This is a genomic window from Acinetobacter sp. YH01007 (genome assembly GCF_013420425.1).
GTDB classification, from domain to species: Bacteria; Pseudomonadota; Gammaproteobacteria; order Pseudomonadales; family Moraxellaceae; genus Acinetobacter; species Acinetobacter towneri.
In genome coordinates, this window is sequence record NZ_VOYC01000013.1 from 1 (window position 1) to 57,671 (window position 57,671).

Annotated in this window: 45 protein-coding genes, 2 tRNA genes and 2 pseudogenes; 20 read left to right on the top strand and 29 right to left on the bottom strand. The window is 41.3% G+C overall.

What is annotated here, in order from left to right:
* From FTT74_RS14000 to FTT74_RS07690, 3 genes and pseudogenes are all read right to left on the bottom strand, one after another.
* A pseudogene (locus FTT74_RS14000) lies at positions 1-67 on the bottom strand (helix-turn-helix domain-containing protein); the annotation flags it as partial.
* Positions 68-84: 17 nt separating this feature from the next.
* Positions 85-1,149 (bottom strand): hypothetical protein, encoded by a 1,065-nt coding sequence (locus tag FTT74_RS07685; protein ID WP_179988828.1) that lies wholly within the window; start codon positions 1,147-1,149, stop codon positions 85-87.
* Positions 1,149-4,022 carry a type VI secretion system Vgr family protein gene (locus FTT74_RS07690; protein ID WP_179988829.1) on the bottom strand — a complete coding sequence of 958 codons (2,874 nt, stop codon included), beginning with the start codon at positions 4,020-4,022 and terminating at the stop codon, positions 1,149-1,151. Before FTT74_RS07690 ends, FTT74_RS07685 begins: the two co-directional genes overlap by 1 nt.
* Positions 4,023-4,416: 394 nt before the next feature.
* Between FTT74_RS07690 and FTT74_RS07695 the strand changes: the two genes are divergently transcribed.
* The 3 genes and pseudogenes from FTT74_RS07695 to FTT74_RS07705 all read left to right on the top strand — a co-directional run.
* The gene (locus FTT74_RS07695; protein WP_004970172.1) at positions 4,417-4,644 is read left to right on the top strand and encodes a hypothetical protein; all 228 of its coding nucleotides are present in this window, start codon (positions 4,417-4,419) and stop codon (positions 4,642-4,644) included.
* Positions 4,645-4,849: 205 nt separating this feature from the next.
* Positions 4,850-4,925, top strand: a tRNA-Thr gene (locus FTT74_RS07700).
* A gap of 362 nt (positions 4,926-5,287) precedes the next feature.
* A pseudogene (locus tag FTT74_RS07705) lies at positions 5,288-5,545 on the top strand (PAAR domain-containing protein); the annotation flags it as partial.
* A 70-nt stretch (positions 5,546-5,615) separates the two neighbouring features.
* Here the strand turns inward: FTT74_RS07705 and FTT74_RS07710 are convergent.
* The 7 genes from FTT74_RS07710 to FTT74_RS07740 form a co-directional block, all read right to left on the bottom strand.
* Positions 5,616-6,446 carry a cyclopropane-fatty-acyl-phospholipid synthase family protein gene (locus FTT74_RS07710; RefSeq protein WP_104852875.1) on the bottom strand — a complete coding sequence of 277 codons (831 nt, stop codon included), beginning with the start codon at positions 6,444-6,446 and terminating at the stop codon, positions 5,616-5,618.
* Between the two features lie 297 nt (positions 6,447-6,743).
* The gene (locus FTT74_RS07715; protein WP_004970183.1) at positions 6,744-8,051 is read right to left on the bottom strand and encodes an FAD-dependent oxidoreductase; all 1,308 of its coding nucleotides are present in this window, start codon (positions 8,049-8,051) and stop codon (positions 6,744-6,746) included.
* Positions 8,052-8,474: 423 nt separating this feature from the next.
* Positions 8,475-9,359 carry a pirin family protein gene (locus FTT74_RS07720; RefSeq protein ID WP_179988830.1) on the bottom strand — a complete coding sequence of 295 codons (885 nt, stop codon included), beginning with the start codon at positions 9,357-9,359 and terminating at the stop codon, positions 8,475-8,477.
* Positions 9,360-9,560: 201 nt separating this feature from the next.
* On the bottom strand, positions 9,561-10,124 hold the full coding sequence (gene ahpC, locus FTT74_RS07725; RefSeq protein ID WP_179988831.1) for an alkyl hydroperoxide reductase subunit C: 564 nt from the start codon (positions 10,122-10,124) through the stop codon (positions 9,561-9,563).
* 250 nt (positions 10,125-10,374) lie between these two features.
* Positions 10,375-10,950, bottom strand: a complete 576-nt coding sequence (ssb, locus tag FTT74_RS07730) for a single-stranded DNA-binding protein (protein WP_096902231.1) — start codon at positions 10,948-10,950, stop codon at positions 10,375-10,377.
* Positions 10,951-11,001: 51 nt separating this feature from the next.
* Complete coding sequence (locus FTT74_RS07735; protein WP_104852874.1) at positions 11,002-12,366, bottom strand: MFS transporter; 1,365 nt, start codon at positions 12,364-12,366, stop codon at positions 11,002-11,004.
* Between the two features lie 218 nt (positions 12,367-12,584).
* Entirely contained in the window at positions 12,585-13,670 is a 1,086-nt protein-coding gene (locus FTT74_RS07740) for a DUF475 domain-containing protein (RefSeq protein WP_131261267.1), read from the bottom strand.
* 330 nt (positions 13,671-14,000) lie between these two features.
* Here FTT74_RS07740 and tenA point away from each other — a divergent pair, with 330 nt between their 5' ends.
* Positions 14,001-14,675: a thiaminase II gene (gene tenA / locus FTT74_RS07745; RefSeq protein ID WP_179988832.1), complete on the top strand. Its 675-nt coding sequence runs from the start codon at positions 14,001-14,003 to the stop codon at positions 14,673-14,675.
* Positions 14,676-14,821: 146 nt separating this feature from the next.
* Complete coding sequence (gene uvrA / locus FTT74_RS07750; RefSeq protein ID WP_004970200.1) at positions 14,822-17,656, top strand: excinuclease ABC subunit UvrA; 2,835 nt, start codon at positions 14,822-14,824, stop codon at positions 17,654-17,656.
* A 124-nt stretch (positions 17,657-17,780) separates the two neighbouring features.
* On the opposite strand, the gene FTT74_RS07755 is transcribed toward uvrA, so the two are convergent.
* Entirely contained in the window at positions 17,781-19,481 is a 1,701-nt protein-coding gene (locus tag FTT74_RS07755; protein ID WP_179988884.1) for a GGDEF domain-containing protein, read from the bottom strand.
* Positions 19,482-20,606: 1,125 nt separating this feature from the next.
* Here FTT74_RS07755 and omp33-36 point away from each other — a divergent pair.
* The gene (gene omp33-36, locus FTT74_RS07760) at positions 20,607-21,545 is read left to right on the top strand and encodes a porin Omp33-36 (RefSeq protein ID WP_257221834.1); all 939 of its coding nucleotides are present in this window, start codon (positions 20,607-20,609) and stop codon (positions 21,543-21,545) included.
* Between the two features lie 90 nt (positions 21,546-21,635).
* On the opposite strand, the gene FTT74_RS07765 is transcribed toward omp33-36, so the two are convergent.
* The 3 genes from FTT74_RS07765 to FTT74_RS07775 all read right to left on the bottom strand — a co-directional run bounded on the left by FTT74_RS07765 (position 21,636) and on the right by FTT74_RS07775 (position 24,571).
* A complete protein-coding gene (locus FTT74_RS07765) occupies positions 21,636-22,334 on the bottom strand; it encodes an ion channel (RefSeq protein WP_179988834.1) in 699 nt (232 codons plus the stop codon).
* 193 nt (positions 22,335-22,527) lie between these two features.
* Entirely contained in the window at positions 22,528-24,237 is a 1,710-nt protein-coding gene (locus FTT74_RS07770; RefSeq protein ID WP_167845676.1) for a cation acetate symporter, read from the bottom strand.
* Position 24,238: 1 nt separating this feature from the next.
* The gene (locus FTT74_RS07775) at positions 24,239-24,571 is read right to left on the bottom strand and encodes a DUF485 domain-containing protein (protein WP_167845675.1); all 333 of its coding nucleotides are present in this window, start codon (positions 24,569-24,571) and stop codon (positions 24,239-24,241) included.
* 185 nt (positions 24,572-24,756) lie between these two features.
* Between FTT74_RS07775 and FTT74_RS07780 the strand changes: the two genes are divergently transcribed.
* A complete protein-coding gene (locus FTT74_RS07780; RefSeq protein ID WP_179988835.1) occupies positions 24,757-28,248 on the top strand; it encodes a PAS domain-containing hybrid sensor histidine kinase/response regulator in 3,492 nt (1,163 codons plus the stop codon).
* A 523-nt stretch (positions 28,249-28,771) separates the two neighbouring features.
* Positions 28,772-29,539 carry a hypothetical protein gene (locus FTT74_RS07785; protein WP_096902222.1) on the top strand — a complete coding sequence of 256 codons (768 nt, stop codon included), beginning with the start codon at positions 28,772-28,774 and terminating at the stop codon, positions 29,537-29,539.
* Positions 29,540-29,663: 124 nt separating this feature from the next.
* On the opposite strand, the gene FTT74_RS07790 is transcribed toward FTT74_RS07785, so the two are convergent.
* Positions 29,664-31,364, bottom strand: coding sequence for an NAD-dependent malic enzyme (locus FTT74_RS07790; protein ID WP_179988836.1), 1,701 nt, complete (start codon positions 31,362-31,364; stop codon positions 29,664-29,666).
* A 200-nt stretch (positions 31,365-31,564) separates the two neighbouring features.
* Positions 31,565-31,846, bottom strand: a complete 282-nt coding sequence (locus FTT74_RS07795) for a DUF2798 domain-containing protein (protein WP_179988837.1) — start codon at positions 31,844-31,846, stop codon at positions 31,565-31,567.
* 195 nt (positions 31,847-32,041) lie between these two features.
* Between FTT74_RS07795 and argS the strand changes: the two genes are divergently transcribed.
* Positions 32,042-33,832, top strand: a complete 1,791-nt coding sequence (gene argS / locus FTT74_RS07800) for an arginine--tRNA ligase (protein ID WP_004970220.1) — start codon at positions 32,042-32,044, stop codon at positions 33,830-33,832.
* Positions 33,833-33,866: 34 nt separating this feature from the next.
* Complete coding sequence (locus FTT74_RS07805; RefSeq protein ID WP_004970222.1) at positions 33,867-34,475, top strand: SPOR domain-containing protein; 609 nt, start codon at positions 33,867-33,869, stop codon at positions 34,473-34,475.
* Between the two features lie 95 nt (positions 34,476-34,570).
* On the opposite strand, the gene FTT74_RS07810 is transcribed toward FTT74_RS07805, so the two are convergent.
* The 3 genes from FTT74_RS07810 to FTT74_RS07820 form a co-directional block, all read right to left on the bottom strand.
* Complete coding sequence (locus FTT74_RS07810; RefSeq protein WP_179988838.1) at positions 34,571-35,224, bottom strand: glutathione S-transferase family protein; 654 nt, start codon at positions 35,222-35,224, stop codon at positions 34,571-34,573.
* A gap of 123 nt (positions 35,225-35,347) precedes the next feature.
* On the bottom strand, positions 35,348-35,746 hold the full coding sequence (locus tag FTT74_RS07815) for an OsmC family protein (protein ID WP_004970227.1): 399 nt from the start codon (positions 35,744-35,746) through the stop codon (positions 35,348-35,350).
* Between the two features lie 32 nt (positions 35,747-35,778).
* Entirely contained in the window at positions 35,779-36,726 is a 948-nt protein-coding gene (locus FTT74_RS07820; protein ID WP_004970229.1) for a pirin family protein, read from the bottom strand.
* A gap of 245 nt (positions 36,727-36,971) precedes the next feature.
* Here FTT74_RS07820 and FTT74_RS07825 point away from each other — a divergent pair, with 245 nt between their 5' ends.
* From FTT74_RS07825 to FTT74_RS13905, 5 genes are all read left to right on the top strand, one after another.
* On the top strand, positions 36,972-38,264 hold the full coding sequence (locus FTT74_RS07825; protein WP_004970230.1) for a GGDEF domain-containing protein: 1,293 nt from the start codon (positions 36,972-36,974) through the stop codon (positions 38,262-38,264).
* A gap of 95 nt (positions 38,265-38,359) precedes the next feature.
* On the top strand, positions 38,360-39,001 hold the full coding sequence (locus tag FTT74_RS07830; RefSeq protein WP_096902615.1) for a hypothetical protein: 642 nt from the start codon (positions 38,360-38,362) through the stop codon (positions 38,999-39,001).
* A complete protein-coding gene (locus tag FTT74_RS07835) occupies positions 39,001-39,600 on the top strand; it encodes an IS607 family transposase (protein ID WP_016659757.1) in 600 nt (199 codons plus the stop codon). Before FTT74_RS07830 ends, FTT74_RS07835 begins: the two co-directional genes overlap by 1 nt.
* A gap of 3 nt (positions 39,601-39,603) precedes the next feature.
* The gene (locus FTT74_RS13900; RefSeq protein WP_257221835.1) at positions 39,604-40,455 is read left to right on the top strand and encodes a hypothetical protein; all 852 of its coding nucleotides are present in this window, start codon (positions 39,604-39,606) and stop codon (positions 40,453-40,455) included.
* 58 nt (positions 40,456-40,513) lie between these two features.
* The gene (locus tag FTT74_RS13905) at positions 40,514-40,987 is read left to right on the top strand and encodes an IS200/IS605 family accessory protein TnpB-related protein (protein WP_257221837.1); all 474 of its coding nucleotides are present in this window, start codon (positions 40,514-40,516) and stop codon (positions 40,985-40,987) included.
* Between the two features lie 217 nt (positions 40,988-41,204).
* Here FTT74_RS13905 and guaA read toward each other — a convergent pair whose 3' ends face one another.
* Complete coding sequence (gene guaA, locus FTT74_RS07845) at positions 41,205-42,773, bottom strand: glutamine-hydrolyzing GMP synthase (protein WP_131261279.1); 1,569 nt, start codon at positions 42,771-42,773, stop codon at positions 41,205-41,207.
* Positions 42,774-42,997: 224 nt separating this feature from the next.
* Complete coding sequence (locus tag FTT74_RS07850) at positions 42,998-43,420, bottom strand: DoxX family protein (protein ID WP_004970234.1); 423 nt, start codon at positions 43,418-43,420, stop codon at positions 42,998-43,000.
* Between the two features lie 231 nt (positions 43,421-43,651).
* On the opposite strand from FTT74_RS07850, the gene FTT74_RS07855 reads away from it, so the two are divergent.
* Positions 43,652-44,287 carry a DedA family protein gene (locus FTT74_RS07855; protein WP_004970236.1) on the top strand — a complete coding sequence of 212 codons (636 nt, stop codon included), beginning with the start codon at positions 43,652-43,654 and terminating at the stop codon, positions 44,285-44,287.
* Between the two features lie 96 nt (positions 44,288-44,383).
* Here the strand turns inward: FTT74_RS07855 and FTT74_RS07860 are convergent, their stop codons facing one another.
* The 5 genes from FTT74_RS07860 to FTT74_RS07880 form a co-directional block, all read right to left on the bottom strand.
* On the bottom strand, positions 44,384-44,974 hold the full coding sequence (locus FTT74_RS07860) for a LysE family translocator (RefSeq protein ID WP_004970239.1): 591 nt from the start codon (positions 44,972-44,974) through the stop codon (positions 44,384-44,386).
* Between the two features lie 241 nt (positions 44,975-45,215).
* The gene (locus FTT74_RS07865; RefSeq protein WP_004970241.1) at positions 45,216-45,611 is read right to left on the bottom strand and encodes a hypothetical protein; all 396 of its coding nucleotides are present in this window, start codon (positions 45,609-45,611) and stop codon (positions 45,216-45,218) included.
* Positions 45,612-45,624: 13 nt separating this feature from the next.
* The gene (locus FTT74_RS07870; RefSeq protein WP_070155018.1) at positions 45,625-46,461 is read right to left on the bottom strand and encodes a ParA family protein; all 837 of its coding nucleotides are present in this window, start codon (positions 46,459-46,461) and stop codon (positions 45,625-45,627) included.
* Positions 46,462-46,650: 189 nt separating this feature from the next.
* Entirely contained in the window at positions 46,651-47,043 is a 393-nt protein-coding gene (locus tag FTT74_RS07875; protein WP_004970245.1) for a SirB2 family protein, read from the bottom strand.
* Between the two features lie 13 nt (positions 47,044-47,056).
* Positions 47,057-47,368 (bottom strand): BolA family transcriptional regulator, encoded by a 312-nt coding sequence (locus FTT74_RS07880; protein ID WP_096902208.1) that lies wholly within the window; start codon positions 47,366-47,368, stop codon positions 47,057-47,059.
* Positions 47,369-47,601: 233 nt separating this feature from the next.
* On the opposite strand from FTT74_RS07880, the gene FTT74_RS07885 reads away from it, so the two are divergent.
* The 3 genes from FTT74_RS07885 to FTT74_RS07895 all read left to right on the top strand — a co-directional run bounded on the left by FTT74_RS07885 (position 47,602) and on the right by FTT74_RS07895 (position 49,630).
* Positions 47,602-47,677 (top strand) — tRNA-Gly (locus FTT74_RS07885).
* A gap of 349 nt (positions 47,678-48,026) precedes the next feature.
* A complete protein-coding gene (locus FTT74_RS07890; RefSeq protein WP_179988839.1) occupies positions 48,027-48,344 on the top strand; it encodes a helix-turn-helix domain-containing protein in 318 nt (105 codons plus the stop codon).
* Entirely contained in the window at positions 48,341-49,630 is a 1,290-nt protein-coding gene (locus FTT74_RS07895; protein WP_179988840.1) for a type II toxin-antitoxin system HipA family toxin, read from the top strand. Before FTT74_RS07890 ends, FTT74_RS07895 begins: the two co-directional genes overlap by 4 nt.
* 17 nt (positions 49,631-49,647) lie before the next feature.
* On the opposite strand, the gene FTT74_RS07900 is transcribed toward FTT74_RS07895, so the two are convergent.
* A complete protein-coding gene (locus FTT74_RS07900; RefSeq protein ID WP_179988841.1) occupies positions 49,648-52,995 on the bottom strand; it encodes a DEAD/DEAH box helicase in 3,348 nt (1,115 codons plus the stop codon).
* Positions 52,996-53,161: 166 nt separating this feature from the next.
* On the bottom strand, positions 53,162-54,400 hold the full coding sequence (locus tag FTT74_RS07905) for a hypothetical protein (RefSeq protein ID WP_131261285.1): 1,239 nt from the start codon (positions 54,398-54,400) through the stop codon (positions 53,162-53,164).
* Positions 54,401-54,614: 214 nt separating this feature from the next.
* Here FTT74_RS07905 and FTT74_RS07910 point away from each other — a divergent pair, with 214 nt between their 5' ends.
* Positions 54,615-55,985 (top strand): phosphomannomutase CpsG, encoded by a 1,371-nt coding sequence (locus FTT74_RS07910; protein ID WP_179988842.1) that lies wholly within the window; start codon positions 54,615-54,617, stop codon positions 55,983-55,985.
* A 103-nt stretch (positions 55,986-56,088) separates the two neighbouring features.
* On the opposite strand, the gene FTT74_RS07915 is transcribed toward FTT74_RS07910, so the two are convergent.
* A complete protein-coding gene (locus tag FTT74_RS07915) occupies positions 56,089-57,552 on the bottom strand; it encodes a capsule assembly Wzi family protein (RefSeq protein WP_179988885.1) in 1,464 nt (487 codons plus the stop codon).
* Positions 57,553-57,671: the final 119 nt, after the last annotated feature.

A 57,671-nucleotide genomic window follows, 5' to 3' on the forward strand; every position in this document is an offset into this window, starting at 1 on the left:
GCTTGGCCAGAAAAATGAGTCGTTCTCGCTGTTCTAAACTAAGTGGTACAGAAACAATTCGAGGCATGTGTGAACATCTGTTAACTAAAAAAACTTTTTCGCATGATTAGTTATTTTTGTCAACTTACTTAATTTTTTAAATTGTTGATTCAAATCATTTAAAAAACTTAATGCAGTCGAAGTATTTGTAATCTTCTTAAATTCTTCTACAGTGATATCTCTATTACAAGCACACTCTGCGTTATCTATTCTTTTATTTATGGTTGGCTTATCCTGATTAGTGTTACCTTTAACGACATCCACATCCAAAACCAATTTAACATTATTTTGTTTTAAGCTTTTTACTAAATAAGTTTCTGGGCTTAAAGGAGAGCCATCTGGCTTAAATACAGTAATCTGAATTTTCTCACCAATCCTGCTTTGAACAGGAATTTTTCCATTGGATATAGAAAGAATTTTTTTAGTTTGAGTACCTAACGCAACAATTTCCACTTTGGTATTTTCAACCACATAATCTTGATGATTACGATCCAAAAGACTTATGAATGTCTTACTTATAAAATTTTCATAAGGCTCATCTAATTTAATTATGATCGGTGTTTGAGAGCCATTTTCTGAGTTAATAGTACTTTTCAGTACAAATTTATCTTCCAAATTCAAAACTAGAATTTCTATGTCCCGATTGGGTGAAGAAAGTACTTCTACAATTCCTTGCTCATCTGTCGTACGTTCAAATGAACTTTGTCTTCCTTTGGGATGAGATTTCACAGGGAAATTAATTAAAACTTTCTCATTACAATCTATGACTTTAAATAAAGTTGTGACAATTCCTTTTGAGCTAGGTGTAATTTTTTCTTTCCGATATTCTTCTATGCTTTTAGGTAAAAATACTTTTAGAGGATTGTTTCTAGAAGAAACAAGAGATGAGTTAAGCGTTTTAATCACAATATAATCTTTAGCATTAGGAGGCTTTGCCAAAATTTCTACAGTTCGATTAGGCGAACCTTGAAATATAAATAATCCCTCTTTATCTGTTTTTTTTGAATTTTCTCTTGATGAACCTTTATAACGCGATTTAACGTTTAAATTGATAACATATTTCCCAGAGGCATCATAAATTTTTGAGATTACTGTAACTAAATTACTCATTACTTAACCTCCTCTTCAGCATATACATCGTCCTCAGAGTTAATCTCCGTGACCTCATCCATTAGTTCATCTATATTGTCAAGATTCGATTCTTGGATCAGTTGTGTATATAAAGACGCGAAGCCTAAAGCAACAAAGTCTGTCGGTTGAGAGGTATAAAAGCGTAACGTACTCAATTGATTATTTTCATTTAATATAGATTTATTAGTTTTAATGAGCTTTCCATTCAATTTATCTAAAACAAAGATTTCTTTTTCTCCTGTAGAGGGCTGATTCCACTGATAATTAATTTTATTACTGAATAACGTTGGTGACTTAGGCAAGCTTATTTTTTCTTCAATAATCTTCTCCCCACCCTCAAAACAATGCTGTCCTGCTTTCGCCTCAAATTTAGCTGAAGTACTCACAAAAACACCTTTTGAATTAATTTTGATTTGTGAACCACCTGCCGTTAGCACAATTTCTTTTGGACTGGTAATTTCCACCCGATCTTCCGTAGAAATCAGCTTGATTTTCTGGCGTGCAATTGCATCTATAGCACCATCTTGTGCCTGAATTTCGACTTTACCCTTGGCTGCAAAAGCACGTATACCTTGCTCCGCTGCAAATAAACTGATTTTATCGCGTGCATGTGTAATCACAGATTTTTGGGTAGAAACATTAATACTGCCTGCGGCACTTTGATGAATATGTTGATCTGCAGAAAGGTGTAAATCTTGCTGAGTTGAAACTGCAATTGAGTTGGGCGCACAAAGAATCATAACCGCCTGCTTAAAACTTGCCGCTTTAGTTTGATCTTCTAGTTCAATTTGATTTAAAAATTCTTTGAGATGCTCCAGTGTTTCCAAAGGATCTGTTTGCTGATTTTGTGCCAACTCACTTAAGCCTTTGCTTGCCGCTAAACTGGACTCCAATTGCCTTTTGGCAGGACTCGCATCTAAATGATACGCTTGTGCCTGTGCTTGTGGATGAGTTGAAAGCAGTAAGCCTGCACCTGCACGCACAGCTCCCCACCGATCAGTTCTTAATTCAAAGCCTTCGCCGCGCCCAATTGAATCCTCCTGCCGCATTGGATGGCTCAAATATCCTAAATTCAACTGACTCGCAGCATGACTACTCTGCAATTGCGCACTGAATTGTTTGGTGGTGTCATTGAAGCGAAGTTGGTTAAACCCTGCACCACGTATTTCTTGTGAACGAATCCCGCTCAAGTATTTGGTATCGGGTAGAGTTCCAACTGTATCGAATTGTGTCTGTTGTCGTTCTGCCTCATGTAAACGTCCAACCACAAAAGGACGATCAATATTGCCATCAAAGAAATCCACCACCACAATTTCACCAATACGTGGGTGAAATCTTGCACCATAACCCTCACCTGCCCACGGTGTGAGTACATCCACCCACGCCGAATCGCTCTCATTGTCGTTGGCACCCGCACCACCATCATGCAAGTGGTCATCACTTCGGGTAAATAAAAACCGAACTTTAATACGCCCCCACGCATCTACATGCACGGTTTCATCCTCAGGTCCAACCACTTTAGCGCGCTGTGGATAAGCCACGGGACGATGCAGTAATGGATTAAACTCTGGAACGAGCGCAATATGTCGTCGAATCAAATTCAATTGACAAAATTGTTGAGGATCACCCTCCAACGGTAACTGAAATGTCCACTGACTTTGTTGCAGCAGACTCAAAAAATGCTGTTGTAATTCAGGTGCTAAATTGTTTTGGTTATAAAACTGTTTGGACAGTATTAAAAACTCTCGTTCAGTTTGGGGATGTTGATCAATTTCAGCATGCCCGTGTAATTCAAACCAATACCCCACTTGCGCATCACGTAAATTACTTTGCGCGGAAAAATATTTTGCCTGCAAATCATAATACTGAGCCAATTGTTGTCCCAATTGTTCTAATTGTTCGGTACTTGCAGCTGTCACCTGATCTTGCCCAGTTAAGTCTTGCATCCACGCAGGACTCACGCACCACGCCTGTTCTAAACTTAAAGCTTCACTATTTTGTGTGCTACTTTGTAAGGGCGATGTGAACTGTACTGAATTTTGGTCCTGTGCCAAAAGATCGGGTTGCCAGCGTTGTAACTGTACTTCAGTGGGTTGCAGGTTACGCTGTGCCATCCAAGTGTAAATGCTATCCCGCTGCTCGATTGCACTTGTACGCTGAAATGCCACTCGTCTACGTTTTAAGGGCTGATAATGACTATTCTGCTCAATCAGTCTTAATTTTTGTGTATCCATAGGCGTTAAAAAATGCTCAACCCAAGGTTGTTTTTCATCCACCAACCAATTGATGCCTTCGCTACGCCACAAACGGGTTAAAAACTCATAATCGCTTTCGTTGGATTGTATGATGAGAGGTCGAACTGCATAACGCTGACTGAGACCACTTAAATCTAAACTTAAACTTGCAGCAAATAATGCACTGCGGTCTTGCCATTCTTTAAACAGAATTTCACTCACCTCCACCACAGTTTTATTCATAAATACCCGACTGTTGCGGCGTTTATGCCACAAAGCCGTTGCATCCTGAATCTGCAATTTATAGAGACTGAGCGCGCCATCACTTTGCCCTTGCGCTGCTGCAGTAATAATGCCGCTATGTCGAAATAATTCGCCTTGATCGGTGAGTTGATCTACAGCCACCCGACTGCCAATAAATTGTTTCAACGGCAAATTTGCATGCGGTGAGAGGCATAAGACATCCATCTGCAAACCTTGGTTGATGGCATGCTGACCATAAACGCACTGCAAAAAGACCTGATGATTTAAGGCTGAATTAGAAAACTGGATATGAATTGTGCGGTGTTGAGGGCTTAAGCCAAATTTTTCTAATACAGCAAAGAGTGAACTTTGCATTGTTATTATCGTTGCTATTTTTATAGTGGCGCTATTCTAATCAGCAACTTGGCAATTATCTAGAGCGTAAAATGGATAAAGCGATAAACGGAATTTGCAGTTAAGACCATCTCCATCGCCAATTTTGATAATCCTCAATCCCTCTATTGATGAAAAATCAACAAACATGACACATTGCGTTACTCTGCAGTCAAGACAATCTTCAATCGCTATGCTACAACTGAGTTATGCCGTCAAAAAAGGAGAGGTGAAGAAATTTATTGTTTTTTATCAAAACCTTTTTTTATTTTTATTTCGTCATCTCAGCTTTCTACATAAAAGGGTCATCATTAAGCTTTAGCATAATAAAAGCATGCAAATGCCTTACATATATAACTGCTATTCGGGAGCGAACATGAATAACAGCCAAAATTATGTCAAACAAATTAAAAATGCTAAACGTGGAGGATATACGCCTACCATCGCCAAAGACATCAACAAACATAAGATTCAAAAAGCCATTCGCCTAATTGAACAATGGAGAACGCTCGCAAATGAACTCAAACCACAAATGCAACTTGATATGGCCTTTACCTTAGAAGAATGTGCACAGGATTTAGATCGCATCTTAAGAAATAAATAATCGCTTTTCACACTTCATTTCAAGTTATTTTCTTCAATGAGCCCACCCGCTGGGCTCATTTCATACAAAACCTTCTATGTGATTTCCTCGTTTGTAACGCGCCAAAATACTGTGTACAAAATCTTCAAAAACTCTATGCCCTGCATTAAACGGTTACTTTTTGGCTTGCGCACACGTAAAAATTCTGTAAAATTCTCTACACAACGCCGGCATAGCTCAGTTGGTAGAGCAACTGACTTGTAATCAGTAGGTCCACAGTTCGAATCCGTGTGCCGGCACCATATTAAACCTCATAAATTAAAAATTTATGAGGTTTTTTGTTTTTATAAACGTATATTTTTATCTTCCTCATGCTGCCCGAATCTCCAATTTATTCAGGGCGTCTATCTATCTGCAAAACTTTAACCGCAATACGGGATTGTGATTTTTAGCTTGTTAAATGTATTTTATACTTTAGAATGCAATACACATATTTCAGAGCTTATTTTTATATTGATGGTCTATTTTGTTGATGTTTCATCCATATAAACTGACATTTAAAAATATTTTTGTGAATTAAAATAAAAATTTAAAATTATAAGTCTTAGAAAATTGAGTATTAAAACAATGCTTCTCTAAAATTTTCCAGTTTAAGGAAGACCTCATGGCTCAAAGCTTTGCAACGCATCATTCCATGACCAATCATGGTGGAATCATCCTTGCCAACCAAATGCGTGTTTCTCAAATGGGAAATTTATTTTTAGTGGCGGGTGATGGACATTTCTGCCCTCAGTGCCAACGTTGGTCCACGATTATAAAAAGTCACGATCATATTCTTTTTGATGATAAAGCCGTGGCTTATGTCGGAGATCAATTGACGTGTGGCGCAAAAATTTTACCGAAGCAGTTTCATGTGGTGGGTAGGATTTAAAGCTAAGCATGGACAACTAAACACCGAAAAATCCCATCATCTAACAGCTCATTACAATAGATTAAGCTTTTTCCGCACTCACCTGCACATATTTAATCCAGCCATCTGCATAGAGCTTGGCACATAAACGTGCGGTCATGGCAATTTTAAACCAGTCTGCATCTCGCGTTTGAATTTGATGCTTGAGATGCTGATGCACATAATCAGCAAAACCCGCCAAAACCTGTGCCGACAAATCTTCCACCTGAATCTGTTTAAATTCAAACTGTGCCAAGACCGCTCGAAGCTGACTTTCGGACATTAGATCTTTAAAATTGACATCGGCAGATTTTAATAAGGCACGATATTGCAGCTGTTTGAATGCATGTGGTGGCGCTTGTTCTGCCCAAATTAAATAATGAAAGCCCAAACGTCCGTTTGAATTCAAAACTGCATTGACCTGACTTAAAAATGAATTCAAATGACTGTGATATGCTGCATCGATACAGAACACCACATCAAAACGTGGTTGTGGAAAAAGTGCTTTTAAATTTAAAAATGAAGCAGCGTGAATTTTAATATTTGAATTTAAATGTTGTCGAATCGACTGCACATGATGATCTTGTAGCTCAACAGCTTCAAGTCGTTGTATTTGATAGTGTTCCAACCAATATTTAAGACTGGCACCTTGCCCACAGCCTAAATCCAGTACAACATCTTTTGAATTTAAATGCACTGCTGCGGCCAAATGCGCTGCTAAATTTTGACATGCAGCGGGATAATCAGATCCCACTGCATCTGACCAATAACCTAAATTGCTCCACGGCAGTGCGGAAGTATCTCCCAAATATGCCGCTTGAATGGCATATTTATGTTTTGGAAAATGCTGTCGTATCGCCTGTTGCCATTTCATACTGACTCAGTCTAATTCAAAAAAGAGGGGCTGTTGATAATTCATCTATGTTTGCGACAACGCATATTTTTTAGCTGATATAAGGCATGAGGCAGGAAATTTAGTCATTCTAAATGACTGACTCATAACGCAATAGCAGCAAAAAATATGCTTGTCCTGAAAGGCTGTGGCTAAAACTTTCTCAGATTGCGTTATGAAACTTGGCAATAGTCTCGCTATTCCCTGCGTTTCATGCCTGATCTGCTCAGTTTTAGCCTACAGCACAAACCATTTATGAAATATCAACAGACCCTAAACTTAATAACCTAATTGCGGCGCAACCTCAACTTGTGGTTTTAAATCAATAAACGGTAATGGTGCACCAAAAATTTCTGCAATATGCATAGCGGAAGTCACTGCAGATTCTAAAATTGGTAAACCATCGCACGACCATGAACCGCAGAAGAACACTTTACGATTGTCTTGGTGATGGCGCTGCTGCAACTCTTTGTTTAATGCCACTGTCTTTGAATCCACCACAGCGCGGGTTAAAGTTACCGTTGAAATGATCTTTTTCGGATCAATTGGTGTAACTGGACGCCATGTTTGGAACACTGGCGATTTACCGACCAAAGTTGGTTCGATCGAGTTAAGCCATACCGTAAATTGCTGACGAGTAAATTTACGATCCATCATATAACTTAAAACAGACCAATCTTTACGTTTTGGCGGCATCACCGTTTGATCAGTGTGAATCACCAAATCACCCTGCTCGAATTTGAACTGTTTAAGCAATTCAATATCTTCTGCAAATTGTTGATTGTCCAAGAAGTCTTGGACTTTAGTGGTTGGCGTTGCAATCACCACACGGTCAAATGTTTGCGACTGACCCTCAGAATTTTCAACAATTACACCATCTTCTTGTTGATGAACACGAGTAATCGCTGCACCACTTTGAATATTAATACCTTCAATCAACTTATCAACCAATGCAGGCGTGCCACCTTGTAAACGCAATAATGCATCACCATCAGTCAATTGGCGTAAAAATACCAACAATGGTTTTGCTGGCCATTCACCAATGGTTTTAGGGTCACAAGTACAAATGGTGTAAAGCACTGGCATCACTGCACCATGCCAAAACACTTCTTCAATTTCGTTACGGTTGATAAATTCCGCAAGGGTAATGTCTTGGTTTTTAGATTTGAAAAATTTAGCGATGGCTGTTTTTAACTGCAACATGCCTTTTACCAAACGCCAGCCGTATTGTTGTATGCCTTTACGGTTGTTAATGATTGGGAAATTACCAATACGGGTACGGCTTGTGGTCAGCCAAGTTTCGGTACGATCTTCAAATAACCAACTGCACGCCATATAAGTACGCACAGGATAAGTTTTAATGCCTAAATGTGTGGCCAAGCTGAGGGTGTTTTTCCACAAATGTGGGTTCATGACCCGTAACGGCGCATCAATTAAACCATCCTCAAATTCGATGCTATGACTGTCCATTCCACGACCAGGCAGCGCCTCAAAAATTGTAATGTTATGCCCTGCATCTTTAAGAATTCTTGCGGTAGCCAGTCCAGCCATACCACTACCGATCACTGCGATATCCAAACCGATCATCCATCTTTTTACATACTTTATGAAATTATGAACCATGCCTAAGGAAAATGAGCTATTAAAAACTACCAGATTGTGTACTTTTCACAGAGAAACAACACAAAGTACACTGGCAATATGATTACATTTTTTAACAATCAGAAAGTGCTTAAATAAGCCTTAGAATTTATTTATATTATTTCTTTAATACTATAAATAGTGTTCTAAACCATGTAGATAAATTCACCAATTTTATAATTTTCGTTTTACAAATAAATCTCTAAACGCTATGATACCAAGCACAAAAATAATAACTACATCACATATAATTATCATAAGGAATATGATCAATCCGCTAAAACTAGAAATTTGACAGCGCCAGAACAACAAAAGCCTCGGTCGGGACATCGACATGAGGCTTTTTTCTTGGCTAAGATTTTTTAAAGCTTAACCCGCTTGATGTTGAATCGGAATTTCACCAAACTTGCCTTGATTAAAATCTTCAAAAGCTTGAATGATTTCCTGCTTGGTATTCATGACAAATGGACCATAGCCTTGAATAGGTTCATTTAATGGCTTGCCTGTCAGCACTAAAAATTGCGTATCTTGCAGTGCTTCAAGCTGAATTAACGCTTCGCCATCTTGAGCAAATAACACCACTGAGTGATCTTGCACAAGTTGACTGCCATTGACACGCAATTCTCCTTCTAAAAGCACCAATAAAGTATTGTGATCGACAGGTACATGCACAGCCTGAGTTTGTTCGGCTTTAAGCTGCCCATCCCAAACATTCACTGGACTAAAGGTACTCGCAGGCCCATGCTGATTAGCATATTGACCTGCAATAATGCGTAAATGACCCGCATCGTTTTCAAACTCCACCACAGGAATATTTCGCGCCTCAATGGCCTGATAACGTGGTGCTGTCATTTTATCTGCAGCAGGTAAATTCACCCAAATCTGCACCATTTCAAACAGCCCGCCTTGCTGCGCATAGTCTTTGGAGTGAAACTCCTCATGCACCACACCTGCACCTGCTGTCATCCACTGCACATCTCCTGTTTTAATGGTGCCACCACCACCCGCAGAGTCTTGATGTGTGACCTCGCCCTGATAGGCCAAAGTCACTGTTTCAAAACCACGATGTGGATGTGAACCCACACCATGCTGTGCCGTCGTAGCATCAAAATGATACGGCGATGCATAGTCCAACATTAAAAATGGGCTGATGACCTGACCTAAACGATCATAAGAAAATAAGTTTTTAACGGGAAAGCCATCGCCCACCCAATGCATGTTCTGATTGCGATATACACCTATTATTTTTTTCATGTGTGATGCCTATAACTGAATATGGAAGATACTTTGATCTTAATATTTTGCTTAGCTGCGACCTAGCACAAATTTGGCATACTGCATTGCAAGAATAGAATAATCCCTGGCAAGATGCGCAGTGTATTGCGCTATCTTAAAAATTGCATAAAAAATCCAGAACCGAAGTTCTGGATTTTGAAATTTTCATGGCTAGATGATTTAGATTTTTCCAACCAGATCAATAGATGGTGCAAGTGTTGCATCACCTTCTTTCCACTTGGCAGGGCAAACTTCGCTAGGGTGTGCATGCACATATTGCGCTGCTTTTACTTTACGCAACAACTCTTGCGCGTCACGACCAATACCGCCTGCATTGATTTCTACAATTTGGATTTTACCTTCAGGGTCAATCACGAAAGTACCACGATCTGCCAAACCTTCTGCTTCAATCAGCACCTCAAAGTTTTTAGACAATGTCCAAGTTGGGTCGCCAATCATTGGATATTGAATCTTTTTAATTTCTTCTGAGGTGTTGTGCCATGCTTTATGGGTAAAGTGTGTGTCTGTAGATACTGAGTAAATTTCCACACCCATTTTTTGGAATTCAGCATATTGATCGGCTAAATCGGCAAGTTCAGTTGGGCAAACAAAGGTGAAATCTGCAGGGTAGAAAAACACCACTGACCATTTACCAATAAAGTCTTGCTCAGATACGTCAATAAATTGACCATTGTGGTAAGCGGTTGCGTTAAATGCTTTGACTTGGGTATTGATTAAACTCATGGATGACTCCTCAATTCGTTTCGGGGATTGCTTATCTTGTGTAGCTAGAATACGAAAATCGAAAGAATCGGTAAAACAGTGTTTTTTTATAAAAATAATCGGATTTATGAATTATAAATCCTATCATAGTTTGAAATTTAATCGAGAAAATAGATATTTGCTAAATATCTGCATAAAAAACCCTTTGTCGAAACAAAGGGTTTGGATGATGATTTTCCATTTTGAATCAAATGGCTATCTCTAGTATGTCTCAAAACGGCAAATCATCATCTAAATCTGCAGGTGCGGTTGCAGGCGCAGCTTGTGGCTTCGGTGCAAAACCACTTGGGTTATTGTTGGCATAGCCACCACCCTGATTTTGGTTAAAACCGCCTTGATTTTGATTCGCATAACCTGTGGCTGGAGCTTGGTTCTGATTGCCATAACCGCCTTGGTTATTGTTAAAACGTGGTTGAGCAAAGCCACCATCTTGCTGGTCAGATTGTCCACGGTTAGCAGAGTCGAGCATTTGCATTTGATCGCCACGAATTTCAGTGGTGTAACGCTCTTGACCATTTTGGTCTGTCCACTGACGCGTACGCAATGAACCTTCAATATATACTTTAGAACCTTTGCGTAAATATTGCTGTGCAATCTCGCCTAAACGGTTATGTAAAACAATGCGATGCCACTCTGTTTGCTCTTTACGCTCACCTGTGTTTTTGTCTGTCCAGACATCACTGGTTGCGATAGAAAATTGAGTGAGAGAACCACCATTTGGGAAAGTTTTTGTTTCAGGATCACGACCTAAAGTACCCACTAAAATGACTTTATTTACACCACGCATTAGACGTTTTCTTCCTATTTGTTTCTATTATTTACTTTATAAGAGTTATGCTTAAATGGCTACCTCTTTCCCAAACAAGTGCGTTAATTGTTGTCGCGCAGCATCATCAATTTGCTGTTTATCCACTTTCACATAAGCCACTTGCTGGTCAGACATCACCACGACCTCTTCAATACCACGAATTGCCAAAAGTTGAGAAGTCCATTCATCTGTTTCTCGGTTCTCAGGCAAACGCAACACCAAAGACGAAAGATAGCGCGGCTGCGCCAATCCAAAACTAACGAATAGCCAAATTATAGCAATCGCGGTCAAAATACTCCAACCCATTGCGGTGTGGTTGAGCATCAATAATTGTCCGCCAATCATCCCACCAAAGAATGCACCCAAAAACTGACTGCTGGCATTTACACCCATCGCGGTGGCTTTAGATTGAATTGGTGCAGCCTTTGACAACCACGAAGGTAATAAGGCTTCCATAACGTTAAAGGCAATAAAGAATAAACCCAAACCCAATAAAAGGATGTATTTCGATTCAAACCCGAAAATCAGCACCAACAGCCCTAAAATAATACCTGCAATCGCGGTCAGGAAAATACCACGCATTTTGCGATATTTTTCTGCCAAAACAATGCTTGGAAATGCCACGAACAGACTGACCAACAACAATGGCAAATACACCCAACCATGATGCTGCAAAGGAATATCGGCAAATTGGATTAATTGCGAAGGCACATAAATAAACATGGCAGTCAGCAATAAATGTAGGGTAAATACCGATACATGCAGACGGTTTAAATCGCCCATTTTCAGGACTTGCTTTAACTGAGTGATATAGCCTTGCTGAAAATTACGATGATGACGCGTGACTTTAGGCACCAATAACAACATGAGAATCGCTGCTAGTCCCATCACTGTGGTGACCCAAAATAACCCTGAAATACCAACCCAGCCCGTAAGCCATGGCCCTAAACTAAAGGCCACCACAAAGGACATACCGATACTCATCCCCATCACCGCCATGGCTTTCATGCGGTTTTCTTCGCGGGTCACATCGGCCAGTAATGCCATCACCACGGCAGATACTGCGCCACCACCTGCAATGGCACGACCAATAATCACGCCATAAATGGTGTCAGACATGGCTGCAATTGCACCACCCAAAGCAAACAGTAATAAGCCAAAAACCACCAATGGCTTACGGCTATAACGGTCTGCAATTAAGCTAAACGGAATTTGTAAAATGGCTTGGGTGAGTCCATAAACACCAACGGCAAGACCAATCAGTGCAGGAGTTGAGTATTGATATGACTGCCCTGCTACTGAAAACACAGGAATAATCATGAACAAACCCAACATGCGCAATGCAAAAATACTGCTTAAAGCAAAGGTCGAGCGGCGTTCCAAGGCATTCATCATATCAATCGACTAAAACTAAATAATTTTGAATTTGCAGATATCCTACAACATTCAGCTGCATGATGCTGATTTTTCCCGATGTTTATTATACGCGATGCCTAGAATTTCAATAAAAAAAGGGCGCAACGCTGTGCACCCAAATTCTAACTTCGTTCTGTCTGTATGATTGTTCTGCTTGGTTATGCTTGAGTCTTACCATCAAAGCATCAGCAGATGCATTAACTTGCTTTTGCCTGACGCTTTTTAAATTGAATCGAGGCAATCACTGCCCAAACAATAAAGGCAACGCCAATTAAACCTGTCACTACTTCTGGCACATGCAGGCCTGTACCGCTGGCAATCATAATAAAGGCCAAGGCACCAATGGCGTAGTGCGCACCGTGTTCAAGGTAAACGTACGCATCCAACGTACCTTTTTCGACCAAGTAAATGGTCATAGAACGCACAAAAATCGCACCAATGGCTAGACCTAACATAATGATTACCACATCTGAAGTAATCGCAAAGGCACCAATCACGCCATCAAAACTGAACGAGGCATCTAGTACTTCCAGATATAAAAAGCCACCAATCCCCGCTTTTACCACACCTGTTGGCACACCATTTTCATCATGGCGCACAGCATTGCCCTGCTCATCGACTTCAGGCTCTCCGCCCAGCATGTGACTCAGCACTTGTACACCAATATAAATCACGATGCCCCAAATACCCGCCATCGTCACCACAAGGCGTTTATCTTCAACCACGTTCGCTGCCATGATCAGCAAGGTCACTAAGGCTAAAAATACAGACATGGCAGGTACGCTTGCCAAATTGCTCAAACGACGTTCCAACCATCTGAACCAGTGGGTGTCTTTTTCATCATCCAAAAAGAAATTCAGGAAGACCATCAACAAGAATGCACCACCAAATGCAGCAATTTCAGGGTGATGTGCCATCAGTTTGGCAGAATATTGCTTCGGATCATTCAGTGCCAGTTGTACCACTTCCATCATGCCCATATCGGCAGTGACAGCCACAATCACCACAGGGAAGATCAAACGCATGCCAAATACAGCAATGATAATCCCCACAGTTAAAAACAGCATTTTCCAGAAATGATCCCAACCGCGTAGGACTGAAGCATTCACCACCGCGTTATCAAACGACAACGACACTTCCATAATCGCTAAAATTGCGGTGATGGTCAGTGCGGTGAGCATGGTCTGCACACCTGCTTCTGGGCCATGGGTATAGCCCCAATATGCAGATAGCGCAAGACACACTATCGAAAATACGATTGAGAAACCAAAATGTTTCATCATGACAAACGACCTATCGATATATTTTGATCTGAATTTTTTATCTGTCGAATCTGCACCACAAAAGCCAAGCATAGCTTTGGGTGAGCAACAACAAATCTAAAAATTCTGAAATTTGAATTGTCCAAATTTTAAATCGGACAAAAGCTGAGAATGTAAAATTTTATGCCGCAATTATGACGCTTTTTTCTCAACTTCGCCAAAATTCTTCGTATGATTTTTTTGTTGTGATGGATTTCGCCCCAACTGCGCTATTTCAATATTGATCAGTTGTGATCACCGTACAGATATGCAATGGTATCTGCATCAATAAAATTCAAATGGAAATCCAACATGCGCTTTTCTCAAGAGGCTTGGCAGCGTAACCTTGCGCTCTATCAAAAAACACTGGCGTTGCCATTTAATCAGGAACTGGCGCAAGGTACATTAAGCAAAGCTGCGTTTTGTCATTATGTGATTCAAGATTCACATTACTTAATTGCCTATGGTCGTGCGCTGGCTGTCTGTGCTGCCAAAGCTTTTGATGCCGATGATATTATTCAATTTTCGGAAGCAGCCAAAATTGCAATTGTGGTTGAACGCACCTTACACGACAGCTTTATGCAAGCATTTGATATTTCCAAACAGGAATTTGAAAGCACCCCACTGACCCTCGCCTGCCATCATTACACCTCTTATTTGCTCGCAACAGCGTGGTCAGAAAGTTATCCTGTGGTATTGGCTTCATTGCTGCCATGTTTCTGGATTTATGCAGAAGTGGGCAAAGACATCGTCAATAATTCAGTACCGAATAATCCGTATCAGGCTTGGGTAGATACCTATTCAGGCGAAGAATTCCATAGTGCAGTCAACAATGTAATTCAGACCATTGACCGTATTGCTGCGCGCTGTGATGCCGATACCCTTGAAAAAATGCACCACGCCTACACCAAAGCTGCAGAACTGGAATGGTTATTCTGGGATAGCGCCTATCATCAACGTCAGTGGCCGGGTTTAGATCAAGCTTAACGGCCGCCCTCACGCACCGTATGGCAATCGCTCCATACATACAGTGCGACAGCTCATGACCGATAAAGCATGAAAAATAACACTTGAACAATTTTCATGCGCTATCATATATAGGTTTTTCATTTGCAAAATATCGAGAAGTTTTTATGAGCCAAAGTCATATCCGTATTCGAGGTGCACGTACCCATAACCTAAAAAACGTGAACCTTGATATTCCACGCGATAAATTTGTGGTAATTACGGGTTTATCTGGTTCAGGAAAATCTTCACTGGCGTTTGATACCCTTTATGCCGAAGGACAGCGTCGTTATGTCGAATCGCTTTCTGCATACGCACGCCAGTTTTTATCGCAAATGGAAAAACCTGAAGTCGACTCGATTGAAGGTCTAAGTCCCGCAATTGCCATTGAACAGAAATCGACCAGCCATAACCCGCGTTCAACCGTGGGTACCATTACCGAAATTTACGACTATTTGCGTTTACTGTATGCACGTGTCGGCACACCTTACTGTCCTGAACATGATTTACCAATGGTGGCGCAAACTGTTTCAGAAATGGTCGATGCTGTAAAAGCACTGGAAGAAGGCACTGCCTTAATGCTACTCGCGCCTGTGATTCGTGAGCGTAAAGGCGAATATGTGCATCTGTTTGAACAGCTACAAAGTCAGGGTTTTGTACGCGCCCGAGTTGATGGCGAAGTCATGGACATTGACCCACCACCAGAACTCGATAAAAAGAAAAAACATACCATTGAAGTGGTGGTAGACCGTTTTAAAGTCCGAGATGATTTGGGCAACCGTATTGCCGAAAGCTTTGAAACTGCACTGCGTTTAGGTGGCGATTTAGCCATTTTATCGTGGATGAATGCGGAACAACCTGATCGTATTTTTTCGGCCAAGCACTCTTGCCCGCAATGTGACCGTGCCGTGGCAGAACTTGAACCGCGCCTGTTCTCATTTAACAACCCTTTTGGCGCTTGTCCAACTTGTGATGGTTTGGGGACACGTAGCCATTTCAGTGCGGAAAAATTGATTCCAAACCCTGAACTGTCGATTAGTCAGGGCGCAATTCGCGGCTGGGACAGACAGCGTCCGTATTATTACAGCATGCTGGAAAAAGTCGCGGCACATTATGAACTCTCACTCGATACGGCATGGAATCAGCTGGACAGCGTGACACAAAAGAAATTCCTGTATGGCACAGGTAAAGACAAAATTGACCTGAGCTATACTGATGAACGTGGACGCCACCATAAACGTGTGATTGCGTTTGAAGGCGTGTTACCGCATTTAGAACGTCGTTACCGTGAAACCGAAAGTAATTATGTACGTGATGATTTGGCGCAGTATTTATCTAATGCTGCCTGTGATGCCTGCGGTGGTTCACGTTTAAATGAAATCTCTCGTAATGTCCGCGTGAAAGACAAAACCATTGCTCAAATTACCCAAATGTCGATTGGCGATGCCGAAGACTACTATCAAGGCTTAAATCTTGAAGGGGCCAAAGGTGAAGTCGCAGATAAAATCTTTAAAGAAATTCGTGAACGTCTGCACTTTTTAGTGTCGGTGGGTTTGAATTATTTAAGTCTGTCACGCTCCGCCGAAACTCTTTCAGGCGGTGAAGCACAACGTATCCGCTTGGCATCTCAAATTGGTGCGGGGCTTATGGGCGTGATGTATGTGCTAGATGAACCTTCAATTGGCTTGCACCAGCGTGACAATGATCGCTTGTTGGAAACCCTGATTCGTTTACGTGACTTGGGTAACACGGTGTTAGTGGTAGAACACGATGAAGATGCGATTCGCGCTGCCGACCATATTATTGATATTGGCCCAGGTGCAGGTGTGCATGGTGGACATATTATTGCCGAAGGCACCTATGCAGAACTGGCCGAACATGCAGACTCCCTAACAGGGCAGTATTTATCGGGCAAATTAAAAATTGAAGTACCGAAAACGCGCACCCAACCGCCACATCCCGAACAACAAATTAAGCTAATGGGCGCAGCAGGACATAACCTGAAAAAAGTGGATCTCACTTTGCCTTTAGGGGTAATGACTTGTGTCACAGGCGTGTCGGGTTCAGGAAAATCCACCCTAATTAACCGTACTTTGTTGCCTTTGGCTGCAACACAATTAAATGGCGCAACTACATTAACCGCAGAAAAATTCGACTCGATTGATGGTTTGCAATATTTAGATAAAGTGGTGGATATTGACCAAAGCCCGATTGGGCGAACGCCACGCTCGAACCCCGCGACCTATACAGGCTTGTTCACTCCAATTCGTGAGCTGTTTGCGCAAACCCCTGAAGCTAAAGCACGTGGCTATGCAGCAGGACGCTTCTCCTTTAACGTTAAAGGTGGACGCTGCGAAGCTTGTGAGGGTGATGGCATGATTAAAGTTGCCATGCACTTCTTGCCAGATATGTACGTGCCTTGCGATGCCTGTCATGGTAAACGCTATAACCGCGAAACTTTGGAAGTCAGTTATAAAGGTCGCAATATTTCTGATGTTTTGGAAATGACCGTTGAAGATGCCATGCATTTCTTTGATGCCATTCCTGTGATTCATCGTCGGTTGGAAACGTTAAATCAGGTTGGCTTGGGTTATATCCGCCTTGGTCAATCAGCTACAACTTTATCTGGCGGTGAAGCACAGCGCGTAAAACTGGCGCGTGAACTGGCCAAACGAGATACAGGCAAAACCCTGTATGTACTGGATGAACCGACCACTGGTTTGCACTTCCATGACATTGCCAAATTGCTCGACATCCTGCATGAGCTACGCAACAAGGGTAATACCATTGTGGTGATTGAACACAACCTAGATGTGATTAAAACTGCAGACTGGATTGTCGATTTAGGCCCTGAAGGTGGTGCAGGCGGTGGACAAATCATTGCCGAAGGCACACCTGAAACTGTCGCAAAATCTAAAATTTCACATACCGCAAAATTCTTAAAACCGATGTTAAAAGGCTAAAATAGATTATTTCAGTTTTTAAGCCCATTCAAGTTTAAATACAGATTCAGCACAAACTTGTGCTGAATCTTTCACTCTAGGCTTTTTATCACTTCGGAAATGCTCGTGGATCAATTACTGTGACTTAGTCACCAGCAACGGCATTGCGCCCACGTGCTTTGGCTCTAAATAAGTGTTTATCGGCTTTTTCCAACAATCTGCTCCATGACGCAGCACCCACCGCCACGCCAGCACTGACCGACACTTGAATATAATCATTCAGTTTTGGAATAAAAATTTCTTGATTCACAATATGGCAGCGCAATTTATCTGCCAAATACAGCGCCTCAGTAAATTCTATTTGCTCAATCAAAACCCAAAACTCATCGCCACCATAACGCACCACCAAGTCTGAGGCACGGACATGCGCTTTGAGAGTATCGGCAATACATTTTAAAGCTTGGTCACCTACCACATGCCCGAAGGTATCGTTAATGTGTTTGAATTTATCCACATCCATAATAATCAGACCAGTTTTGCTCAATTTTTCAGGTCGATGTTCTAAATATTTGATGTATTCCTCAAGCGCCAAACGGTTGGAAACACCAGTTAAGGCATCGGTATTGGCAATATTACGCAGCTGAAATTCTAAAATATCACGCTGCTCTAGGCGTTGTTTTAATTTTTGAATGGCCTCTAAGAGCGTTACCTTGTCTGGATTTTGCGTCCCTTGAGCTTCATCATCATAAGCTGCCAAGCGTAAAATTTGGCTGCGTGCCTGAATTAAAGGAATAAAGACCTTTGAGCGCGCATAGACCATGGTGAAAATAGCAGCCAATAACGAAATAATTGACGCTACTAGGGTTAAAATGAAAATACGCTGAGCTTGATGATAATCTTTGTGCGCAACCTGCAAACTGTGCGCTAATATAAATGACTGCAAACTGACCACAGTGTTGAATTTATCCACAATTTTTTGGGTGAGTTCAGTACCTGTCAATGAATAAGGTTGCCCATCAATACTTTGCTGAATCAATTGATTAACGATAGGAATTCCCTCATCCAGAAACTCCTTTTTTAATTGATCATGCAAAATATTATATTCAGGAATTTTATGTGCTTCAGGCAAAATGGTATGGATTAAATCCCACAAATAATAAGCTTGGCGTTGGGTTTGCAAAGAGCTCGCCAAATTGGTTTCAGGAATTTTTTCAGCAAACGTTACCGCGGCAATAATATTGGATGCCACCCTTCCCGCTTGATCACGCAAATCTGAAAGAACAAAAATCACACTATAATAGGTCGATACCGATGAGTCTTTTGCCACTGAATCGAGCATGACGTGTTTCAGCACATGCTGAGAACTGTCCCATGCCGCAAACATTTTTTGAATCGCATGATCCATCTGTTGAGAGCTACGCAAATGCTGTGGAGTTGCTGCATATTCATCGACCGCCTGACGCCCTTGTTCTAAAGCGGTCTTTAATTGATGCGATAAATGATGCGCATGGATAATAAAACTTTCTTTTCTTAAAATATTGATGGTCTGTTCTACTTGTTGATCCACGCCAGCACGGTACGCTTTCAATTCTTGTAAATTTTGCTGAAATTCAGCTGCTGAACTCGACATGACTTTGTTTGCAGGTGCTCGTTCACGCGAAATACTATTGGTCAGTTCAGCCACTTTGCCTAATACAGAAATTTCAATTAAAGCACGTTTTGTTTTTTGATAACTCTGATAACTATTCACCATCAGAGGAACGCAAATAAAAAGCAATGACACGATAATAATGATCATCGAGATCAACAGTCGCTGACTGATATGCTCTGTGCGCAATTTCATCATCATGCTAAGTTTTACCTACGTCATTATAACTGTGCAAAATCGTGGACTTGATCACTTAATCGGCGACTATATTACATGAGCAATCTTTAAATTACTTACAAAAAAGATAATTAATTCACTTATATTTTGAATTATTTAGTTTTTATCACCAAATCATAACAGCTAAATTGGATCTGATATTTTAAACCTGTCTAACTAGAGCATCTTATTCAAGAAAACGTCCAAAACCATACACTGTGCCGATTTTCTTAAAACAACAAATACAAAAAATAATGTTTCAGCATGCAGAAAATATTTTACAGATGCAACATTTGGGTGCATAATGCACCTCATTAGGGCGAGTTTAGTTTTTCCTCAGCAGTAAACTAAATTTACCCGCAAATTTTGGCGAAAAATCCCAGTTTTTGAAAGAAAACTGGGATTTTTTTATGGGTTTTGATCATATCACACCCTCAAACTGCACCATATCAGTGCAATTTTCGCAAAACCATTTGCGTTTTCACATGCAAAAAAAAACCCAACCTTGGGGAAAGTTGGGCAGATAAAAAGCAAACAATTATGGAGAATCAGATCGCACTACTGGATGAACCAAGCTTAGGATTTGATGGTTAAATTATGAGATAAGTAACATAATTTACAAACCCGACTTAAGTAGTAGGACTTCATGGTGGAATTATGAAATAAATCACAGTTTATGTAAAGCCTAGTCAACCAGTCTGATTTATTTTTATACAAATAGTCAAAATTAATGTGATTAAATTCACATTATGCCGACTATTCCACTCAAATTTATTCTGAACAGACCTTATTTTTAGTTTGTTTTTTATCCAAAAATCATGATTTCACCCTAAAACAGGTGAATTTTTCCGTTATTCTTCACTCTCCAAGAATTATTATTACAGATAATTTCAATTAAATTTATCGATTAATCCAATTAATGCTTTGCTTATTATTTCTACTTTTGTTGCAAAAACGAACATATCGACTTGTTATCCATACAGTTTTTAGGTTGACAGCAAAAATTTTATTTGAATATTTTTTAAACACCAAAGTCAATTGGACTTAATTCTTAAATAAAGTCCTTTTAGTTCATTGACTTAATAATTTGTTACACTAAAATGATCAATGTTTCATCCATTTTTAACAAAACTGGTAACTATCATGAAAAAACTCGGTTTAGCCACTGCATTATTATTAGCCATGACCGGTGCTCAAGCGTACCAATTCGAAGTTCAAGGTCAATCTGAATACATCGACAATACAGTAAATGATAAGAATTTCACTGGTGCTGTTCAAGGTACTTACTACTTCAAAAATGTTGATGCGACTAAAGGTCCATTGGCTGAAGCTGCGTTCTTAAACCAAGCGTCTAACTTCTCTTTAGCATACAACTATGGTGAATACGATGTAGATGCTGACGAAGCAGATTTCGTATCTCATGTTTATGGTGCTAAAGCTGAAGCGTATATTCCAACTCAATTGGTTCCTGTTTATGCAAGTGCAGCATATAGCCACACCATCACAGATGGTAAAGGCGGTCAAGATAATGACAATGGCGACCGTTATGCCTTAGAACTTGGTGCAGTAGTAGCGCCTAACTTCTTAGTTGCTGTAGGTTATACAAGCGTTGCAGACCAAACTTCTTATGATGCTTTCAACATCCTTTCTAATGGTGTTGCTAAAGCAGCACTTGAGTCAGGCACAATCAATCAAGATCAAGATGCAATCACTGCACGTACAAAATACGTAGGTGCAATTGACGGCACCAATATGGCTGTTGGTTTTGAAGCAGGTCTAGTTTACGGTGAAAGCACTGCTTATAACTTAAAAACTGATCTTTATTTAACACCAGCACTTAGCGTTGGTGCGTCATACATGGAGTCAAGCTACAACGATTCTCCAAATAAAGCTTGGGGCGCGAACGTAAACTACTTCATCACTCCTGCGGTTTCAGTAGGTGCAAGCTATGTAAATGCAAACTTCGAAGCAGCTAAAGCAGCAGAAGAAGACGCTGATGTACTTGACACTCAAACTGTTGGTGTAAACGCTAAATTCCGTTTCTAATTTCACATTAGATACCGAAGTTAAAAAAGACGCTCATCTGAGCGTCTTTTTTTATGCCTGAAATATGTCATGAAAAATTTGCACGCTGTTTTACTCAGCCGAATCATCATGGTGATGATGTGGTAAGTGGCGAATGTACTGCAATGCGATTAAACGTGACACGATCAATGCCAAATACATCACGCCACAGAACATTTGCAACATGGCAATCACCCGTGCTTCTGGGCTGATCGGTATAAGATCAGATAAGCCTGTCGCAGACTGCAAACTAAAACTTAAAAATAGTAAATCTAGCCAACTTTGCAAACCTACAGCATTTGGGTTCTGAAAACTTTGCGGAATCAGAATCTGGCAAATGCTATATAAAAAGGCAAAACCCCAAGCGATTAAGGTAAACACCGCTGCAGCAGCAAACAGCTCATCTTTAGTTAAATAACGATCATGGAACATATAACGCAATAAGCCATAGGCTGCACTAAAATAGGCTGCAGCTTCACAAGCATGACTCATCACCAGAATAAGAGGATGCCGCACACCTAGTAAAATAAAGAATGAAAAGAATAAAGCCACATACACAAAACTTAGACCCAAAACACTCAACATTGGCGTTTGTCGAATCACTTTAGCAATGAGCAGCAACACCAATACCCCCACCATCCAAGTGATGACTTTGTAGGGCATGTTGTGATGTGAAAAGAGTGAAAGTAGCAAAATCACAAACTGCAAAAACAACAGCCATGCCGAAGGCAAGACCTGAAACCTTTTCCAGACATTGTCTAATATGTACATATATCTGCTACCTATTCTTTTTATATTGCATCCAACATAGCAGCTTATTTAGTCATGTAATGCAATCACTCTGTATCAAAATTGCATATCTCAATAACCGTATCCATAAATGCTCACCAGCATGCTTGCTCAAGCCAACATACAGGCATAAAAAAAGTCCCATTGCTGGGACTTTTTTGAGGTGTTTCAGACCTTAGTGGTCAGATGCACCAGAGATACCAATACCAGTTTGTGAGCGTACGAACTGTGCATCGAATGCTTTACGTTCAGCTTGTGCTTGCGCAGAGTTGTCAGTGATAGAGAACAACCAGCAGCAGAAGAATGAAAGTGGCATTGCAAAGATCGCAGGACCGTTAAATGGGTTGATTGGTGTGTCAGAAATTTGAAGCGTATCTACCCAAACTGCTTTAGACAATACAATCAAGGTTACTGCTGAAGCTAAGCCTGCTACACCACCAATCACCGCACCGCGAGTCGTTAAGCCTCTCCAGAACATAGACAATACAAGTACTGGGAAGTTTGCACATGCCGCTACAGAGAACGCCAAACCAACCATGAACGCAACGTTTTGTTTCTCGAAAAGAATACCCAAGATCATTGCGAAGATTGCTAAACCTAAAGTCGCAATTTTAGACATGCGAAGTTCTGATTCAGGTGTCGTTTGACCTTTCTTGAATACGTTAGCATACAAGTCGTGTGAGATTGCTGAAGCACCAGACAATGTCAAACCAGCAACTACCGCAAGAATTGTTGCGAATGCTACTGCTGAAATGAAGCCCATGAACAAGTCACCGCCAACCGCATCAGACAAGTGCACCGCAGCCATGTTGTTACCACCAACAAGTTCTAACTTGCCAGTTACTGCCATTTTCGCAACATCAAGGAATTGTGGGTTGTTTGATACGTAAAGGATCGCACCAAAACCAATGATGAAGGTTAATAGGTAGAAGTAACCAATGAAACCTGTTGCAACCACTACTGATTTACGTGCTTCTTTCGCGTCTTTTACTGTGAAGAAACGCATCAAGATGTGTGGTAAACCTGCAGTACCGAACATTAACGCAAGACCAAGTGAAATCGCATCAATTGGGTTAGACGCTAATTTACCAGGACCCATAATGTTTGCAGCATCTGCCAAGCTCAAGTCATGTACTTTAGCGAAGACTTGGATCGATTGCTCAAACATGTTAGTGAAGCTGAAGCCCACACCTTTCATTACCATGAAGGCCATGAAAGTTGCACCTGAAAGTAACATCACCGCTTTGATGATCTGTACCCAAGTTGTTGCCAACATACCACCAAACATTACGTAAGCCATCATGAGTAGACCCACGATTACTACTGCAAGGTTGTAGTTCAAACCAAAGAGAAGTTTGATTAACTGACCCGCACCTACCATTTGTGCAATCAGGTAGAATGCAACTACGACAAGCGAACTGAATGCTGCAAGGGTACGTACTGGCTTTTCAGCTAAACGGAACGATACAACGTCAGATAGGTTATATTTACCTAAGTTACGTAAACGCTCAGCAATCAAGAACAATACGATTGGCCAACCGACCATGAAGCCAAGTGAATACAGCAAGCCGTCAAAGCCTGACATAAACACCATTGCGGAAATACCCAGGAACGACGCTGCTGACATATAGTCACCTGCAATCGCGAGACCATTTTGGAAACCTGAAATACCACCACCTGCGGTATAGAAGTCCTTAGTGCTTGTGGTTTGCTTCGCTGCCCATTTAGTAATGAACAAAGTTGCGCCCACGAAAATCAAGAACATAATAATTGCAGGCCAGTTGGTTGGCTGCTGTTCTGCTGCACCTAAATCTGGTCCTGCAAATGCCATACCTGACATTAATACAGTAGACGCAGCCAGTGCTTTCAATGAATTCCATTTCATCTTAGTGCGTTCCTTTCTCATGTGTAATTGCTTCAACTTCACGCATCGCTTCTTCGTTCAATTGGTCAAGTTTGCCATTCGCAATTGATGAATAAACAGCACACAAAATGAAAGATAAAACGATAATGCTCAGACCTAATGGAATACCCCAAGTCGTCACACCGCCAGAAATTGAACTCAATAAGAATTCTTTGTTATAGCCCACTAAAAGCATGAAACCTACGTACACAAACAACATGATTGCTGTTAATGTCCAACTTAGGTTACTTTTTCTGCGAACCATTTCTTTGAATTTTGGGTTTTGTAGAATGCGTTCTACTTGTACCTCATCCATAACCTGCTCCTTCAAGCGCCCTGCCTTAGGCGCAAATTTTTAATTCGAATTATTTCGAACTTAAAATTAACAATGTTGGAGCCGATTTGCAATTTAGACTTTGGTCGCTAAAAAAATGATCAACCTCAGCGCAAAGGCAATGGAATAGGCTATCATAGCCCTATTGTCGATACTTTTAAGGCATCATGAACAGCTGGCTCATTATGGGGGTTTTAGCCCTCTATATCGCATTACTTTTTATCTGTGCTTTCTATGGGGAAAAACACGCCAGTCGTTTAAGCACGCGTGGGCGCATGCTCATGTTCAGCTTAACTTTAGGGGTGTACTGTTCATCATGGACTTTTTATGGTGCAACGGGCGCAGCCGTTCGTGAAGGGATCATTTTTTTACCCATTTATTTAGGGCCATTGCTGTTTGTCGCTGTTGGTTATGATATTTGGCGACGTTTGGGTCGAGTGCGACAACACCACGCCATTTCATCGATTGCTGACTTTGTTGCTGCACGTTACGGTAAAAGCGGGCCATTGGCATCACTGGTCACAATTTTGGCGGTGATTGCAATTATCCCGTATTTGGCTTTGCAATTACGCGCAATTGCGCTGAGTGCCGCAGTGATTTTGGATCAAAGCACCAATGTTGAAAGTACCACCAATGCGGTGTTATTCCTGACAGGTTTATTGGCTATTTTGGCGATGCTGTTTGGTACTCGACAAATTGCCAATACCGAACAACACGGCGGCTTAATGCTTGCGGTTGCCTTTGAGTCCTTTGTCAAACTATTTGCCTTGCTGGCTGTGGCCTTCTTCTTTGTATTTGAAGCGCCTGACAATATTCATCAAATTGCCAATGATGTTTCAATTACCTTCCATGAAGTACAGCTGTTTGGTGTGCCTGAAACCTTTTGGGTGCAAACCTTATTGGCGGCATTAGCGATTATTTGTTTGCCGCGTCAGTTTCACGTTGCTGTGGTCGAACTGCGCGATGAAAAACATATTCGGGGTGCGCGTCGCTGGTTTGCCGTTTATCTGATTTTAACCACCATCGCGATTGTTCCAATTGCCAGTTGGGCCTTGCACGCAGCTCCGCAATATTTAGCCATCCCAGATGTAGCGGTTTTGTCTTTGCCACTCAGTTATAACCAAGACTGGTTGACGCTGTTGGCGTTCTTGGGAGGATTCTCCGCCTCAACAGGCATGCTATTGGTATCTTCAGTAGCACTGTCGATCATGCTGAGTAATGACCTGATCATGCCTGCCTTGTGGCGCATGGGCATTTTCTCACGCCATGACAAGCGCTTGCCTTTGGTACTGAAATTCACCCGACGCATTTGTATTTTAGCGGTGATGCTGCTCGGCTTCCTGTTCTTCAACTTCTTTAACGATATTGATCAACTTTCTGTGTTTGGCTTGTTGGCCTTTAGTGCAGTGGCACAGTTCTCCCCTGCCCTGATTGGGGGGTTATATTGGCGTGGTGGCAGTAAACAGGGCGTTTATGCAGGCTTAATTGTTGGATTTGCGATGTGGGCCTATACCCTGCTACTTCCGACTATTTTACGCAGCCTGCCAAGTCAGTTCAGCGAGTTTACCCGTGAATTTTTATTGCTGGGACCTTTAGGCATCAACTGGTTACGCCCTGAAGCCTTGCTTGGCTTTGAATCTTTTGCCCCGCTCACACATGGGGTGGTTTGGGCGCTCGGTTTAAATATTTTGTTATATGTTTGGGTGTCACGTATTTTCCGCCCAAGTGTGGCAGAACAGATTCAGGCCGAAAGTTTCTTTTATTATGAAACCAAGCCTTTGCCAACTCAGAACATGAGCAACGAGGTCAGCTATTCACATCAGGATGTAGCGCGTTTAAAAGTAGGCGATTTAATCACACTGGCAAAACGCATTACAGGCGAATCTCCAACCCGACAAGCCTTTGAGCAGTTTAGTCAGCAAAATAATGTGGTGCTGAATGAAAATGCCAATGCCAACGGCATGTGGTGGCGTTTTACCGAACAATATTTGGCAGGCACCATTGGTGCAGCATCTGCGCGTACTTTGCTCACCACTGCCATGGTCAATAACGGACTCGCTTTAGGGCAAGTTGCGAATATTCTTGACCAAGCCTCACAATGGCAACGCTTTAACCAAAACCTAATCATGACCATGATTGACCACATGACCCAAGGCGTGAGTGTGGTAGATGAAAATATGTGTTTGGTAGCATGGAATAATCAATATCTCAAACTATTTGATTATCCTAAAGATATTGTCTATGTCGGGTGCCCAATTGCCGATTTGATTCGCTATAACGCAGAACGTGGTGAATGTGGTCCGGGCTCAATTGAAGAACACGTGCGTAAACGTATTCACTGGATGAAAATGGGCAGTGCACACGAGTTTGAACGCATCCGTAAAGATGGTCGTGTAATTCAAATGCGTGGTAATCCAATTGAAGGCGGTGGTTTCGTGACCACCTTTGCCGATATTACCGCTTTCCGTGAAAACGAAGCCGTACTTGAAGCACGGGTACAAGATCGCACACAACAATTGGCCGATGCTTTGGCAGAACAGCAATTGGCACGTGAACAAGCCGACAAAGCCAATATGTCCAAAAGCCGCTTTATTGCCGCTGCCAGTCATGACTTATTACAGCCAATGCATGCAGCGCGCTTATTCAGTACGGCTTTAGAGCAAAGTATTCAGTCCGATGAAGACCGTAAAACCCTGCAACAACTGGATCGTGCCCTGCATGGTGCAGAAAGTATGCTCTCGGCCTTGTTGGATATTGCCCGTTTGGAAGGCGGTACGATTCAGCCGAAACGTCAGGCTTATCCACTGCATGACTTACTCAGCGATTTAAGCCTGCAATTTAAATCCATTGCGGCACAACGTGGCATTGAATTCCGTGTGCATGACGTACAGTTCTGGATTGATACCGACCCACAATGGATTCGTCGTATTATTCAAAACTTTGTCAGCAATGCGCTGCGCTATACCGCCAAAGGGCGTGTAGTCGTGGGCGTATTGCGTTCCGCAGAACATCCACAACATATTCGAATTGGGGTGTGGGATACCGGTCCGGGTATTGCCGAAGAACAGCGTATTAAACTGTTTCAGGAGTTTGAGCGTTGCGGACATACGTCGCCTTGGGGTGAGCAAGGTCTAGGTCTTGGGTTAGCGATTGTGCAGCGTATGACCAGTTTGCTGAACTACCCTGTGCATGTCTATTCGGAATTGGGCAAAGGCTCGTGCTTTATGATTGAAGTGCCGATTGTCGAAGCTCCAAAAGTAGTGGCTGCACCTGTGCAAGTGGTGCCGTTGAAAACCAAAGCCTATAAAATTTTGTGTTTAGACAATGATGAAACCATTTTGGAAGGCATGGCGACCCTGCTGAGTAAATGGGGCTATCACGTATTTAAAGCCACCGAACCTGAACAAGCAATTGAGTTGATTCAACGTGAGCACATTCAAGTTTGGTTGGTCGATCAGCACTTAAATGACGATAAAATCGGTTTAGATTTTATTCTGGAACATCGTCAAGCCGATGTACCTGTGGCGTTAATTACAGCAGACTCCGACCCAGAATTGCCACAGCGCTTAAAAGAGCTGAATATTGTATTGCTGAAAAAACCGTTAAAACCAGCATCGCTGCGTTCTTGGTTATCTGGACTGAAAATTTCAGGCAGCTGATAGCAATAAAACTTTGTCTGTCCCGCTTTAAACTGTGCTTGATTCAAGCCATGTTTAAAGTGCAAGGCAGGCAAAGCTATTCAATATCCGTCTTGTGGCGGCTTGAAGCTGTTTTACCAACTGCAACCCTAGACCACTCAAAAAATAACAGATTGCCTGTAAAGTGTCACAGCCATTGGCCTGATGCACAACACCCATTGACCAAAGTTTTCAAAAATGTCGCGTTTTGAGTGCCTGCCCTTCACATTAAATACCATCACCTCACTGGCTATGGCAAAGTCTGACAAGATCGTAAGCAAATACACCCAAACTTGCTTACAATTTCTTTAATTGCCGAGTTTGTAAAGGCTTTTCTGAGCACATTGCAATACATTAGACTTTAGTCTTATACATCTATTGACTATCTGCGCGCATAACTAAGTACAAGAAATGATCAGCGCATTCATCTTCAAGCCACATCCAAACAAATTTCCTGCCCTATTAAGCGTTGATCGACCTGTTTTCACGTTTTAGGAAGAATCTCATGAATACCGTGAACCATGAACAGCAGCTCGCAGAACAAACACAGCAGCTACAGCGTCAATATGGCGTAAATGCGCTATTGCCCGAAATTCACTGGGATCGTCTGTTTCAAAACAGCAAACTCAAAGCTCCTCATCTACAAGCGCTGAATACCCTGTATCAAACCGCAGTACCCTTAGCCCTACAAGTCTTTGAAGAACTCAATTTTGATGTGTTTCGCCCTGCGGCGTATCAACCACAAGGTTTAGGTCTGTTCAACAAACTTTCAGCACAGGAGGAGCAATTACTGGATGTTTTGGAACAAGAAGCGCAAGGCTTAGATCAAAGCACCCGCCAGCATATTTGGAGTATGTTATTACGTGGTGGTGCGGTACTGGTCTTTAAAGCATGGTTAGGCAAAGTCAAAACAGATGAGGCACAACTCGATACAGCTCAATTTGATGAATTGTCCGATTTGCTGTTCATTAAAACCTCACCTTTTGAGCTGGCAGAACGCTTAAAAGTCGATGCGCATGCACCCACTGAACATATTTTTCTACTGTATGGCAATGACGTGTATTTAGACCGTTTTAACAGTCTTGAAACGGCAGCCTTATTTGTCGATTTAGGCGTGTACGATGCTGCGTTTATAAGCCTGAGAGATGACCACGTTGCAAAATACCTGATTGGACAAGGCTATGTCAGTGAGCAGCAAATTGATGAATTGCAATGTGCCTTAAATCCTTTGAATTGTGCCGATTTAAATCCAAAACAGAACTATATTGCTTAGTGTGAGTTGAAGACTTAAATTCCAAGTAATCACATCGCAAACCCCATCCTATTCCAAATAAAACAAGGCGTGCAATAGCACGCCTTGTGGCTTATTTCATTAACAATACACGAATGAATTTTGCTTAAAACGTCACACGTTTATAATCACGATATTCAGGCTTCCAGAAATTAGCCTCAATTGCCTCTCGTAATGCCTCATCACTCATGACAGCTGCAACGCCTGCATCCATTGCTGCTTTTGCGACTCTAAATGCAATAAATTTAGACACCTGCTGAATTTCATTTAAATCAGGCAATAAATCTGCATTTGGATCCTGCAACAATGGTGAGCAGTCCGCCAGCGCATTACTGGATGCAATTAACATACTGTCTGTCACACGTGTTGCCCCTGCAGCGATTACCCCTAAGCCAATACCTGGGAAAATATACGAGTTATTGCATTGGGAAATATTATAAAGTTTGCCCTGATAGTTCACTGGCTCAAATGGGCTACCTGTTGCAATTAAGGCCTTGCCTTCAGTCCACTCCAAAATATCGGCAGGAAATGCTTCAACTTGTGAGGTTGGGTTTGACAATGGCAACACAATTGGACGCTCGCAATTGGCAGCCAAGGTTTTAATCACCTCTTCAGTAAATAAACCCGGTTGCCCAGACACTCCAATGAGTACGGTAGGTTTGGCATGCTGAATCACATCCAACAATGAAATAATGCCTTCGGCATTGCCCCAACCTGTGACACGTTCCGTGCTTTGTGCCAGTTTGCTTTGGAAGTCGAGCAAGTTCGGCTGATTATCGGTAAACAAGCCAAAACGATCCACCATATACACACGAGCACGTGCTTCAGCATCGCTTAAGCCTTCCACCACCATTTGCGCCACAATTTGCTCGGCAATACCACATCCTGCAGAACCCGCGCCCAAAAAGGCAATGGTTTGATCTTTCAGCTGCTTGCCTGCCGCACGTGATGCAGCAATTAAACTGCCCACAGATACAGCAGCAGTGCCCTGAATATCATCATTAAAACAGCAAATCTGATCACGATATTTATTCAGCAAGGGCATGGCATTTTTCTGAGCAAAATCTTCAAACTGAATCAATGCCTTTGGCCAACGGCGTTTCACCGCATCAATCACCTGATCGACAAATTGATAGTATTCCTCACCACTAATACGTGGCTGATTCCAGCCCATATAGATCGGATCATTCAGTAATTGTGGGTTATTGGTGCCTACATCTAAGGTAATGGGTAAGGTATAGGCAGGACTAATACCGCCACATGCTGTATATAAAGACAGTTTTCCAATTGGAATACCCATGCCGCCAATGCCCTGATCACCCAAGCCTAAAATACGCTCACCATCGGTAATCACAATCACTTTGACATTCTTTTTATTGATGTTTTGTACAATATCATCAATATGGGCACGGTCTGGATAGGAAATAAAAATACCCCGATGACGGCGGTAAATATCGGAAAAACGCTGACATGCCTCGCCTACAGTTGGGGTGTAAATAATTGGCATCATCTCACTCAAATGTTGCTCAATTAAGTGATAAAACAGGGTTTCATTGGTGTCTTGAATGTTGCGTAAATAAATATGTTTGTTAATCGCATCACTAAAAGCACAATATTGCTGATAAGAACGCTGAGTTTGTTCTTCAATATTTTCAATTACATGCGGAATTAAACCATGCAGGTTAAAACGCGTACGTTCTTCTTCAGAAAATGCAGAACCTTTGTTTAATAAAGGTAGTTCTAAAAGGCCGTTGCCAGCATAGGGAATATATAAAGGACGTTTTTGCTGCAGATTTGCGGTTGTCATTGTTCATCTCATTCTAATCAGTTGCGAATGGCGCATGGATTGAGATACGCCATCAGACATCTGACTAGCTTAGCCCCTTTTACAGTAAAGGGGGCATTTAGAAGTTTGATAGCCAAATCTGAATGATTTTTATTTCTGATAACCGTATATTTTTGAGTGCTACGCTCTTTGAATAAACCTAAACAGAGAACAGATCACGATTATTTCGGTGGCTGTAAAGGTGACATATCGACAATCAGGCTAGCGAATTTACGTACCATCGGCAAAACAAACAGCACCACTGGAAAAGCAAAGGCCCAAGAAATCATCCAGTTATTGAACCAGAGTGCAAAAAAACCATCAATCCAGCCTAAATTACGAATCATATTGATAAAGGAAATGATGCCACTCATCAAACACGATAAAAAGAAAGGAATCACCACGGTGGCCCATTTCATAGGTAACTTGGGTACATTGCCAAAAATCATTGCACGTTGTTTCATGCCATCGCCTTTTGCCTGACGTTATTGGCGGATACTATGCCATGAATTGCTTAGAGAAAGGATGATTTTTCAGGCAATGTATTGCTTTAGATCCACCCACCGCAAAATTCGATAAAGCATACAATTGCATTCCCCTAAAGCCCCTGAAATTTGCTATATTTAGCGTTTTTCTGCACATCTATTTTTCGACTCAATATGAATACGGCAATACAAGCAGCGCTCGAGCATGCAGTGCAATCCCTTCAAGCTGAAGGTGTACTCCCATCTGACTGGAACAATACGAGTAATTTAACCCGTACCAAAGACCGCAGCCACGGCGATTTCGCATCGAATATTGCCATGATTGCCTCTAAAGCTGCGGGTATGAAGCCACGCGATTTAGCCGAAAAAATTCTTGCTGCTCTGCCTGAAGTTGCAGACATCAGCAAAGCAGAGATTGCAGGCCCTGGTTTTATTAACTTCTTTTTAAATGCCGACCAGCGTTTTAGTGTTTTAGATCAAATTCAAGCACAAAAACAACAATTTGGACGCAGCCAAATCAATGCAGAAAAACGCATTCAGGTCGAGTTCGTTTCTGCTAACCCAACCTCAAGCCTACACGTGGGTCATGGTCGTGGTGCTGCTTATGGTATGACAGTTGCCAATTTACTTGAAGCCACAGGTGCTAAAGTTGACCGTGAATACTATGTCAATGATGCTGGCCGTCAAATGGATATTTTGGCGACTTCAACTTACTTGCGTTATTTGGAACTGGCAGGTCAAACGCTGGTGTTCCCCAAAAATGCGTATCAGGGTGACTACGTTAAAGACATCGCACAAAGCATTTTAAAACAGGATGGTGAACGCCATGTACGCCCTGTTGCAGATGTATATAACAATGTGCCTGAAGATGTGCAATATGCGGCAGAACTCGATGCCGATGGCAACAAAGTGGTCTTGTCGGGCGACAAAGAAAAACACATTGATGGTTTGATTTTCAATTCACAAACGCTCTTGGGTGATGATTATCGCGTGTTCCATCAGGCTGCGCTGAATGCTATTTTGGCCGACATTAAAGATGACTTGGGCGAGTTTGGTGTCACCTTTAACCAATGGTTTAGCGAAGCGTCATTGACTGAAAAAATTGATGAAGCTCTGCAAACACTAGATCAACGTGGTTATCTATACGAACAAGACGGCAATATCTGGTTTAAATCGACCGCATTTGGCGATGAAAAAGACCGTGTGGTGAAACGCCGCAATGGTCAAACCACTTACTTTGCTTCAGACATTGCTTATCACCTGAATAAATTACAACGTGGCTACACAGACCTAATTGATATTTGGGGTTCAGATCACCACGGTTATATTTCACGTGTGAAAGCGGCCATTGATGCACTAGGCTACGACTCGAAAAAATTAACGGTACTGTTAGTGCAGTTCGTGAGCTTATGGCGTGGTGGTGAAATGGTACAAATGTCATCCCGTTCAGGTCAGTACGTGACCTTGCGTGATTTGCGTAAAGAAGTCGGCAACGATGCTGCACGTTTCTATTACGTCATGCGCAAATCTGAACAGCACATTGACTTTGACCTAGATTTGGCCGTTTCACAAAGTAAAGACAATGCGGTCTACTATATTCAATATGCTCATGCACGTATTTGTCGTATGCTCGAAAAAGCTGCTGCTACGCAATTGAATTTTAATGCGACAACTGCACGTCAGTTTGCCGCTAAACTTGAGCTAGATGCTGAAACTGAAATTTTAGCCAAACTGGCTGCGTATCCTGAAATTTTAGTACGTGCTGCCAACAGCCACGAACCGCATCAGGTAGGTAACTATTTGAAAGAATTAGCAGCATTGTTCCACGGTTGGTACAATGAGCATAAAGTTCTGAATGATGATGCAGCCTTGACTCAAGCACGCTTATTGCTTTCAGTAAACGTACAACAAGTCTTGCGTAATGGTTTAGAATTATTAGGTGTCTCTGCACCAGAAACAATGTAAAAGCCAAATAAAAGCATAACAAGAGGAAGTCCACGTGTTTGGAAAAACGCAACGCGGTGTATCTGAACGACCGAATAAGCCCAAAAAACCACTAATTCCAACGTGGTTAGGCACACTCGTGGTGATTTTAATCGTGTTGTGTTTTGCTGTAGCCTTAATGCTATGGAAACCGTGGGCACCTGTACAGCCTAAAGGGCAAATCAATTCTGAGCATTATCAGGAAGATACCAACAAAGACTATCGTTTTTATGATTTGCTGCCACAGCAACAGGTTACCCCAATTCCTGAGCAAGCGGTGCCTGAAACACAGCAACAGAATACCGTAGTCATTGTTGAAGCGCCTGCTGCTGTAGAGGCGCCAGCGGCCAGCGAAGCCAATGTTGGTCTGACAGAAATGCCTGCCCCTGTGGTACAAGCCAGCTATATTCTACAAGTGCGTAGCTATACCGACCCAGATGCTGCAGATGCACGTCGTGCCGAAATTATTTTGAATGGTTTATCGGCAGATGTAGTGAAAAGTGTAGAAGGTGGTGAAACTTGGTATCGGGTGATTTCAGGCCCTTATGATTCAGCCGATGCTGCAGTGATTGCTCAGCAAACTTTGCAGCATAGTGGAATTGATTCAATTGTCGTGAAACGCTAAGCCTCATTGTTATCAATCGACCAAAATCAATTAAAAAAAGATGCCTCGGCATCTTTTTTTAGGTCTATAGAACGATGTACTCACAAAAATCATCGCTAGATTTGCATTAACTGCTGCTCACGTTCGCGTGCACGCTGAAATGCAGGACGCTGTTCCACGCGTGCCAAATAAGCCGCAATCTGTGGATAATGATGCCCGGTACGGCTTTGCAATGCTTGGAGCGGGAAACCCATTTGAATATCGGCAAAAGAAAAATCCCCTGCAAAATAATCATGTTTGCCCAAATAATCTTCTAAATAAGCAATATGATCTTTTAAACGAGGCTGAATAAACCCTGCTTTAACACCTGCAGTAATTTTTTGCGCCATTGGTCGAACTAACCATGGCACATGCTGCGGCACATTGGTCATCACCAATTGCATCACTAACAATGGCATTAGCGAGCCTTCGGCATAATGCATCCAGTATTGATATGCTTGCTGTGCTGAAGCCTGCTGCGGTTTAAACTGCCTTTGCGTATCATAATGCTGCAGCAAGTACTCCAAAATGACTGCAGATTCTGCAATGGTCTGCTCTGCATCCGTCAAAATTGGTGCTTTACCCAATGGGTGAATCAGCTTCAATTCATTGGGCGCACTTAAATTGGGCTGACGGTGGTAAAACTTGATTTCATAGTCCAAACCCAGCTCTTCGAGCGCCCACAAAATGCGGAAAGAGCGGGATTGATCAAGGTGGTGTAAAGTAATCATAAACGTCCTATTTTGTTTTTATTACATCTGTTTTAAGTGATTGTTATATCTTCTGTTTCACGCAACATTATAAAAAGGCATGTCCTGCATGCCTTTTTATAAGAGACGGATTCAACTCTAGGTTTAACCCAATTCAGTACGAATTTCCACACTGCGTAACAAGGTTTTCGTCACAGGTGTTTTTTGACAGATATTCAGTACTTTTTGCTGTAATTCTGCATCTAACGCTGCTTCAGTTTGCACACGGCGTTCAATCCACTCCTGCCCTTCCTGATTGGTAAAGAAGTCCGCCTCGACCTGAATTTTGCCAAAATCCAAACCCTTATGCTGTGCATACATACGCAAGGTAATCATGGTGCAAGCGACCAAACTGCTACATAACAGATCATAAGGTGCAGGACCTGCATCTTGACCACCTAACTTTTCAGGCTCATCTACCTTCCATTGGTGCTGACCACTTTGGATCTGACCTTGCCATGCCGTGTCTAAACTGCGTACCTGTGCTGTGCCAATCTTGGCCATAAGATGCTCCCTATAGATTGATATTCCATCATTTATTTTGATGCACGCATTTTTGCGGGGAAAGTCGGCGCTTCTAAACGTGGTCCATCGTAGTCTGGTATTGTGCCAAAACGAGGATCATGATTGACCCATTGCTCACGTGCAATGCTGAGTTCCTCTTGGGTACGACCGACGAGATTCCACCACAACAAAATTGGCGACTCAAAAGGTAAACCGCCCAATAGCAACAGACGCGCACCCGCATGTAAATCTAGCTGAATTTCGGTTAAGCCTGGTTCAAGCACCAGCATATTTTCATCGTTTAATTCATGCCCATGCACAGTGGCTGTGCCTTCCAGCATCATCAAACCATATTCAAATTTAGGATTCAGCGGCAAACGGGTTGTCGTGCTGGTTTCACTATAAATATCTACCCCTAGCAACTCACTATGTACTAATACTGGTGAAGTGGTATTTAAAAATTCACCAACTAAGATGGTAAATTCCACTCCATCTAGCAAAACCACAGGCAAGTCAGGGTAATGATCAAAACGTGGCGCCATATTGCGCTGATCATCAGGTAAAGCAATCCACAGTTGCGCTGTATGCATGTGTGTTTCGGTGTCGGGAGCAACTTCGGTATGTGAAATACCATAACCCGCGGTCATTAAATTAACCTGTTTGGGACGAATCAATTGCTTAGTACCCAAACTGTCGGTATGCATAATGCTGCCTTCAATCATCCAGGTGAATGTTTGCAAACCAATATGTGGATGCGGCCCGACATCTAAGCCTTCACCTTGTGGAAAATTAACAGGACCTGCGTGATCTAGAAAACACCATGCCCCAATCATGCGTTTATGCCGACTCGGTAAAGCACGTTTAATTAAAGTTCCCTGCCCAATTTCAGCACTACGCAGTGGAAATTCCTGTATAAATTGCTTGACGTACTTATCACAATCGTCTGAATTGGAAAGCTCGGTATAATTGCTGTTGCTCATCCTATACCTCTTATATTTCTGTAAATTCCTTGACTATTAAATATAGTAAATCACTAACGAAGAGCAAGATGAAATTTGTTGTTCTGATTTTTATGGTTCAAACTTGAACTACACCTTAAAATATATGGCATAATTTTGACCAAAATTTAAAAAAATAGAGAAAATACCCAAATTTAGGGAGGTTATTTTTTCTGCATTTTGCGCATAATCCTCACTATAAGTTGTCAATTTGAGTAAATATCGCTATGTCTGTAAAAGCTCGAATGGGGGAACAGACCCGTTCGAAGATTTTAAGCAATCAGGAAGCCTCAGAAAAACTTTTAAAAACAACTGAGTGTGATCTTGAAAACCGACAAGCAATTGAAAAAGCATTGCAGCACCCTGCTGCGCAACTCCCGCCGCAATTTGAAACACATTTTTATCAACACCAGAATTTACATCAGCGTCGTTATTTACGCCAAGTCAATTACATTGGGCAAATGACGTTCCTGCTGTATTTCTTTATCGATTATTTCATCATTCCAGATGTCACTACACTCTCGGCCACACTCCGTCTCAGTGCTGTTGTATTGGCGCTGATTGGCAATTATTTCTGCTTTAAATTGATCAAAGATATTCGCCTGCTAGATTTAATTTTACCGGTCAGCGCCACACTGTGCTGCGGTATTTGGTTCTATATCCTGTCGCAATCACAAAGCCCTTGGATTTCCACTTATGTGTATGCCTCGGTCATTTTTGTGCTCATGGCGAACCTATGTATTCAAGTGCGTTTCCGCCCTGCGGTCTACAATTCATTGGTCATGAGCGTACTCATGTTTTTGGGGGTGATTTCCCTCACCAATTTGCAGGATGCCTTAGTTTTTATGGTGGTGTATATCCCTGTATGTTTGTTGAGTTTGTATATCAGTTGGATCAACACCCTAAATGCCCGCCATCACTTTTTACGCAGTTTGCTGGATGACTGGAATTTTCATACCTTGCAAGCCTTGGCACACACCGATGAACTGACCCAACTCAATAACCGACGTCAGTTTGTACACATGGCAGAACACAAAATTCATGCATGGCCTAAATCTGAATCGGTCTGCTTACTAATGTTTGATGTCGACTTTTTTAAACAAATTAACGATACCTATGGGCACGATATTGGAGATCGGGTCTTACAAAATATTGCAGACATTGCTCGTAAAGAAATGCGCCGCAAGGATATTTTGGCACGCTTTGGCGGTGAAGAGTTTATCGCTCTGCTTAGTGAAACCAGCTTAGATGAAGCACTGATGATTTCAGAACGCTTAAGACAAAAAATTGCTCAGCATGAAATGTGCATTGATAAAAAATGTTTTAATTTCACTGTCTCCATTGGAGTATCCAGTTTAAAACCACAACAAACCGACTTACAGACCCTAATTAAAGAAGCCGATTTGGCCTTATACCAAGCCAAACAACGTGGACGAAATTGTGTCATCAGTTTTGATGTGGGGATGCCTGAGCCCCCTAAATCTACGGTAAAAAAAGAAATTAAATCTTGGATTGTTTAGCAGGCATAAAAAAGAGTGATTTATAGAAAATAATTATTTTGACAGATATAGTCAAACATATACAATTTAGGTATTAAATTTTAAAAAAACTTGCAATGAAATACTTGACTGAAAGCTTAAAGAAAGTAGAGCAAGACCTTGCTTATTTTGTATCCCCTGAAAATAAAGATGGGTTTATTAAGGAATTTGCATCATGGGTCTATGGTGAGTGGTCAAAGAATGATTTCTATGAAACCGATATTGTAGATTTAGGCTATGATTGTTCTTCGTACCCTGAAAAAACAAATCAATCACTCTCCGATAAATGCCCCACCTATGCTGATTTTATTAATGCAAATACAGGCTTTTCTGAATGTACTCACGTTTCAGGACAAGGTATGCGCTGTCAAGAATATGAGGAAAAATTATTAGAGATTTTTGGTGATGCTTGCGCTAAAAAACTAGATGATTTAGTAGAGCCATATCAACTAGAAGTGCCTGAAAAATACAAAAAATTTGCAGAAAATATTAGTGAACTAATTTTCCTTGAAGTTGTTGATCATCATGAGGATTCAGAACTTTATGAGGTTTGTGACGATATTTTATTAAAATATAATCAGCTAGGAGTCGCATCATCCCCTTATACATGCCCTATCTGTGGATGGGATGAAGACAATGATCTAGCCATATATTGTGATGAATCCATATTTAAAGACTATACACTTGAGGATTTCAAGAAGTTAGCGGAGATTGATTAATGTATTCTCCTGCTAAATTCGGTGAAATGATTGGGAAGTCGGTTAAAACTCTACAAAGATGGGATGCCGAAGGTATTTTGGTTGCATGTCGAAATCCTAAAAATCGCAGATACTACACGCACGATCAATACCTTGAATATATCGGTATAAAAGCAACGGAAGCTAAATCATCAGTAATTGTTTATTCAAGGGTATCTAGTGTTGCTCAAAAGCCCGATTTAGCTAATCAGGTGTCAGCTTTAGAAACTTTTTGTACTGTAAATGGCTATGCTGTTGATGATTGGGTGTCAGAGGTTGGAAGTGGTTTGAATTATAAAAGAAAGAAATTCAATCAGCTTTTTCTTGATATTGAAATGGGTAAAGTTTCAATGCTTGTCATCGCTCACAAAGACCGTTTGGTGCGTTTTGGTTTTGAGTGGTTTGAATCTTTTGCTGAAAGACATGGTTGTAAAGTTATTATTATGAATCAAGAATCTCTTTCCCCAACGGAAGAAGTAACACAAGACTTGTTAGCGATTATTCATTGTTTTTCCTCTCGACTTTACGGATTAAGAAAATACAAAGAAAAAGTTAAAGAATTAGTGAACATCAAGGAATAACTTTTGAAACTAACACGCATCCACCATTGTAAAAACTTGAATGTGCAAAAGTACAAACAGCTTGAGAAACAAGCTGTTTTACTTGGTCGTATTCGTAGCGAGGTGTGGGCTAAATATGGTGCTATTTCAGGTTTGAATATCAGTGACAGAGCTATTCGTGATGCGTGGATGAAAGAAAGTCGTGACTTTGGTGTTTCTGCAAATGCGTGGAAAGAAACGCTACGTGATTGCGTAGGTGATATTAAAGCCTATCGAGAAGCATCAAAAGACAAAGTAAAGCAGGCGATCCGAAAACGCACCTCCTGTAATAATGAACAAAAAAGACTATACACCTTGCTTAAAAAAGATGAATGGATGACTGATAATTTCCTCCATCGTCAAATGCGTAATCACTTTAGGCATGGTGTTAATCACACACATAATCAAATTATTGTTCGTGCGGATATGTGTAAAACCTTTGAGTTAAATGGTCAATGTTGGCTTAAAGTACCAAGCCTTATCCCTCGACAAACCATTAAAATCCCATTAAATACGACTGTTGATTTTGCACCGCAAGGCACATTAAGAATTATTCTAAAAAATGGCAATATTGAAGTTCATTCAACCTATGATGCAGTTGAAACACAAGATTGTGGTCAGGAAACAGTAGGTGTTGATAAAGGGTACTCAGAAGCTTTTGTGGACTCTGATGGCGATGTATATGGGAGTGGTCTAGGCAAGCTGATCTCAAGTGAATCAGATTATTTAAATCAAAAGTACAAGCACAGAAACAAGCTCAGAGCGATTGCTAAAGCTAAACCACACAAGAAACAGAAAATTGAGTTAAATAATCTAGGTCGAAAAAAAACTAGATAAGCGACAAGATACTCAAAAAGCAAAGCTCAAAACATTAATATTTACAGCAACTCACAAGTTGGTTGATAAAGCCAAAGTGATTGTTGCGGAAGATTTAACATCCCCAATTCAAAGTAAACGCAACTATGGCAAAAACACCAATAGACGCTTAAATACATGGGCTAAAGGTTTGTTAGCTAATGCCCTAACTTCTATATCTCACCGTAGAGGTTCTACGGTGCATCTAGTCAATTCTGCATATACTTCGCAAAGTGATTCTTTCTTGCATGGCCTTTTAATAGGTACACGTAAGGGAGATCGTTTTCACCGTTTCAATGGGGAAGTTGTGCAAGCTGATTGGAATGCTGCGAGAAACGTGCTTGCAAGATTAAACGACAATGAGATAAGTCGTTATACGCCTTACAAAACTGTAAAGCGTATATTGCAAGAACGGACTGACCGCTACAAGTCGGAACTGACCGACTCAGGCTCTAGTTACACGCTTGGCAACAAGACATTAACAGAGTGCGAATTAGTCCTTGACTATGTTTGACTACATTTTAAGGAACAGCACATGGAGTGCTCTTTTTTTATGTGCAAGAGGAAAGCTAGCTGCCGCAAGCATCTTGCACCCATTTTAAAAGCCGTGCTTTAAAATGGGCTCATGTCGTAAAACTGGCAAGCAGCAGTGCTGCTTGAAACCCCGACTGCCGCGCACATAGCGCTTGGCGTAATTCAGGCACGAAGCAATGCTTCGCGAAATCCCTGAATTACTCCCATTCAATGGTTGCAGGTGGTTTAGATGATACGTCATAAACCACACGTGAAACCTCTGCAATTTCATTCATGATGCGCGTTGAAATACGGTCAACCAAATCATACGGCAAGTGTGCGAAACGTGCAGTCATAAAGTCCACTGTTTCTACGGCACGTAGTGCGATTACCCATGCATAACGACGGCCATCACCTACGACACCAACTGATTTTACAGGTTGGAATACTGCAAATGCTTGAGCTGTTTTGTCATACCAGCCACTTGCACGTAATTCCTGCATGAAAATATCATCAGCTAGACGTAAAATGTCTGCATATTCTTTTTTCACTTCACCCAAAATACGCACGCCCAAACCTGGACCTGGGAATGGATGGCGGTAAATCATGCTGTGTGGCAAGCCTAAAGTGGTGCCAAGTTTACGAACTTCATCTTTAAACAAGTCACGTAATGGTTCAACCAATTCAAAAGCTAAATCTTCTGGTAAACCACCCACGTTGTGGTGTGATTTAATCACATGCGCTTTGCCTTGTTTGCTGGCTGCAGATTCAATCACGTCTGGGTAAATCGTACCTTGTGCCAAGAATTTCACGCCATCCAGCTTACGTGCTTCTTCGGCAAAAACTTCAATAAATTCACGACCAATGATTTTACGTTTTTTCTCTGGATCAACTTCGCCAGCCAATGCACCCAAGAAACGCTGTTCAGCGTCGGCACGAATCACGCGAATCCCCATGTTTTCTGCAAACATTTGCATCACTTGATCGCCTTCGTTCAAGCGCAACAAACCATTGTCTACAAATACACACGTTAATTGATCGCCAATGGCTTTATGCAACAATGCCGCAACCACAGAAGAATCCACACCGCCCGACAAACCAAGCAATACTTTTTCATCGCCAATTTGCTGACGTAATTGCTCTACGCGCAGGTCGATGATGTGTTCTGGTGTCCATAAACCGCGACATCCACAAATTTGATGGACGAAGTTAGACAATAACTCTGCACCTTTTGCAGTGTGTGTCACTTCTGGGTGGAACTGAATCCCATAGAAACGGCGAGTTTCATCAGAAATCATTGCCACTGGGCAGCTTGGCGTGCTTGCAGTAATTTGGAAGCCTTCTGGAATACGTGCCACTTTATCGCCATGGCTCATCCAAACGTGCAATTGGTTTTCACGGTCTTGCAAGTTACCAATCAGTTTGTCACGTACCAAAATATCGACTTCGGCATAACCGAATTCATGCACTGTACCCGCTTCAACTTTACCGCCCAATTGTTCTGACATGGTCTGTAAACCATAGCAGATACCCAGTACAGGTACGCCTAAGTTAAATACAATTTCAGGTGCGCGTGGACTACCCGCTTGGTGAACACTTTCAGGTCCACCCGATAAGATAATACCGTTTGGATTAAATGCACGAATGTCTTCTTCCGACATATCGTAGGCATACATTTCAGAATATACGCCCGCTTCACGAACACGACGTGCGATCAGCTGGCTATATTGCGAACCGAAATCCAGAATCAGGATACGATCTTCAGTAATTTGAGTATTGGTAGTCATGACAAACAACTATAGAAAGGCAAACGAATTAAGCGCGCTATTCTAGCATTTTTCCACGCCTTGCGCACACTATTCAGACAATCCTAAAAATGGCTATTTTTCTTCGTGATATTGCAGTGACCACATACTCTAAGTTTTAAAAGACTATGCATTTTCTATGGCATAAAAAAAGCAACCTTCTTGAAGATTGCTTAAATTGTTGAGCTGATGTGGAAATCAATGACTTACTTTTTTGCTTCCAAAAGATGGTCTAGACTTATTTTGCCTGCACCGTAAAGCATGATGTAGAAGAAACCGCCAGCCAAACCAATATTTTTCATAAAATTCAGCGCATCTTCTGGTGCAGCATGGAATAAAAATGCAGTTAAAAGACTAAAAACACCTAAACCCAAACCCACGACACGTGCTTGTAAACCGAATAGAATTGCCAAACCACCACCAAGTTCTAGCAAAATCACCAAAGGTAGCAATGAACCTGAAACACCCATAGCTTGCATATAGCCCACTGTTGCATCATAGCCTGCAATTTTTCCCCAACCAGATACAATAAATAAATACGCTAAAAAAGCACGTGCAAATAAACTTACAATGGCTTGCACACTTGCTTTTTCGACCACACTTTTTAACACAACATTTGGATTAAACATCAGATCACCTATATTTTTGATTCATTCTTGAAGACAAATACATCTTAGTTTTTTCAAAATTCAGGATAAATACGCATTTAAAAGACATGTTGTTGCATCTATGCAACGAAAAAGAACCGATGTGGCTGGTCTAGCATCCCTAAAATCACTGTGAAAATTATTTACCTTTTCATACTGACTTTCCGCCTGTGGACTGCTAGGATTTGAGCACACTTTCGCTTGTTTTTTCCCATGGAACTGATTGATTTTATATTACACGTCGATGAACATTTGCTCGAATTCATCACCCAATATGGGGTATGGATTTACGCTATTTTATTCCTGATTATTTTTGTAGAAACGGGCTTGGTGGTCATGCCGTTTTTACCTGGCGATAGTTTACTGTTCGCGGCAGGCGCATTGGCTGCATCGACAGGAGTGATGGATCCGTGGATTTTGGGTATTTTATTGTTTACTGCTGCGGTACTCGGTGACACCCTGAATTACCACATTGGTAAATATATTGGTCCACGGGTTTTTGAACTGGAATCACGTTTTATCAATAAAAAACATTTGATCGAAACCCAGAAGTTTTTTGAGCGACACGGCGGAAAAACCATTATTTTTGCGCGTTTTGTGCCTTTTGCGCGTACCTTTGCGCCCTTCGTGGCGGGTGCAGGCAGCATGAATTATAAATACTTCCTGACCTATAACGTGATTGGCGCTTTTTGCTGGATCGCGTCGTTTATTACACTCGGTTATTTGTTTGGCAATATGCCAATAGTGAAAGACAATTTCACCCATTTAATTTTCGGCATTATTATTTTAAGTGTCTTGCCTGGAGTGATTGGTTTTATTCGCCAAAAACTCAAGAAAAAACCTGCTTAATTTGTGTAATTCTTTGGGCATGCCTGTTACAGCGCTGCCCTCATACATTCAAAACAGGTGAGATGATTGCTCAACTCACCAAAAGTCTCTAAATCTTTAGAAAAAACGTGCCACCACAGGCAGCATACACACCACCAACAGCAAAGCCGAGCCTTTATATAACAGATCTGCCGTCACTTTATTGGTTTCTCGCGCCAAAACTGCTCGCCCAAAAGACATCCAAAATAACGCTGTTGGCAATAAAATCAGACCAAATAAGACATAGACCATAGCAAAGTTGGTCGGGTTATCCCACGTTTCTGTAGGAAAAATACCTGCAGCAAATAACAAGGCTTTTGGGTTTTTAAAAGTCGAAAAAAATAATTGTGCAGGGCGAATGGCAGAGTGTTTTTGACAATGTTGCTCTAAATGTGACTGCTTCCATAAATGAAAAGCCATCCAAAACACATAGCCTGCGCTTAAAACATGCAGTATATCAATTAAATAAGGCCAAATTGGCGCACTCAAATGAATGAATAACGCCCACAGACTAATGGCATACATATAACCAAAAAACTCTGCGGGAATCAGCAGACTGGTTTTGGCAATGCCTTGTTGGTGGGCTGAGCTTGCCAATAGCGCATTGGTCGGGCCAGGAATCATCAAGACCGCAATCATTGCTAGGACAAAGAGCCAACTTTCAATCATAAACACCAGAGCATGCAAATCAAAAATAGGAGCACACCTTATATGAAAGCCATTGAAAATGACAAGTTTTTCTATCTGGCAGGACTGACCCAAGGGTGTAAATAGAACAGAAAATAAAATTAAGTTTTTGTTTTTAAAATATTAGATTGAGATCAACCTTGAATTATCTTGCTACATTTTTTAAGCAATGGTGCTGCACAAATGGCAGCACCATAGACAAAATATTCGCAAATCCTAAAATTTAAGATGTTACAGGTTTGGGCTTAACAATAATCGGGCAAGCTTTAAATTTTGCTGCTTGCACAATGGCTTCTTGCTCACCTAAAAGACGTGCCAATTCTGTTCTTTTGGTATTGGATGACTGTCCCATATTGACAGAAACACTCGGTGCAACGCCCCAACCGCCACGGCTGCCCCAACCACCGCCTAAACCGATACCCACACCAACACCTGTACGTTTCGGTGCTTCAACACCGCTTTCAATATATTGCTGAATACGGTTATATTCGCTTTGTAATTGTTGGCAATTCAAAGCCTGATAATGTGTAGGCGACACATAGCTAGGTTTCACTGTGGTCGCACAAGCCCCTAGCAATAAACTACTTGCCGCGACAAGACCAATTGCAAATGTTTTCATGTCTACCTCTGTATCACGCTTGCTCAATTTCATTGAACAATGATTGATAGGCCTGCGTCAATTTATGATCTGTTGCCAAATGAATTAATGGCAAATTTTTATGATGTGATTCTTTCATCAACACCGAAGGCGGCAACATGCTATTCAAAACAGGTAAACCTTCATCTTTAAGTTGCTGCACCACTTCACGCGGTAACTTGGCCTGTGCTTGATATTGATTCACCACAATGCCTTCAATTTGCAAGTTTGCATTGTGGTCATCCTGAGTTTCCAACACATTTTCAATCAAACTTTGCAAAGCACGTTTAGAAAAGACATCGCAGTCAAATGGAATGAGCACCCGATCTGCAGCAATTAATGCCGACAAGGTAAAGAAGTTAAATGCAGGCGGGGTATCAATAAACACGCGGTCATATTGATCGGACAATTGTTGCAAGGCATCGCGCAGTTTGTAAATTTTATGTTTCGATTCAAGTGCGTGTGCCAAACCGCCCAATTGCGGACTCGCAGGGATTACATCCAAATTTTTAAATGGCGATTGATGCACATAGGCTTCTAAACCTTTGCTGCGGTTTTTTAAAATTGAGCCTAAAGCATTGCCTAATAAGCCTTTGGATTGATTTGCACCCAACACTTCTTCAAAGTAATTTTCGATGTTGGGTTCAAGCGCAGGCTTGTCGGCAGAATAAGTGGCATCATCACCCAATAAATATTGGCTGGAGTTGGCTTGCGGGTCGAGGTCAATCACCAATGTTTTTAAACCCTGATGCGCACTGATTGCAGCCAAATTGACGGTAATACTGGATTTTCCAACACCACCTTTCTGATTAAACACCACACGTGTGCGCATTGCCGCCCCTCTTTTCAATTTTTGTTGTGACATCATTTCAGTTTAACTGAGCTGTAAATATTCTTGCCGAATTATGTCTAACAATTCGCCAGTGCTCAAATATGTAGCCAATCTTTTGCCGATATTTACATATATTCAATGCCCGTGAGTTTGCAGCCACGAGCAACATCTACAATAAGACCTGCTGACTTAGCCGAAGCTTGGCTTTAACATCACCAAACCTAAAATGGCAAAAAATGCGACTAAAGCTAAGCCCCAACCGACACGGCGTTGAATCAACAAAATACTGTCATCTTTTTTATACGCTTTGATTAAAGATGACAGCATCACCAAAAATAAAATAATTTTGGCATAAAACCATGTTTCGACTTGAAAGTCTTTTAAAAACAAAGCAATGACACCTGTCACTACAATCAACGTCAGTGCTGAATGTTGCAATGCCACAAAGACTGTCCACGCTTTAGGATTAGGCGAGTTATTTTGTGTGCCCTTAAACAAAGTCATGGCACGTACAAACAGCACCAAAAATAATAAAGCCGCTGCAGCAACGTGAATGGTATTCAGCATTCCTAAATTTTCCATTTATTTCAATCCATTACGATGTTTTTGGTGCGTGGGCGCATTCTGGACTGCTGGTGTCTTGTCCCTGCCATTCAGATGCAACAAAGGCATGAATTGCCAATGCATGAATTTTACTTGGGGCGAGTAAGTCACCCACAGCAGCATAAATTTTTTGATGACGTTGTACGGCGCGTAGCCCCTGAAAATCTTCACTCACCATCACCACTTTAAAATGCGACTCTTTACCCGGGAAATAACCGCCATGTCCTGCAGATTCGTTCACCACCTCTAAATGGCTTGGATTGAAAACGGCTAAGCGTTGTAGCAACTGTTGTTCTAAGCTCATGCTTGTATTTCCCCGAATGGTTTTAAAAGCTCTCTGAAGTATAACGTGTTCTGTGTGATTCGCAGCATCTTGCCGTGAGGATTCTTCGATTTACGATTCGCACCACTTTTCGTTATGAAATTTAGGCTGATGACTGCTGTTTTTTCTAAAAATGTTGTTTATTTATTCAGTCAGTACAACGATATGCAAAAAATGATTGACCCTATTTTTGCATCATGTATTATACACCGCATGCGGGAATAGCTCAGTTGGTAGAGCACAACCTTGCCAAGGTTGGGGTCGCGAGTTCGAGTCTCGTTTCCCGCTCCAGAATTTCAAAAGCCTCAGTCGAAAGATTGAGGCTTTTTTTGTTGATTTTATTCAATATTTTTCTTCATAAGAGATCTTTATTCTAAAAAAAGTAAGTTTACAAAAGTGCTATATCAAAATTGTGAACAAAAAACCGTGTAGATGATGCTCCAGAGTATCAATCATACAAGATAAAAAAAACTCCAAAACAAAAGATAGTATTAGCTACTACTAAGTGGCTTATGTTAAACAAGATCAGCTTGCCTAGATCCTAAATATTGATGCCGCGGAGCCTGTTAATAATTTCTGTCATTGCTTCTTAATAAAAAAGCAACTAATATGCTTCTTACACCACCAAAAAGCAATAAATATGTCTACACTAAATAAGTCTTTACTTCAGCAAATCAAAAAAAGACGAACCCAATTGGGCTTAAAGCAAGTTGATATGCAATCCCGTACAGGCATTTCAAGACAGCAATACCAAAAGCTGGAAAGTCAGGGTAACCCTCGATTAGAGACCTTAGAAATTATCGCGGCAGGATTAAATGCTCAACTGATGCTCATCCCTGATGATAAGGTTCATTTGATTAGACAATTATTGAATGATGAAATTGAAGTCACTATTGAAGATCAGGATGACTTAATGACTAACCCATGGAAGGGTCTTCTCGGAGGAGAGGAACCATGAATACTGTTGCCGTCCTGAAATTAACATTACATCACGCTGTCGTTGGATACTTGGCAGGATTTCAGAGCGGAAAAAATATTCTGGTTTTTACAGATTCTTTCCGCTCTGATCAGCAACGCCCGACCTTGAGCCTGCTGACTTCCCCCTTGTATCCTCAAGTGGATAAGATTTTAGAAAAGACCTATGTTACACATCAGCGTTTACACCCCTTGCTATCAAATCTGCTACCAGAAGGTGCATTACGCGAACTCATAGCACAAAGCCTCAAAATACATATAGACAATGAATTTCAGTTATTGGCAGCTTTAGGTCATGATTTACCTGGGGCACTGATTGCGACTCCATTAGATCCAGAAGAAATCCCAGATGGAATAAAATTTAAGCTTCAGATCTCGAATCCAGATCAGATATTAAAACAAGAGATTCGGACAAATAATAAGTTTTCCTTGGCTGGCGTCCAAATGAAGTTTTCCATGAAAGCCAAAGATGGGCGTTTTACATTAGCACAGGCAACGGAATCCAGCCTACTCGGTGATTGGATTGTCAAAACTCCTTCTACCAGACATGCTTTTGTTCCGCTGAATGAATACTCTATGATGATCCTTGCCAAAATGGTCGGAATAGATATCCCAGAGATTCGTTTGGTAGATATGGCACTCTTACAAGACCTTCCACCATTAAATCTACCCCAAGAGCAATATGCTTTTGCAATTAAGAGATTCGATAGGCAGAGTACTGCTAATACTACAGAGCTTATTCATATTGAAGATTTTGCTCAGATCTTTGGTTCATATCCACACCAGAAATACAGCACCACAAATTATGAGCAGATCGGTAAGATCATTTATCACTATTCAGATAACAAAATTTTTGATATTCAGCAATTTGCCAGCCGTTTACTCGTCAATATTTTACTCGCCAATGGAGAGGCACACTTAAAGAACTGGAGTATGATTTATCACGATAAAACAACGCCAAGATTATCCCCTGCATACGATATATTGATGACAAGTGTATATATTGAAAATGAGCGTCATTTCGCCTTAAATCTTGCCAAAAATAAAGATTGGTATTTAGCTGAGATGAAACACTTTGAACAATGGGCTGAAAAAGTCGGTGTTCCATGGCGTGTTATTGAAAAACAACTTCACGCGATCATGGACAAAGCACGGTCGGTATGGCCAGTGCTATTACTAGACTTACCTATGATTTCTGTTCATAAAGAAAAATTAAGAGAACATTGGAAAAAATTGCATCCGGACTTTCAGATACTTACAGATGATTAGGGTAATCTGAAACCAAACTAAAATTTCTCAAACAAGTTCATCACGTCATTTTCCGTCAGTTTCGCTTCGCCTTCATGATCTGTACTTAGAATAGAGTGTGCCAGTTCTGCTTTATTTTGCTGTAAAGCAAGAATTTTTTCTTCTATGCTTTTATTAGTAATCAGCTTATAGACAAATACCGGCTTGTCCTGTCCAATCCGCCATGCACGATCTGAAGCTTGATCTTCAGCAGCAGGGTTCCACCATGGATCATAGTGAATGACCGTATCTGCGGCAGTTAGATTCAGACCGACCCCTCCTGCTTTCAGACTGATTAAAAATACCGGCACTTGTCCAGACTGAAATGCTGTAATGACTTCATCTCGCTTTTTGGTCTTTCCAGTCAGCTTCACATAGCCAATTTCTGCGTGATGGAGCTGTTGCTCAATCAGTTCCAACATTGAGGTAAACTGAGAGAAGATCAGAATTTTTCGCCCCTCCTCCACCATTGGAACGACCATATCCATCAACTGTTCAAGTTTGGCAGAGTGTGCCTGCCCGGTTTTCACTGAATCCAGCTTTAGTAAGCTAGGATGGCAGCACACCTGACGTAGCTTCAGTAAGGCATCTAAAATTTGAATTTGACTACGTTTAAAGCCTTTTTCTGCCACAATTTTCTGAATATTTTCCTGCATCGTGGCACGAACAGCCTCATATAACTTGGATTGCTGGTCATTCATATCAATATTGACTTCAATCGTAGTTTTTTCTGGCAATTCTTTGGCTACGTCAGTTTTCAAGCGACGTAAAATGAAGGGCTTAATCCGGTTGACCAGCTTTTGCCTTAACTGCTGATCACCGCGTTTTTCAATCGGATGACGGTACTTTTTATTAAAAATTTCTTGTGAATATAAAAATCCTGGCATCAGGAAATAAAATAGTGCCCACAGTTCACCCAAATGATTTTCCATCGGGGTACCTGTTAGACACAAACGATGTCGTGCTTTTAATTGGCGTACTACCTGTGCAGCTTTGGCACGCGGATTTTTGATATTCTGCGCCTCATCCAAAATGAGTTGATGATATTCATATTGCTTTAGTTGTTCTTCATCTCTCGCTAGAAGCGGATAGGTGGTTAACACAATATCATAGTGCGGAATCTGCTCAAAATTCTGATGGCGGTCGGGCCCCTGTAGCAGCAATACCTTGAGCTCAGGGGTAAATTTCTCCGCTTCTTTGAACCAGTTATGCATCAGCGATGTGGGTGCAACAATTAAGGCGGGACTGTCCTGCAAATATCCAGCCTGCTTTTCCATGAGTAAATGGGCTAAAGTTTGTGCTGTTTTCCCCAAGCCCATATCATCTGCCAGAATCCCGCCATGCTGGGTTTCCCTTAAAAACTGTAACCAGCCTAAGCCCTGCTGCTGGTATGGACGCAACTCCCCCTGAAAACCTTGTGGTGTCGGCAGTTGTTGCTGATAGCCTTGTTTGAATTTCTGTACAAATTGCTGCAGGCGATCACTGACCTGCCATGTCATCCCAAGATTATGCTGCAATTCTAATAATTGACTCGCATCATAGCGATCAATACTGCGCTCTTCTTGCTGTAAAATGCTCTGCAGATGTAACAATACCGGCTTAATATCCCTAGCGGATAGAGCCAAATCAGGTTGATCAACTGCAGTTTTCACGGTGAAAATTTGACTGTCATGCAGATGAATAAACGTCCGCGGATCAAGTAAATCAGGATTTACTCGCACCAAAGCTACGAGCGCATCAAGCAAATTATAAGAATTACCTGCACTGTCTTGAACCGTCGCCCCGATATTGAACCAGTCCTGCTGACCTTCAGATTCAGTGATAGAAATATTTAAATTTTCGACATATTGCAGGTTAAAGGGGCTGTTTTCCAGATGCTCTATCTGCCAGCCCATCAACTCAATTTGATTGATGGGCATCAGCTGTTTAATCCAATCTCCATAGAAAGCAAAAACCATAGAATCAAGATGTTGTTTATCCAGTTTTAATTGCTGGTCATAACTAAGATCTTTCACCCACTTCAGTGATTCGACCAATAGCTGTAAACGCTGGATTGACTGTTGTTCCTGAACGAAGTCCCGAAGCTGTCGTACCATTTTGTCATGCTGCTCACCAATAAAACTGTCGCCTGATGTACCTGCTTTTATTCTTCCGCCTGCATAGGAGAATTCAATTTCAGCACAAACATACTCTTCCCATTTCCAATCAAATTTATCTAAAACACCGAAGCGTAAAATTGGCTGGGGACTACCCTCAAGGACATCAATATGCTGAATAGACTCGGGCTGAGGCAGATTTTGCACGTCTGAATATTGATGAGTCAGTTTTTCAAACTCTGGCAAGAGCGTAGCTGGAAGATCAGGCATCTGTAAAAAATGGTACAGAAGATTTGCCGTATATTCACCATATAACTGGCCCACCGTGTTTTGTTGAATATCCACATAACATGGTGGCTGGCTCGCGAGAATCTGGATATGTGGATTTGATTTTAAATCGAGTCGAATATCGCCATTGACCAATTCAATGTTTAAATGCTCCGTCTGTTTGTTGACACCTTGTTCCCAGATCAATTCGATGTGATAGCCTTGTTCTGACCATTGAAGTGCAACATGGCCTTTTTTTTGCCAGTACACATCGCCGCTTTGAATAAAAGATTTGAAATGCTCCAATAAAATTCCGGAGATATCAAGATTGCTTTGATAAAAACGTTCGTCGCTGTTTATTTTGGCGTAATAATAAATCTGGTTAAATAATTGTCGTTTTTGTTCAGGTAAAGTCAGATGCTTTCTGGTGATATTTTCATATTGGGTATAATAACTTTCCCCCGCAATTGAGCCGTTTTTATTGCGTCTGGCCTTCTGAACATCAACTGTCAATTTCTTTAAGCTGACCGACTGATCTAGCAGGTAAATTAAATAATTGTTTGTTTTGACAGATTGCTCAGGTTCAGTCTGTTGTAAATACCGTTTAAAATCATTCAACCAGCGCTGTGCCTGATCATCCCCACGTTGGCGTTTTGCGATTCCCTGCGGGGATTGAGAGTCAGCATAACGCTGCTGAAATTCCTGGCGATATTCCTGAAAGAATAACCGCGCTAAAGCAGCAGCATGTTTACAGTTATATCCAACCGGACAAGTGCAGTCGTCATCGATTAAATGGTCTTTTTGGGCATTATAGGTAATTGCAGTATCGTAATAATCTGTCCCTTCAATTTGGGCATACATCGTAACCCCGTCTTTTTCCTCAAAGAACTCAATCGTTTCCCTATCAATGTGTTTAGCATAGCTCAGACTGCGCTGAAGAGTTGCAGTACTAAAGCGAGATAGAAAATTGATCAATGAGGACATAATTACCAGACACTAAAAATGTTTATACAATTATAACGGACAAAGGTATCATTTCAGAATAGTAGCCGAACGGCCCAACCTGAGCATAACTTGGATTCACTCAAAAGGAATATTGTAAATAAAGACTACTTTTTGCATAAACATTCAAAGCCAAACCTCAATATGTCTACATCATCACAGCATGCATTTCCCACACATATTGACTGCGCATCAATTGCTTTAATTGTTTAAGGTCTTGATATTTTTCCAGTATCTCTTGCGCTCGAGCTAATTTTTGTTGAACATGTCGATAGTCTTGCTCATATTTTCGATACAAATCCTGCACTTTAATTTTACGGTTAGAATATAAAAACTGACTCCAATTAAAAGAGTAAATAATGTCATCCACTTGCATTTGCAAAGTTTCTAACTGTTCTTCTAAAAGCAGGTTATACGCTTTTAATTGTTGATTGGCGAAAGACAAATTATGCTGCTGACCCAACTGAATTTGCAAATTTAACAATGTCAATAAATCATTGGCTTCATAAGCCTGATTGGCTTGCTGCATCAATACGGTTTTTTCTTGTTTTTTCTGCTCATCTTGCTCACGATCTGGGTGAATCCACGCTGTAATTTTTAAGTAAATCGCTTTAATGGACTGATTTGCTAGTTTCTTGGCTTCTTCACGCTGTTGCTGTTTTTTTGCTGCTTTGGCTTTTTCACGGGCAATTTGCTGTTCGGCAAAAGCTTTTTGCGCACTACTCAACTGACTTAAAAAATCCAGCTCCTCTTGTTCTTGCATTTTTTGTTCAAATTTTTTTATAAAGTCATCTAAATCTAATGGATCATGCTGAAAATCAAAAAAATCTAGATCTAGGTCATATTCTTCACAAAGAAAATGCTTCAAACTTTCTAGCTTGAGCTGTGCCAAGCGCTCTTGTTCAGACTCATCATGTTCAAAACTATTTTGTTCACATTGTTCAACATTTTCGTCTTCTGACTCTGTTGCTGTTTTAGCTTCAGATCTTAAATCCACATCATCTGTGTCTAGCAATTCAATATGATGCCCATAACTGTTCAGCAATTCTGTTAAAAACTGAACTTGTTCGGTAGACATCTGCTGCGAATCCAAAAGTTGTAAACTGAGTTGCTCAATTTTTTGATCCAGCTTAGTTTGCTGGGCTGCCGTCACTTTTTGTTGTTTTTGCTGAAGCAATTGTTGAATTTGCTGAAATATAACTTCACGCAATTGCGCATAAGTCGGTAAAATTTCACGGCTGGCACGTGCCTGAATATCGGCTTGTGCGGTCTGCCATTCATTCAAACGTAGCTGTTCCTGCTCAATTTTTTGGCATAATTTCTGAAATTTTTTCTGTGGCGCAGAAAGTTTCTGCTCTGGCTCTAAAGTACTTTTCTGTAATTCCATCTTCAATCATATCGAACACATAAGTCTGAGCCGTATTTTAACCAACTTCTTACTCAAGAAAAAACACCCTTGCCCATCACCACATCTTTTCTCATCCATAGTCTTTGATCTGAAACATCTTCAAGCAATTCATCTTCTATTCTGTACAGCACATTGCACATAGTTCGATTATCATAGGCAGCAATACTATTTTTCCAAATATTCAGGACAATACATGAGCGCACTCACCTGTTTTAAAGCCTATGACATTCGCGGAAAACTGGGCACAGAACTCAATGAAGAGATTGCCTATAAAATTGGTCGTGCTTACGGACAAATTTACCAACCTAAAACCGTTGTAATTGGCTGCGATATTCGCCTTAGCAGCGAAGGCTTAAAGCAAGCCACCATTCGTGGTTTAAATGATGCAGGGGTCAATGTGTTAGATCTTGGTATGACAGGCACAGAAGAAGTCTATTTCGCGGCTTTTCATTTAGATGTGCAAGGTGGCATTGAAGTAACTGCTAGCCACAACCCAATGGACTATAACGGCATGAAGTTGGTACGTGAAAATGCGCGTCCTATTAGTGCCGATACCGGCCTAAAAGACATTCAGGCTTTGGCAGAATCAGGCGAATTCACCCCTGTTGAACACAAAGGTAGCACTCAAAGCTACAATATTTTGCCTGAATTTATCGAACATTTAATGACGTATATCGAGCCTAGCAAAATTCGCCCAATGAAACTGGTCATGAATGCAGGTAATGGCGCTGCAGGGCATGTAGTTGATGCGATTGAGCAAAAATTCAAAGCCCTGAATATCCCTGTTGAGTTTGTCAAAATTCACAATGATGCCGATGGCACCTTCCCCAATGGTATCCCGAATCCAATTTTAGTGGAAAACCGTGATAGCACCCGAAATGCCGTATTAGAGCATCAAGCTGATATGGGCATTGCGTGGGATGGTGACTTTGACCGCTGTTTCTTGTTCGATGAAAAAGGCCAGTTTATTGAAGGCTATTATATTGTCGGCTTATTGGCGCAGGCGTTTTTACTGAAACAAGCAGGCGAAAAAATCGTGCATGACCCGCGTTTGGTCTGGAATACCTTTGATGTAGTCGCGCAATATCAGGGTGAAGCGATTCAATCTAAATCTGGGCATGCTTTTATTAAAGATGTAATGCGTGAACACAATGCTGTTTACGGCGGTGAAATGAGTGCACACCACTATTTCCGTGATTTCGCATATTGTGACAGCGGTATGATTCCATGGTTATTGGCGGTTTCGGTATTGTCTGAAACAGGACAATCGCTATCGAGTCTGGTCGAAGAAATGATTGCCAAGTTTCCATGTTCGGGCGAAATTAACTTTAAAGTGGCCGATACTCAAGCCACCATCCAAAAAATCTTTAAACATTATGCCAGCCAAAACCCAACGATTGATCAAACCGATGGCGTGAGTCTTGACTTTGGGGCATGGCGTTTTAATGTGCGTGCGTCAAATACTGAGCCATTATTGCGCTTAAATATTGAAAGCCGTCGTGATCAAAACCCACGCCCAATGCAGGACTATGTGGATGAATTAACGCAGTTGATTCAAGGTTAAATTGTTCTGCATGCTAATAAAAAACCATTCAACTTATCATATAGGTTGAATGGTTTTATTTTTAGCTGAATTTCCGATGGGTTCTCTAAAAACGGACAGCTTATTAAAATAATGAGCGATCCAATGGAATTTCAACCCCTAAAGACACGCCGCTATCTCCACCATACACGTCAGAGTCACTGACCCAACCACTTAATTTCAACGGCGTATTCGGACGAAGATAATGTGTCCACGTTAAATCCAGAGCTTTGATTTCATCTTTTTCTGGAAAAGCATGATTGATTTCAAGTCCTGACTGATTCACTTTTGCCAACAAGATGCGACCATTTAAACGATTCATTTTATCGAAACGAATATCCCCACCTAAACTATACATCTGACCATCACCGCCCATAGCGTGAGCTAAAGGGAATCCATGCTGGTAGTAACCATATGTATAATTATGATGATTATATGAATAACCCCAAACATCACCATTGGTACGTGTATCTGCCCATTCAGTATAAAGCTGGAACGGCATATTCTTCACTTGTGAAGAATAATCGAGTCCTGCCAAATACATTTTCCGAGATGGCAGTAAACCTGATTCATCTTCACCGACAAACTGCCCATACAAACCCAATGGAACTTTAAACCATTGTTGTAGATTTAAACGCGCATCTAGGCCTGCAATTTGGTTTGAGGCATTCCCCTCTCCAGTACACCCACTATCATCACATTCGTTATCTTTACCAATAAAAGCATTCCAATAGGCTTTGAAACTATCAGGTTGACCTTGACCATCTATTTGGAATGTACGTGATGCACCCAATTCAAGATAAGGTAAAGGTTGGGCTGTTAAACGCATTCCCAAGAGATTTGTATTTGGCACGGCCTCATAATCATCTAATCGACCAGCAAAAACTTGATACTGCCAAGGGCCAAGCCAAGACAGCCATTTCGTTTCAAAGGCCTTTTGCTCAGCGCGTTGCATTGTAAAACCGTATACTGGACGACTCGCATCCCCTCGGATTAGACTACCATCATGCCCAGGTCCCCAATAGGTTGGAATTTGTCCTGCAATCAACCATTGATTCCACAACTTTCCAGCTAAATATGACCCTTCAACATTCACATCATGCCCATTATCAATAATAGGATCTTTTTCAGCATTAATACGCAGTCTTGCATCCCATTGCGCCCCACCAGCATTGAACTCAACAGCCGCTTGATATTGTGATTTTTGTTCATCTGCAAAATGTTGCGGTACATTTTGGGGATCAGATTCAGCATATAAACTGGCTTTGGCCGTTGTATTTTCCGCACTTAAAGCAGCTTGCACGGAATCCAAGACTTGCTGCTGAACTTGATTATCAATCTTTGCATTAGATAAAGCACGTTGTATTTCATCACCACTTAAAGGCCATGTAGACGTGCTAATTTGAATCACACCTTGTTGATTTAACCAATTTAAATCAGTTCGTAAGCCTTCATTATTTAAAAAAATTCCTTGTGCAATTGCTGGCAAAGAAAGTGCAGATAAAACCGCAAGTGACAAAAATCTAATACTTTGATATCTCATAAATATTCTTCATCTAAGTTCATTTTTAAAAAACATCATAGCGGTGTTTTTTAAAATAAGGGAATAAATACATGATTGTTTGCATAATCCATACACAATTTGATTTTAAATTCAAATGGGCATGA

Excerpts from the sequence above, each read along its gene's own strand:
- tenA (WP_179988832.1), top strand. The coding sequence starts at position 14,001 with ATGCGCTTTTCTCAAGAGGCTTGGCAGCGTAACCTTGCGCTCTATCAA.
- argS (WP_004970220.1), top strand. The coding sequence starts at position 32,042 with ATGAATACGGCAATACAAGCAGCGCTCGAGCATGCAGTGCAATCCCTT.
- FTT74_RS07695 (WP_004970172.1), top strand. The coding sequence starts at position 4,417 with ATGAATAACAGCCAAAATTATGTCAAACAAATTAAAAATGCTAAACGT.
- ssb (WP_096902231.1), bottom strand. The coding sequence starts at position 10,950 with ATGCGTGGTGTAAATAAAGTCATTTTAGTGGGTACTTTAGGTCGTGAT.
- FTT74_RS07785 (WP_096902222.1), top strand. The coding sequence starts at position 28,772 with ATGAATACCGTGAACCATGAACAGCAGCTCGCAGAACAAACACAGCAG.
- FTT74_RS07740 (WP_131261267.1), bottom strand. The coding sequence starts at position 13,670 with ATGATGAAACATTTTGGTTTCTCAATCGTATTTTCGATAGTGTGTCTT.
- FTT74_RS07865 (WP_004970241.1), bottom strand. The coding sequence starts at position 45,611 with ATGAAAACATTTGCAATTGGTCTTGTCGCGGCAAGTAGTTTATTGCTA.
- ahpC (WP_179988831.1), bottom strand. The coding sequence starts at position 10,124 with ATGAGTTTAATCAATACCCAAGTCAAAGCATTTAACGCAACCGCTTAC.
- FTT74_RS07755 (WP_179988884.1), bottom strand. The coding sequence starts at position 19,481 with ATGATGAAATTGCGCACAGAGCATATCAGTCAGCGACTGTTGATCTCG.
- FTT74_RS07775 (WP_167845675.1), bottom strand. The coding sequence starts at position 24,571 with ATGGATGAGGTACAAGTAGAACGCATTCTACAAAACCCAAAATTCAAA.
- FTT74_RS07815 (WP_004970227.1), bottom strand. The coding sequence starts at position 35,746 with ATGGCCAAGATTGGCACAGCACAGGTACGCAGTTTAGACACGGCATGG.
- omp33-36 (WP_257221834.1), top strand. The coding sequence starts at position 20,607 with ATGTTTCATCCATTTTTAACAAAACTGGTAACTATCATGAAAAAACTC.
- FTT74_RS07825 (WP_004970230.1), top strand. The coding sequence starts at position 36,972 with ATGTCTGTAAAAGCTCGAATGGGGGAACAGACCCGTTCGAAGATTTTA.
- FTT74_RS07850 (WP_004970234.1), bottom strand. The coding sequence starts at position 43,420 with ATGTTTAATCCAAATGTTGTGTTAAAAAGTGTGGTCGAAAAAGCAAGT.
- FTT74_RS07690 (WP_179988829.1), bottom strand. The coding sequence starts at position 4,022 with ATGCAAAGTTCACTCTTTGCTGTATTAGAAAAATTTGGCTTAAGCCCT.
- FTT74_RS07905 (WP_131261285.1), bottom strand. The coding sequence starts at position 54,400 with ATGGAATTACAGAAAAGTACTTTAGAGCCAGAGCAGAAACTTTCTGCG.
- FTT74_RS07910 (WP_179988842.1), top strand. The coding sequence starts at position 54,615 with ATGAGCGCACTCACCTGTTTTAAAGCCTATGACATTCGCGGAAAACTG.
- FTT74_RS07770 (WP_167845676.1), bottom strand. The coding sequence starts at position 24,237 with ATGAAATGGAATTCATTGAAAGCACTGGCTGCGTCTACTGTATTAATG.
- FTT74_RS07900 (WP_179988841.1), bottom strand. The coding sequence starts at position 52,995 with ATGTCCTCATTGATCAATTTTCTATCTCGCTTTAGTACTGCAACTCTT.
- FTT74_RS07855 (WP_004970236.1), top strand. The coding sequence starts at position 43,652 with ATGGAACTGATTGATTTTATATTACACGTCGATGAACATTTGCTCGAA.
- FTT74_RS07875 (WP_004970245.1), bottom strand. The coding sequence starts at position 47,043 with ATGGAAAATTTAGGAATGCTGAATACCATTCACGTTGCTGCAGCGGCT.
- FTT74_RS07710 (WP_104852875.1), bottom strand. The coding sequence starts at position 6,446 with ATGAAATGGCAACAGGCGATACGACAGCATTTTCCAAAACATAAATAT.
- guaA (WP_131261279.1), bottom strand. The coding sequence starts at position 42,773 with ATGACTACCAATACTCAAATTACTGAAGATCGTATCCTGATTCTGGAT.
- FTT74_RS07880 (WP_096902208.1), bottom strand. The coding sequence starts at position 47,368 with ATGAGCTTAGAACAACAGTTGCTACAACGCTTAGCCGTTTTCAATCCA.
- FTT74_RS07820 (WP_004970229.1), bottom strand. The coding sequence starts at position 36,726 with ATGAGCAACAGCAATTATACCGAGCTTTCCAATTCAGACGATTGTGAT.
- FTT74_RS07835 (WP_016659757.1), top strand. The coding sequence starts at position 39,001 with ATGTATTCTCCTGCTAAATTCGGTGAAATGATTGGGAAGTCGGTTAAA.
- FTT74_RS07860 (WP_004970239.1), bottom strand. The coding sequence starts at position 44,974 with ATGATTGAAAGTTGGCTCTTTGTCCTAGCAATGATTGCGGTCTTGATG.
- FTT74_RS07795 (WP_179988837.1), bottom strand. The coding sequence starts at position 31,846 with ATGAAACAACGTGCAATGATTTTTGGCAATGTACCCAAGTTACCTATG.
- FTT74_RS07895 (WP_179988840.1), top strand. The coding sequence starts at position 48,341 with ATGAATACTGTTGCCGTCCTGAAATTAACATTACATCACGCTGTCGTT.
- FTT74_RS07810 (WP_179988838.1), bottom strand. The coding sequence starts at position 35,224 with ATGATTACTTTACACCACCTTGATCAATCCCGCTCTTTCCGCATTTTG.
- FTT74_RS07685 (WP_179988828.1), bottom strand. The coding sequence starts at position 1,149 with ATGAGTAATTTAGTTACAGTAATCTCAAAAATTTATGATGCCTCTGGG.
- FTT74_RS07870 (WP_070155018.1), bottom strand. The coding sequence starts at position 46,461 with ATGCGCACACGTGTGGTGTTTAATCAGAAAGGTGGTGTTGGAAAATCC.
- FTT74_RS07720 (WP_179988830.1), bottom strand. The coding sequence starts at position 9,359 with ATGAAAAAAATAATAGGTGTATATCGCAATCAGAACATGCATTGGGTG.
- FTT74_RS07780 (WP_179988835.1), top strand. The coding sequence starts at position 24,757 with ATGAACAGCTGGCTCATTATGGGGGTTTTAGCCCTCTATATCGCATTA.
- FTT74_RS07830 (WP_096902615.1), top strand. The coding sequence starts at position 38,360 with ATGAAATACTTGACTGAAAGCTTAAAGAAAGTAGAGCAAGACCTTGCT.
- FTT74_RS07765 (WP_179988834.1), bottom strand. The coding sequence starts at position 22,334 with ATGTACATATTAGACAATGTCTGGAAAAGGTTTCAGGTCTTGCCTTCG.
- FTT74_RS07790 (WP_179988836.1), bottom strand. The coding sequence starts at position 31,364 with ATGACAACCGCAAATCTGCAGCAAAAACGTCCTTTATATATTCCCTAT.
- FTT74_RS07890 (WP_179988839.1), top strand. The coding sequence starts at position 48,027 with ATGTCTACACTAAATAAGTCTTTACTTCAGCAAATCAAAAAAAGACGA.
- FTT74_RS07715 (WP_004970183.1), bottom strand. The coding sequence starts at position 8,051 with ATGATCGGTTTGGATATCGCAGTGATCGGTAGTGGTATGGCTGGACTG.
- FTT74_RS07735 (WP_104852874.1), bottom strand. The coding sequence starts at position 12,366 with ATGATGAATGCCTTGGAACGCCGCTCGACCTTTGCTTTAAGCAGTATT.
- uvrA (WP_004970200.1), top strand. The coding sequence starts at position 14,822 with ATGAGCCAAAGTCATATCCGTATTCGAGGTGCACGTACCCATAACCTA.